Source organism: Streptomyces tirandamycinicus (assembly GCF_003097515.1).
GTDB lineage: Bacteria > Actinomycetota > Actinomycetes > Streptomycetales > Streptomycetaceae > Streptomyces > Streptomyces tirandamycinicus.
This window is the reverse complement of the sequence record NZ_CP029188.1, coordinates 5,519,286-5,576,956: the sequence shown is the minus strand read 5'-3', so window position 1 is coordinate 5,576,956 and position 57,671 is coordinate 5,519,286. Positions and strand designations below refer to the sequence as shown.

At 73.5% G+C, this 57,671-nt stretch carries 26 protein-coding genes and 3 pseudogenes (1 of these 29 only partly in view); 12 read left to right on the top strand and 17 right to left on the bottom strand.

All coding sequences use genetic code 11. The features are described from left to right. Positions 1-865 carry the final stretch of a GH92 family glycosyl hydrolase gene (locus DDW44_RS24370; RefSeq protein WP_108907745.1) on the top strand. Its footprint begins 2,966 nt before the window's first position, so only the last 865 of its 3,831 coding nucleotides appear in the window; its start codon lies off the left edge, out of view; the stop codon is at positions 863-865. Positions 866-1,141: 276 nt separating this feature from the next. On the opposite strand, the gene DDW44_RS24365 is transcribed toward DDW44_RS24370, so the two are convergent. Continuing rightward, positions 1,142-1,510, bottom strand: a complete 369-nt coding sequence (locus tag DDW44_RS24365) for a DoxX family protein (protein WP_108907744.1) — start codon at positions 1,508-1,510, stop codon at positions 1,142-1,144. A 256-nt stretch (positions 1,511-1,766) separates the two neighbouring features. Here DDW44_RS24365 and DDW44_RS24360 point away from each other — a divergent pair, with 256 nt between their 5' ends. Beyond that, positions 1,767-2,666 (top strand): LysR family transcriptional regulator, encoded by a 900-nt coding sequence (locus tag DDW44_RS24360; protein WP_017944781.1) that lies wholly within the window; start codon positions 1,767-1,769, stop codon positions 2,664-2,666. 589 nt (positions 2,667-3,255) lie between these two features. Here DDW44_RS24360 and DDW44_RS24355 read toward each other — a convergent pair. Then, positions 3,256-3,777: a hypothetical protein gene (locus DDW44_RS24355; protein ID WP_134407599.1), complete on the bottom strand. Its 522-nt coding sequence runs from the start codon at positions 3,775-3,777 to the stop codon at positions 3,256-3,258. Between the two features lie 423 nt (positions 3,778-4,200). Here DDW44_RS24355 and DDW44_RS24350 point away from each other — a divergent pair, with 423 nt between their 5' ends. Continuing rightward, positions 4,201-7,728 (top strand): BTAD domain-containing putative transcriptional regulator, encoded by a 3,528-nt coding sequence (locus DDW44_RS24350; RefSeq protein ID WP_244224104.1) that lies wholly within the window; start codon positions 4,201-4,203, stop codon positions 7,726-7,728. A gap of 54 nt (positions 7,729-7,782) precedes the next feature. On the opposite strand, the gene DDW44_RS24345 is transcribed toward DDW44_RS24350, so the two are convergent. From DDW44_RS24345 to DDW44_RS24325, 5 genes and pseudogenes are all read right to left on the bottom strand, one after another. Then, positions 7,783-8,250, bottom strand: coding sequence for a pyridoxamine 5'-phosphate oxidase family protein (locus tag DDW44_RS24345; protein WP_026164798.1), 468 nt, complete (start codon positions 8,248-8,250; stop codon positions 7,783-7,785). Between the two features lie 271 nt (positions 8,251-8,521). Continuing rightward, positions 8,522-8,788, bottom strand: a pseudogene (locus DDW44_RS24340) (IS1380 family transposase); the annotation flags it as partial. Positions 8,789-9,030: 242 nt separating this feature from the next. Continuing rightward, positions 9,031-9,873 carry an NmrA family NAD(P)-binding protein gene (locus tag DDW44_RS24335; RefSeq protein WP_108907741.1) on the bottom strand — a complete coding sequence of 281 codons (843 nt, stop codon included), beginning with the start codon at positions 9,871-9,873 and terminating at the stop codon, positions 9,031-9,033. A 196-nt stretch (positions 9,874-10,069) separates the two neighbouring features. Then, a complete protein-coding gene (locus tag DDW44_RS24330; RefSeq protein ID WP_108907740.1) occupies positions 10,070-11,248 on the bottom strand; it encodes an acyl-CoA dehydrogenase family protein in 1,179 nt (392 codons plus the stop codon). 911 nt (positions 11,249-12,159) lie between these two features. Beyond that, on the bottom strand, positions 12,160-13,587 hold the full coding sequence (locus tag DDW44_RS24325) for an MFS transporter (RefSeq protein WP_108908934.1): 1,428 nt from the start codon (positions 13,585-13,587) through the stop codon (positions 12,160-12,162). A 182-nt stretch (positions 13,588-13,769) separates the two neighbouring features. Between DDW44_RS24325 and DDW44_RS24320 the strand changes: the two genes are divergently transcribed. Continuing rightward, on the top strand, positions 13,770-14,204 hold the full coding sequence (locus DDW44_RS24320; RefSeq protein ID WP_108907739.1) for a winged helix-turn-helix transcriptional regulator: 435 nt from the start codon (positions 13,770-13,772) through the stop codon (positions 14,202-14,204). 222 nt (positions 14,205-14,426) lie between these two features. After that, positions 14,427-15,599, top strand: a complete 1,173-nt coding sequence (locus tag DDW44_RS24315; RefSeq protein WP_244224103.1) for an acyl-CoA dehydrogenase family protein — start codon at positions 14,427-14,429, stop codon at positions 15,597-15,599. A 78-nt stretch (positions 15,600-15,677) separates the two neighbouring features. Here DDW44_RS24315 and DDW44_RS24310 read toward each other — a convergent pair whose 3' ends face one another. The 3 genes and pseudogenes from DDW44_RS24310 to DDW44_RS24300 form a co-directional block, all read right to left on the bottom strand. Continuing rightward, entirely contained in the window at positions 15,678-22,241 is a 6,564-nt protein-coding gene (locus DDW44_RS24310; RefSeq protein WP_244224102.1) for a type I polyketide synthase, read from the bottom strand. A gap of 87 nt (positions 22,242-22,328) precedes the next feature. Next, a pseudogene (locus DDW44_RS24305) lies at positions 22,329-25,670 on the bottom strand (type I polyketide synthase); the annotation flags it as partial. A 112-nt stretch (positions 25,671-25,782) separates the two neighbouring features. Next, a complete protein-coding gene (locus tag DDW44_RS24300) occupies positions 25,783-39,561 on the bottom strand; it encodes a type I polyketide synthase (RefSeq protein ID WP_108907736.1) in 13,779 nt (4,592 codons plus the stop codon). Positions 39,562-39,801: 240 nt separating this feature from the next. Between DDW44_RS24300 and DDW44_RS24295 the strand changes: the two genes are divergently transcribed. From DDW44_RS24295 to DDW44_RS24285, 3 genes are all read left to right on the top strand, one after another. After that, positions 39,802-40,179, top strand: a complete 378-nt coding sequence (locus tag DDW44_RS24295; RefSeq protein WP_017946701.1) for a YybH family protein — start codon at positions 39,802-39,804, stop codon at positions 40,177-40,179. A gap of 102 nt (positions 40,180-40,281) precedes the next feature. Then, positions 40,282-41,712, top strand: a complete 1,431-nt coding sequence (locus DDW44_RS24290; RefSeq protein WP_244224101.1) for a flavin monoamine oxidase family protein — start codon at positions 40,282-40,284, stop codon at positions 41,710-41,712. A 110-nt stretch (positions 41,713-41,822) separates the two neighbouring features. Then, positions 41,823-42,251 (top strand): YybH family protein, encoded by a 429-nt coding sequence (locus DDW44_RS24285; RefSeq protein WP_108907734.1) that lies wholly within the window; start codon positions 41,823-41,825, stop codon positions 42,249-42,251. Positions 42,252-42,388: 137 nt separating this feature from the next. On the opposite strand, the gene DDW44_RS24280 is transcribed toward DDW44_RS24285, so the two are convergent. Beyond that, entirely contained in the window at positions 42,389-42,967 is a 579-nt protein-coding gene (locus DDW44_RS24280) for a maleylpyruvate isomerase N-terminal domain-containing protein (RefSeq protein ID WP_108907733.1), read from the bottom strand. A 237-nt stretch (positions 42,968-43,204) separates the two neighbouring features. Between DDW44_RS24280 and DDW44_RS24275 the strand changes: the two genes are divergently transcribed. Beyond that, positions 43,205-44,380, top strand: a complete 1,176-nt coding sequence (locus DDW44_RS24275; protein WP_108907732.1) for an acyl-CoA dehydrogenase family protein — start codon at positions 43,205-43,207, stop codon at positions 44,378-44,380. 218 nt (positions 44,381-44,598) lie between these two features. Here DDW44_RS24275 and DDW44_RS24270 read toward each other — a convergent pair whose 3' ends face one another. Both DDW44_RS24270 and DDW44_RS24265 read right to left on the bottom strand, forming a co-directional pair. Next, the gene (locus tag DDW44_RS24270) at positions 44,599-45,489 is read right to left on the bottom strand and encodes an NAD(P)-dependent oxidoreductase (RefSeq protein ID WP_108908932.1); all 891 of its coding nucleotides are present in this window, start codon (positions 45,487-45,489) and stop codon (positions 44,599-44,601) included. A 168-nt stretch (positions 45,490-45,657) separates the two neighbouring features. Next, positions 45,658-46,176 (bottom strand): flavin reductase family protein, encoded by a 519-nt coding sequence (locus DDW44_RS24265; protein ID WP_017946695.1) that lies wholly within the window; start codon positions 46,174-46,176, stop codon positions 45,658-45,660. A gap of 233 nt (positions 46,177-46,409) precedes the next feature. On the opposite strand from DDW44_RS24265, the gene DDW44_RS24260 reads away from it, so the two are divergent. Next, entirely contained in the window at positions 46,410-48,008 is a 1,599-nt protein-coding gene (locus tag DDW44_RS24260) for an aspartate aminotransferase family protein (RefSeq protein ID WP_108907731.1), read from the top strand. Positions 48,009-48,118: 110 nt separating this feature from the next. Further along, positions 48,119-49,768, top strand: coding sequence for an AfsR/SARP family transcriptional regulator (locus tag DDW44_RS24255; RefSeq protein ID WP_167455529.1), 1,650 nt, complete (start codon positions 48,119-48,121; stop codon positions 49,766-49,768). A gap of 377 nt (positions 49,769-50,145) precedes the next feature. Here the strand turns inward: DDW44_RS24255 and DDW44_RS24250 are convergent, their stop codons facing one another. The 3 genes from DDW44_RS24250 to DDW44_RS24240 are packed head-to-tail and all read right to left on the bottom strand — an operon-like array spanning position 50,146 to position 53,679. Beyond that, positions 50,146-52,224 carry an AfsR/SARP family transcriptional regulator gene (locus DDW44_RS24250; RefSeq protein ID WP_244224233.1) on the bottom strand — a complete coding sequence of 693 codons (2,079 nt, stop codon included), beginning with the start codon at positions 52,222-52,224 and terminating at the stop codon, positions 50,146-50,148. Then, complete coding sequence (locus DDW44_RS32970; RefSeq protein WP_108908931.1) at positions 52,160-53,062, bottom strand: thioesterase II family protein; 903 nt, start codon at positions 53,060-53,062, stop codon at positions 52,160-52,162. The genes DDW44_RS24250 and DDW44_RS32970 overlap by 65 nt, the downstream gene beginning before the upstream one ends. A 5-nt stretch (positions 53,063-53,067) precedes the next feature. Continuing rightward, positions 53,068-53,679 carry an NADPH-dependent FMN reductase gene (locus DDW44_RS24240; protein WP_108907728.1) on the bottom strand — a complete coding sequence of 204 codons (612 nt, stop codon included), beginning with the start codon at positions 53,677-53,679 and terminating at the stop codon, positions 53,068-53,070. Between the two features lie 495 nt (positions 53,680-54,174). Between DDW44_RS24240 and DDW44_RS24235 the strand changes: the two are divergent. Next, positions 54,175-54,300 (top strand): annotated as a pseudogene (locus DDW44_RS24235) (AraC family transcriptional regulator); the annotation flags it as partial. A gap of 422 nt (positions 54,301-54,722) precedes the next feature. On the opposite strand, the gene acnA reads toward DDW44_RS24235, so the two are convergent. Continuing rightward, positions 54,723-57,437 carry an aconitate hydratase AcnA gene (gene acnA, locus DDW44_RS24230; RefSeq protein ID WP_108907727.1) on the bottom strand — a complete coding sequence of 905 codons (2,715 nt, stop codon included), beginning with the start codon at positions 57,435-57,437 and terminating at the stop codon, positions 54,723-54,725. Positions 57,438-57,671: the final 234 nt, after the last annotated feature.

Below are 57,671 nucleotides of genomic sequence, written 5' to 3'. Positions count from 1 at the left end.
CGACGTGCGGATGGGCATGTACGGGCACTCCAACCAGGTCGCCCACCACGTCGCCTACATGTACAACGCGGCCTCCCAGCCGTGGAAGACGCAGGAGAAGGTGCGCGAGGTGCTGTCCCGCCTCTACACCGGCAGCGAGATCGGGCAGGGCTACCACGGCGACGAGGACAACGGCGAGCAGTCGGCCTGGTTCCTGTTCTCCGCGCTCGGCTTCTATCCGCTGGTGATGGGCAGCGGGGAGTACGCGGTCGGCTCCCCGCTCTTCGAGAAGGCCACGGTCCACCTGGAGAACGGCCGCGAACTGGTGGTGAAGGCGCCCCGGAACAGCGCCCGCAACATCTACGTCCAGGGCCTGAAGGTGAACGGCGAGCGCTGGGACTCCACCGCGCTCCCGCACGCGCTGCTGGCGCGGGGCGGCACCCTGGAGTTCGCCATGGGCCCGGAGCCGTCGCGCTGGGGCACCGGCGGGGACGCCGCGCCCGTCTCGATCACCCGCGACGACAAGGTGCCCTCGCCCCGCCGGGACGCCATCAGCGGCACGGGCGCGCTCTTCGACGACACCTCCGGTACTCAGGCGGCGCTGGAGGCGGGCGTGGACCTGCCGGTCGCGGAGGGCACACGGGCCGTGCAGTACACGCTCACCTCCGCGGCGCGCGACACGGCTCCGGCGGGCTGGGTGCTGCAGGGCTCCCGGGACGGCACGGTGTGGGCCGACCTGGACCGGCGGTCCGGTGAGTCGTTCGCCTGGGACCGGCAGACACGGGTCTTCACGGTCGCCCGGCCCGGCACCTACCGGGAGTACCGGCTGGTCCCGGCTGTGGGCGCGGTGAAGCCCGTGCTGGCGGAGGTCGAGTTGCTGTCCTGAGCGCTGCCCGCCCCCGGGTCCGGGGCCGTGGTCCTCCGGGGCCGCGGCCCTGGCGTGCGTGCGTGGGGCGGAAGGGCCGGGACGCTGACCTGGTGTGGGGGCGGCGGGTGTGGGGGCCCGGCATGGGACGGCGGGCGTGAGGCCCGGAGTGGGGACCCGGCATGGGGACCCGGTGTGGAGACCCGGCAGGGGGACCCGGCAGGGGGACCCGGCATGGGGGCGGCCGACGCGCAGGCTCCGCGTGGGGCGGCGGGTGCGGGGGCCGCGGGACGGCTGTCAGGCTCCGTGGCCGGCCGGGACCGCGGCCGCGAGCACGAGCGCCGCGGCCGACAGGGCCAGGAAGAGCAGCGGTCCCGCGAGGTTGTGGAAGACACGGGCGCGGACGTGGAACACGAGGGCGCCGATGAAGAAGAGCACCAGCCCGGTGGCGGCGGCCAAGCCGATGGCGGTGAAGCCGAGGAGACCGAGCAGGAGCCCCAGGGCCGCGGCGCCCTTCAGCGCGCCGAGGGCGGGCAGCCAGGACGGCGCAACGCCGACCGCGGCGGCGTTGGCGACCACGAACCGCGCCCGGAGGAAGTTGGCGACGGCCTCCACGGCGTTGGCCGCGATGGTGACGACGGTGACGACTGCGTAGGCGGTGAACATTGGAGGGCCTCTATTCTGCTCGGCGGGCAGGGACGCGGGACGCACCGGCGCGATCCGGGGACGGCGAAGGGTGCATGGGGAACGGCGATCCGTGGACGGTGAGGAGCGCACCGGCCCCGATCCGGCGAAGGCGACGGGTGCACGGGTACACGGGTGACGACCCGTGGTGCGAGGTGCCGGGCGGCCCGTGTTCGACACGTCCAGCCTGCCGAGCCCGCTGCGGGGCGTCCAATGCCCGTTTCCATAACCTCACGGCATGGATGTCGACACCCGGTTGCTGCGCTCCTTCGTCGCCGTGGCGGAGGAGGGGAGCCTGACCCGCGCGGCGGAGCGGCTGTTCGTGTCGCAGCCCGCCCTGACCAGGCAGGTCCGGCAGCTGGAGACACTGCTGGGCGTGGTGCTGTTCGCGCGCTCCCGGGCCGGTATGGCGCTTACCGAACCGGGCCGGGCCCTGGCGCGGCGGGTCCCGTCGCTGCTGGCGGACTGGGACCGGACGCTGCGGGAGACGAAGGGCGCGGCAAGCCGCTCGGAGCGGGTACTGAGGGTCGGCTTCCTGGCCAGTGCGGCCAACGAGGCGACACCGTCCATCATCGCGGAGTTCGCCCGGCGCCGGCCGGGCTGGCGGGTGGAGATGCGGCAGGCGGCCTGGTCGAACCCGAGCGCGGGGCTGGCCGACGGGGACGTCGACGCCGCCCTGCTGCGGCTGCCGTTCCCCGGCCAGGACGCGCTGCGCGTGGCGGAGTTGCTGGAGGAGCCCCGGTGGGTGGCCCTGCCCTCCGGCCATCCGCTGGCCGCGCGTGCGGAGGTGGCGTTCCGCGACCTGTGGGACGAGCCGTTCGTGGCGGCGCCGCCGGAGACCGGTCCCTGGCGGGACTACTGGCTGGCGGCGGACGAGCGCGGTGGCCGGCCGGTCCGTATCGGCGCCGTCACCGACCAGCCGGACGACTGGCTCAGCGCGATCGCGAACGGCTACGGGGTCGCGCTCGCGCCCGAGTCCGCCGCCCGCTTCTACGCCCGGCCGGGGGTCGCCTACCGGCCGGTGAGCGGTGTCAGCCCCAGCCGGGTCGGAGTGGCGTGGGCTCCCGTGGACGACGGCAACGAGGTGGTGCGGGACTTCGTCGACTGCTGCCGCGAGGCGGTGGCCGGGTTGCGATGACCGGCTCCCAGGCGGGCCGGGCCCGGATCTCGTGTAGCCCCGTGCGCCGGGACGGGCTCACCGGGCCGGGCGGGGAAGCGTGCGCGGCGCCGCTCCGGGAGGAACGACGAGGGGCGTCCGTACGGTCGGGCACGGACCGGCGTCCCGGCGCGAGTCCCGGTGGCGGACGAGCTCCGGCAGCGGACGTGGGCCCGGTGACGGCGAAGGGCCGCAACCTCGCGACGGGTTGCGAGGTTGCGGCTCTTGGCGGACGGCCTGGGCGCCCTACCGCTTGGTCGCGGTGCGGCCGGTCGCCGGGTGGTCCCGCGGCCGGACCGGCCGTGGGCCGACTGCGTGCGGACCGGGATCCGGATTACTTGCGGATCAGGCTCCACAAGTACTCCCGTTGACGTGCTCCCTGGCCTGAGGTCCAGGGATTCCGGCCTGGGTCGTCTGACCGTTCCGGGGGCTTCCTGCTTCACCGCGCTGTGCGGGGCGTACGCCCACTACCGGCTGGTCCTCAACGGTGCGGGACGCCGGTGGAGGTGGAGCTGCCGGCCTGAGCGGGCGGCGGGAGGGGTCGTACCGCCCGCCGCCGGTCCGTGCTGCGTCACGTGCCGTCCGGCCGACCGGTGGTACCGGCCCCCGGTCCGGCGCCGCGGGCCGCGCGGCCCAGGGACTGGAGGGCGAGGGCGCGGGCCGGGACGTCGGGGAGGCGGCGGGCGGCGCACTCCAGCAGGAGCGTGGCGACGGTGAGCCGCATCCGGGAGGCCGGCAGAGCGGGCCCGCCCGCGGGGCGGTTCAGGCCCGGCGGAGCCGGCTGGGGCTGCGGGAACAGCGTCAGGGCCCAGTCGAGCAGGGTGCGGCAGGCGCGGTCCACGTCCGGGTGGCCGGTCGCCGCCAGCGCGGTCGGGAGTTCACCGGCCAGGTCGCCGAGGATCTCCTCGCGGTGGACGCGCAGCAGGACGATGTGGGGCTCGGGTGGTGCCGGTCGGGGTTCTCGGGTGCCGGCCCCGCGGGTCGCCCACGTGGGCGCGACCGCCGAGAGGCCTTCGTGCAGTGCGACCGCGAAAGCGCGGCCGATGAGTGCCGTGGTGTCCTCGAGTGCGCCCACGGGCGCGGGCCTGCTCACCTTTATTCCCCCTTAGTCACACACGTGGGTGGAAGTTGTGTTTACCGCTCGAAATCACACATTCCTGGATACGTCACATTCAGCCAACCGCACCCGACGGTAACCGCGCCGCTCCCGCTTCCGCCCATGCCGCGATCACGCCCGGCTCTCCGTGCGCGCGGGGCAGATGATGGGCCTCGGATTACCCGGCGGTGAACACCGCTCTCCCTCCGACCGCCCGGCCAACCGACCGGAGGGTGGCTGGTATTCGACGGTCGCCTCCGCTCTTCGTGCGTGAGATAGCTGACATTGTCACTGCCCTTTTGACCTGCGAGCTACTGTGACGGCATGCGATTCGAGGTGTTGGGCCCACTTGAAGTACGCACGGTGACGGGTAGGCCAGTCCGTGTACCGGAGGTCAAGGTCCGCGCTTTATTGGCCTGTTTGATCGCAGATCACGGCCGGGTGGTGCCCACGGCCCGGCTGATCGACGCGCTGTGGGCGGGTGCACCCCCCGCCAATCCCACCGCCTCGCTGCAGGCGAAGGTCTCCCAACTGCGCCGCGTGCTGGAGGACGCCGAGGAGGGGGCCCGCGACCTGGTCGTGCACCGGGCCCCCGGCTACGTGCTGCGGGCCACGCCCGACACGGTCGACGTGGGGGAGTTCCGCACCCTGGTGGCCCACTCCCGCAAGCTGGAGGACCCGCGGGCCAGGGCGACGGCCCTGGCGAAGGCGCTGGCGCTGTGGCGGGGGCCGGCGTTCGCCGACTTCGCCGACGGCCCCTTAGTCCGGACGGCCGTCGCAGGGCTGGAGGAGGAGCGGCTGACCGCGGTCGAGGAGCACATGGAGGCCCGGCTCGACTGCGGCGAGCACAGTCTACTCGTGGGGGAACTCACCGCGCTGGTCGCCGCCCATCCGCTGCGGGAGCGGCTGCGCATGGCGCACATGCGCGCGCTCTACCACGTCGGCCGCTCGTCGGAGGCGCTGGACAGCTACACCGATCTGCGCCGGCACCTGGCGGAGGAACTGGGGCTGACGCCGGGTCAAGTCCTTGAGGCGCTCCAGCAGGCCATCCTGCGCCAGGACCCCGCCCTTAACGGGGTGCTCCCCGAGCCCTACGCCGCGCCCTCGATGCGTGCCCGCACCAATCTGCCCGATGTCGCCGACGACCTGGTGGGGCGGGAGGACGCGGTGGCCGAGAGCCGGCGGCTGCTCTCCCGGCACCGGCTGGTCACGTTCACCGGGCCCGGCGGCGTCGGCAAGACCCGGCTGGCCGTGGCGGTCGCCGCCGGGCTGGTCGGCGAATTCCCGGACGGCGTCTGGCTGGTGGAACTGGCCGGTCTCCGGTTCGTCGACGGCGCAGAGGGGTTGTCCTGCGTGTCCCAGCACGTGCTGGCAGCGCTCGACATCCGGGAGAGCACCGAAGGAACCACCGTGCCGGAGGCGGACATCGACCACGGCTGCCGGTCGGAGCGGCGGCTGGTGGAGTTCGCGGCGTCCCGCCGGATGCTGCTCGTCCTGGACAACTGCGAGCACATGGTGGACGACGTGGCCATGCTGGTGGGCCGCCTCCTCGAAAGGGCGCCGGGCGTCAAGCTGCTGACTACCAGTCAGGAACCGCTGCGGGTGCAGGGCGAGACGGTCTGGCCCGTACCGCCGCTGCGACTGCCCGAGTCCACCGAGCCGGAGGCGCTGGAGCAGTCCAGTGCCGTACGGTTGTTCGTCGAGCGGGCGCGCTCCGCCGACCCCACCTTCGTCGTGGACGCGGAGACGGCCCCCGCGATCGCCGCCCTCTGCCGTCGCCTGGACGGCACCCCGCTGGCGCTGGAGTTAGCCGCCACCCGGGTCAGGGCGCTCGGCATCCACCAGTTGCTGGAGCGGCTCGACGACCGGTTCCGGGTGCTGAAGTCCGGCTACCGGGGCGCTCCGCACCGCCAGCAGACCCTGCAGGCGACCATCGACTGGAGCTGGAGCCTGCTCACGCCGCAGGAGCAGACCGTGCTGCGGCGGCTGTCGGTGCATGTCGACGGGTGTGCGCTGGACGCGGCGGAGCAGGTGTGCGCCGGGGGCGAAGTGGCGGCCGACGAGGTAGTCGACATCCTGGCCCGGCTGGTGGACCGGTCGCTCGTGGTCCGCAGCGACGCCCCACACGGCGCCCGCTACCAGTTGCTGGAGTCCGTGGCGGTGTACGCGCAGGCCCGGCTGACGGATTCGGGTGAGGCGGCCGAGGTGGCCCGGCGGCACGCCGACCACTATGTCCGGCTGGCCGAGGAGGCCCGGCCGCACCTGGGCGGACCCGAGCAGCACCGCTGGCTGCGGCGGCTGTCTGCGGAGACCGGCAACGTCCGCAGGACCCTGCAGGAGCTGCGCGGGGCGCGGTCGGCGGAGCCGACCCTGCGGCTGGTGAACGCGCTGGCCTGGTTCTGGATCCTGATGGGACGACTCACCGAGGGGCACCGCTCGCTGTGCTCGGCCCTGGAGCTGGCGGCGGTCCTGCCCGGCCCGGAGGAGGGCGGGCCGGACCGGCCGGCCACTCCGGCGGTGGCCGAGGCCGCCGCCTGGTGCCAGGGCATCCGGCTGCTGCTCGGCGAGGTCAAGCTGGAGGAGCACTGCCGGGTGGCCGGCCAGGACGCCCCGGGCGTCCGCACGGTGGGGCTGGCCCGCGCCAAGTGGTTCACCGGGTACGCGCTGTGGGACGTGGGTGCGCTGGCGGCCGCGGAGCAGCTGGTCAACGAGGCACTGGCGGACTTCCGGGCGCTGCGCGACGAGTGGGGCGTGGCGGCGGCGCTGAGCAGCCGGGCCGCGCTGGCGATGACCCGCGGGGATCTGAACGGCCTGCACGACGACGCACTGGAGGCGCGCGCCCAGTTCACCCGGCTCGGTGACGCCTGGGGCGAGCTGAAGGCGGCGCAGGCGCTGGCCGTAAACGCCGAGATCACCGCCGCGTACGGGCAGGCGACACAGCTGCACCGGGAAGGGCTGCGGATGGCGGAGTCGCTGGAGCTGTGGCCAGAGGTGTCGCGCCAGCTGTCCGGGCTGGGCCGGATCGCGCTGCTGTCCGAGAGCTACGACGAGGCGGACGAGTTCCACCGCCGGGCGATGCGGCTGGCGGTGGAGCAGGGCAACCGGCCCGCCGAGCAGATGGCCGAACTGGGGCTCGCGCTCGGCGCGCGGCGGCGGGGCGACCTGGAGGTGGCGGAGCGCCATCTGCGGCCGTGGCTGGCCTGGAACCGCAGCCGGGGCGCCAACAACGCGCTCGCCCTGATCTGGGCCGAGTTGGGCTTCTGCGCGGAGCTGCGCGACGACGCCGCGGAGTGCCTGGCCCGGCACCGCGACGGACTGGTCGCCGCGGTGGCCTCGGAGGACCCGCGCGCGGTGGCGCTCGCCCTGGAGGGTCTCGCCGGCGCCCACGCGCTGCAAGGCGACGCGGTCCGGGCGGCGCGGCTGCTCGGCACCGCGGAGGCGACCCGGGAGCGCTCCGGCGCGCCGCTGCCCCGGGCGGAGCAGGGCGATGTGCGGCGGGTGTCGGCGCGGGCCCGGGATCTGCTCGGCGCGGAGGTCTTCGCCGCGCAGGTCGCGGCGGGGCGCGAGGTGGACCACTTGGTGGCGGCGGACGCCGAGCTGGGCGGTACGTCCGCAGGGCTGCCGGGGTCCGAGGGGTTGTCGGCGTCCGAGGGGTTGCCGGCCTCCGCGGGCCGGGCCGAGGGCATGGGCGCCGGCTCTGACTCCCGTTCCGACTCCGCCTCCGGTTCCGGGGAACCGGAGGCCGGGCGGAGACCCGACTGCTCCCCGGAGACGTCCGCCGAGGGGCAGCCCGGCGGCTCCGGGCCCGACGCGGCGGAGGAGCCCGCCGACGCGTGTTCGCTGCAGGCTCGCGCCCGGCACCCACCGCAGTGGATCCGCCCCTGCCCCACCGACAGGAACTTCCGCGCCGAGGACGCCGGCTGGCCGGGACGCGACATCCCGGCGTGAGGGGACGGCGGGCGGACCCGGTGCGGGTGAGGCGGGGGCTGGTGCTCAGTGGTGCTACTCATCGGTCCAGATACGGCTGCTCAGGTCCGAACCGCGCAGCACCTGGACGCGCCACGGCTCGATCCGCAGGACGTGGTACTTGGGGTCCGCCGGGCCCAAGTGCCAGAAGTTGCGCGGGTTGTAGCCGACCCCGGCCGGGCTGCCCTTGGCGTACAGGTCCCACGCGTACTTCTTGGTCTCCGGGTCGTCGACCCACCGGGAGACGCTGTCGATGAAGACGGCGTTCTGCCGGGGATTCCAGTATGAGTATGTGGTGTGGGCATTGTTCGCCAGGTGCGCCACCTTGACGGGTGTCTTGTAGGCGGCCAGCCAGCCGACCGGCTTACCGTCCACCGTTTCCCAGATGGGCAGCAGAACGCGCGCCCGGGGGCGGTTCTTCTTGTCGACGGTGATCATCGTGCAATACACGATGTCCTGAATATAGGTCATGAAGGCGTTCTCGATTTCCGAGAACGAACTCACCTTCACAGCAGCCATCACGGCACCTCGGAAAATTCATCGCAGATACCGGGTGAATTCGCACCCGTTGATCTCAGCGTGCCCTATGGGCAGCCTCGGGGAAAGAAGGCACTTTGAAGTCACCGACTCACCGCCGGGGAACCCGGCGTCCATCGCGCTAAGAGCTGTCCCGCAATCCCCAGCGGACGCACGACGACAGCTGCGGCACCTCGCCGTGTTGTCGGATCGCCCGAATACGCCCAGTATGAGGGCGACTCTCCGCCTTGCGATGCACCAGGTTGCGCAGGCCGGTGGCACGGGCGGCACGGATGCGGTCCTCGGCCCTCGCCCGCCGGTGGTGCCGCAGTTCGAGTACGGCGATCGGAAGGTCCGCTGTGTTGGTGGCGAAGCAGGTCAGCCGTAGTCCGTCGGCGTCGGTGATCCGCAATTGGGCGCCGGGATCGGGCCGTTCCTTCCGCACGATCAGCCGCATCCCGCTCGGCCGGCCGTTCAGCACGTCACCGGCGATCTCGGCGACCCGGGCGCCGTCACGGATGTCGCCGCTCCAAACCGGACTTGCGGATCGTCTCCACCAGCAGCACGGCCCCGGGGCCGGCGAGACCACCCCTCGACCACCGCCCTCGGCGCGGACACGCGGGTACGACCCGATACCTTTCTTCACCTGGAAAGTGCCTCCGACAGGGGCGGGAGCGAGGGCCTAGACAATCCTCATTCTCGCTGGTCAGAGGCACTTTCTGCTGTCCTGATCACCAGCTGGACAGCCCACTTCGTGACAGCGCGAGGCTAGAGCGCCCAGGCGCCGTCCGCCGCGGCCTGGCGGGCGAACGCGGCGAAATCGCGGGGCGGACGGCCCAGCACGCCCTCGACGGTGCCGGTCGGCTCGGCGTTGAGGTTGTCGCGGATCTGCGCGACGAGATCGGCGACGAACCGCGCGTAGTCGGCGGGCACTTCGTAGGAGACCAGCTCGGCCACGTACTCCTCGTGGTCGACGGGCACGTAGGCGACGGGGCGTCCGGCGGCGCGGGAGATCTCCTCGGCGACCTCGGCCAGGGTGAGGGCGCGGCTGCCGCTCAGGTCGTAGACCCGGCCGTCGTGCCCGTCGTCGAGCAGGGCCGCGGCGGCGACCTCGGCGACGTCCTCGGCGTCCACGAACGGCTCGCGGCCGTCCCCGGCGGGCAGCCGCAGCTCGCCGGCGCGGACGGCGTCGAGCAGGACGCCCTCGTCGAAGTTCTGGAAGAACCAGTTCGGCCGCAGCACGGTCCACTGCGCGCCGGAGTCGCGCACGCCGCCCTCGCCCGCGCTCAGGTCCTTGCCGCCCACGAGCCCCGTCGTACGGGCCTGGAGCAGGACGAGACGGCGTACGCCGCAGTCGACCGCGCGCTTGGCCAGATCGCGTATCTGGGACTCGGCGTCCCATACACCGGGCTTGTCCTGCCGGTCGACGATGTAGGCCGCATGAGCGCCGGTGAGGGCCGGTGCCCAGGTGCTGTCGTCGTCCCAGTCGAAGCGGACGTCGGTGGACCGGCCGGCGGCGCGGACCGAAGCGCCGCGCTCGCGCAGGGCGCGGACGACCCGACGCCCGGTCTTTCCGGTGCTGCCGATGACGAGGATGTCTGACTGTGACATGGCTTCGCCTCCCTTGCTGATGGGGAACTGGGGTGGGAAGTGCTGAGCCAGTGGCGGAGGAGTGCCGCTGGGCGGGGGGAAGACGCAGGGGCCACCGGACGGCCGTGACGGTCCGGCGACCCCTGCGCCCTGTGCGCGCCGGGCCTGGTCCGACCGCGTGGCCTCGGATGACCGGCCACGGGGTCGATCGCCTGGATCAGAGGAAGGGGGTGTCGGGCGCCAGGCCGAGGATGGACCGGCCGTGCACTTCCTGGTTGGTGTGGAAGGCGAACAGCGCGTGCAGCGCGAGACCGCGCAGGTCGCGGTGGTAGCGCTGGAACGGGACGTCCTTCATGATCACCGAAGCGCCGCTGGCCTCGAACAGCTCGTCCACGGCCTCCTTGGCGAGCTGGATCGCGAAACCGGCTTTGCCGCGGACGGCGGCCCGCTCCTCGACGGAGGGCGCGGTGCCGGCGTCGGCGTGCTCCTGGATCAGGCGCAGCCAGGTCTCCTGCAGCGCCTCGGCGGCGGCGATCTTGTTGGCGGCTGTGGCCACCTGGATCTGTGTCACCGGGGACTGGCTCTGGTCGGTCCACGACGTGTACGTGATGCCGCGTCCGGGGAGCCGCTCCAGGAACAGCTCGTAGGCGCCCCGGGCGATGCCGAGGTAGGCCGACGCGCCCTGGGCCATGAAGAACGGGACGAAGGCGTAGTTGCGGCCGGTCGCGCCGGTGTTGGAGCGGTCGCCGGTGGTGCCGGCGAGCACGTCGAGCAGGCTGACCACGCGGTGCGCGGGGACCTTGACGCCGGAGGCGGAGACGGTGGAGCTGCCGGTGCCCGCGGCGGCCGAGGCCTGCCAGTCGTCGGCGATCTCCAGCTCGGAGAACGGGACCAGGGCGGCGTGCGGCACCGGGGTGCCGTCCGGGGTGGTCAGCAGCGCGGCGAGCAGGCCGTAGTCGGCGCCGCGGGAGCCCGAGATCCACTTCCAGCTGCCGCTGAGGGAGTAGCCGCCGTCCTCGGGGGTGAGGGTGCCGGTTGGCGTGAAGCCGGTGGAGACCTTGAGCGAACCCTCGGCGTACACCTCCTTCTGGGCGGCGTCCGGGAAGAGGCTCGGCACCCAGGAGCTGGACAGCCAGATCATCGCGACCCAGCCGGTGGCGGTGTCGGCGCGGGCGATCTCACTGAGGACCTTGACCTGGTCGGCTACGGGGGCCTCCAGACCGCCGAAACGGGCCGGGACATTGAGACGGAAGACGCCGGCCTTTTCCAGAAGCTCGATGTTCTCGTCCGGAATCCAGCGCCGTTCCTCGGCCTGTGTGCCGGATTCCCGGAACCGGTCGGCCAGGGACTTCACCTCGTCGAGCACCGCAGCGATCGTGCTGTCGTTCGTGGTCATTCTGCCTCCTCAGCGATATACGTCCGGCCGTGATTCCCGGAACGAATCCGCGCACTGTGCGAACTGTGGAACGCATTCTGGCCACCGCCGCTCTTGCGCCGGTAACCGCGGACTCTCGGCCTTCAGTGACCGAAACGCGACCGACGCACAGAGGGTCAGCCACCGGTAATGGACCGGCCCCGGGAAGGGAGAACCCCCAGTTCCGGCGGGGCGAGAGCCCACGAACGAGAGGGCTGGACAAGACGCCCACCACGCCTCCGGCAGCCTCCGCAGCCGAGGGTGGCGTCGGTGGCGGCCGGGGCCCGGGGGTGGCACCGGGGGGCAAGGCCTGGGCCGAGGTCGGGCCGGAGGCGGGCCTGGGCTGGAGGCGAGTCGGGACGAGGCGGCGTGCGGCCGCCTCCTTCGCGGCGCGCAGCGCCACGCGGGCGAGGTCGACACCCGGGGGGCGCCCGCTTTGGTGTTGGTCGGTCGTACGCGCTCTACCGCCCCGCCGGATACCCGCACCGGCCGGCACGCCGGGGACATCGTCGTCGACCACGGCCGACCACGGCCGTCACCAGCACCTGTTCGCCGGGCTCGACCAGCTCGGCCAGCCGCTCCCGGCGGCAGGCCGGGGCCGAGGCCGGCGGCCGGGACCGGGGTGAAGACCGGGCCAGGAGGCGGGACTTGGTCCGGGGCCGAGGGTTGGGCAGAAGCCGGGAGCGCGGGGTTGAGGCCGTGGCCTGGGGTGGGCCCGGGGCTCGGGTCGGGGCCGACGGCGAGCCGAGCCGTCCCCACCCCGCCCAACCGAGCCGAACCCGCCCCGCCCGGGGCAACCCCGTTTGCCCAGCGCGCGGGGAAAGGACTTCGCCCCAGGCCCGGGGAATTGGCCTGAGGCGAAGTGGTGCCGGGGAGTCCGGGCGGTGTGGGGGTCAGCGGGCGGTCTCGACCGACTCGAGGACGGGGTCGTTCGCCGGGACGGCTTCCGCGGTCGCCGCGCCGGACTTCTTGCGCAGGCCGAACATGCTGATCACGACGGCGACGGCGGCGGCCACCAACGGGACGAGCAGGGCAGCCTGGTAGCCGTCCAGCAGCGCCTGGTCGCTCGTGCCGTCGGTCACCGCAGTGAGGACGGCGGTGGCGGAGGACAGACCGAGCGCCGCACCGAACTGGAAGGAGGTGTACAGCAGACCGCCGGCGACGCCCTGCTCTTCCTCCGCGATGCCCTCGGTGGCGACGATGGTCAGCGGACCGTAGGCCAGCGAGAAGGCGAGACCCAGGATGATGAGGCTCGGGAACATCATCATGTAGGTCCAGTCGAGGCCCAGCGGCAGCATCAGCGCGTAGGACAGCGTCGCCAGCAGCAGACCGCCGAAGATGACCCGCGCGTTGCCGAACTTGTTCACCAGCCTCGGGGTGAGCGTCGGCGACAGGATCGCGTCGATGCCGATGACGATCATCGCGAAGCTGGTCTGCAGCGTGGACCAGCCGCGCAGCTCCTGAAGGTAGAGCACGACGATGAACTGGAAGCCGAAGAACCCGGCGGCGAAGAGCAGACCGGCGATGTTCGAGCGGACCAGGCTGCCGTTGCGGAAGATGCCGAGGCGGACCAGCGGGGAGGCCGCCTTGCGCTCGATGAGCACGAAGGCCAGGAACAGCACCAGGCTGGCCGCCACGGTCACCGCGGTGATGCCGACCGTCTCGTGGCTGGCGCGCTCGACGGCGAACACCAGCAGCAGGATGCCCGCGGTCACGCTGATCGCACCGCCGATGTCCATGCTCTGGCCGTTGCGGTCGGGCTTGGCAGACTTGGGGATGAGGGCCGCGCCGGTGACCAGGATGAGGGCCGACAGAATGACCGGGGCGAAGAAGACCCAGCGCCAGTCGACCGAGGCCAGCAGACCACCGACGACCAGGCCGATGGAGAAGCCGCCGGCCGCGGTGCCCGAGTAGACCAGCAGGGCCTTGTTGCGCTGCGGGCCCTCCTCGAAGCTGGTGGTGATGATCGACAGACCGGCCGGGGTCATGAAGGCCGCCGCCACACCGGTGACGAAGCGGGCGACGACCAGCGTCCAGCCTTCGCTGGCCAGACCGCCCAGACCGGAGAAGAGCAGGAAGACGGTCAGCCAGAAGAGGAACATCTGGCGACGGCCGAAGAGGTCGGCGGCGCGACCGCCGAGGAGCATGAAGCCGCCGTAGCCGAGGACGTAGGCGCTCATGACCCACTGGAGGGTGCCGGTGGACAGCCCCAGGTCGGCCCGGATCGACGGCAGGGCCACGTTGAGCATCGCCACGTCGACGCCCTCGAGGAAGATCGCACCACAGAGCACGAACAGCACGCCCCAAGCGCGCCCACTCATGCGATCGGTGCCGCTGTCCTGATGGGATTGCAGTGCGGACACGGAAAGACTCCTTGGAGAGAAAAGAGCGAGAACAGGTATGGGACGGCCGCGGACGGGTCTGACCGAAAACACGCGGATGTGTCGGGACCAAGGCGGTTCCCACTTGTAACCACAGGCATCTTCGGGCAGTCTTGAGGACTATGGAAGAAGGCACTTTGAAGTCACTGACTCACTGCGCGGGTACCGAGGACGAGTACGAGGCGCTGCAGTGGGACACCCGGCAGGGGTGTGAAGTGCGGCATATCCTCGACCGCGTGGCGGACAAGTGGTCCCTGCTGGTGATAGCGCTGCTGGAGCGCCGCAGCCTCCGCTTCTCGGAGCTGCGCCGGCAGATCGACGGGGTCAGCCAGCGCATGCTGACCGTCACGCTGCGTCAGCTGGAGCGTGACGGCCTGGTCAAACGCACGGTGCACCCGGTCGTTCCGCCGCGTGTGGACTACGAGTTGACCCCTCTGGGGGGGACGTTGCACTCCACCATCCGGAGCCTGGTGATCTGGACCGAGGAGCACCAGAGCGAGATCGCGGCCGCGCGAGCCGAGTACGACAAACGGGCGGACCCGGCCGTGGCGTCCTGACCGGCGGCCCGGCCCACGAAGCCGTTTCACCGCGCCCGTTCCGCTGTTGTCCACCCGTTCAAATCCAGGCCGGAATCCCGAGGGGTCCGGCCCTCATTCGTTTCCGATGACCGGAGGATTACCGGCCGATTACCGCACGGTGATCCACCAGGGAAAATTCCTCGTTACCTTTCGACGGAATGCCCGTCTTACCTTCTGGGCGTACCAGGTTCGGAGGAACGTGTGTCAATTCAGGATTCGGCCGAGGTGTTGGCTGCCGTCCGCGAAGCCGTGCCGGTGATCCGGGAACACGGCATCGAGGCGGAGAGGCAGGGGCGGGTGCCGCGGGAGACGCTGCGGCGCCTGGACCGGGCCGGAGTGTTCCGTATGGCCGTGCCCGAACGGTTCGGTGGTCTGGATCTTTCCCTCGAGCGGCAGGCGGAGGTCGTGGGCCGGATCGCCGGGGCCTGTCCGGCCACCGGCTGGAACATGACGGTCTGGCTCACCGGGGCGCTGATCGCCGGCCTGTACCCGGACAAGGCGCAGAAGGAGGTCTTCGACGGGGGCTCGGTGCGGGTGTCGCTGGGCTTCGCGACGACCGGCCGGCTGACCCCGGTCGAGGGAGGCTACCGGCTCAGCGGGCGCTGGGGCTACAACTCCGGCTGCCACGCCGCCGACTGGGACGTGCTGGGCGCGGTGCTGGAGCGGCCGGACGGGACCGAGGAGGAGTTCTTCGCCCTCGTACCGCTGACGGAACTGTCCATCGTCGACGACTGGGACGTCTCGGCGGGAAGCGGCACTGGGAGCGCTACCACGGTCGCCGAGGACGTCTTCGTGCCCGCCCACCGGCTCATCGGGTACGACGCGTCGCTGACCGGGGAGACCGGTGAGCGGTGGAACGCGCAGGTGCCGGGGCGGGGGTACGGCGCAGTCGCGTTCATCATGTCGCTGTACGCGAGCATGGCCCTCGGTCTCGCCCGCGGCGCCCTGGAACTGTTCTTCGAGCGGCTGCCCGGGCGCGGGATCACCTACACCGACTGGGACGACCAGCGCCGGCACCCGCTGGTCCAGCAGCAGGTGGCGGCCGCGGCCAACCGGATCGAGGCCGGCGCCGCGCTGACCGACCGGGTGATCGCGCTGCTCCAGGAGCGCGCCGACGCCGGTGAGCGGCCCACCGACGCGGAGAAGGCTCAGGTCCGCGGGCGGACCGCGTTCGCCGGGGACCTGGCCAAGGAGGCCGTCCAGCTGCTGTATTCGCTCAGCGGCGCCTCGGTGCTCAAGCGCAGCGTGCCCATCCAGCGCTACCACCGGGACATCCTGGGCTTCACCCAGCACGCCCTGGCGCATCCGCTGCCGAATCTGGAGATGCAGGGCCGCGTCCTGATGGGGCTCGCCCCGGGCTCGTACATCCTCTGAGGCATTCGTCGCACGGCGCGGGGCGGCGGCCGCCGCCCCGACTGGGGCGGCGGCCGTCGCCCCACTCGGGGCGGCCGATCAGCCGGCCTGGGCCGTCGCGGGCGGGAAGTGGCCCTCCTGGACGAAGAACTCGACGTACCTGGCGAAGAGTTCCTCGGTCAGCGGCGGGCAGCTGATGCCGGTGCCGTCCAGCGCGGCCTCCGTCTCCCCGGTGTCGAGGGCCGGGTAGAAGGCGTCGGTGTCGGACGTCATCATCTCGAACGCGTGCAGCAGCGGCTGGAGCGCGTTGTCCCGGTCCGCGCGCACCGCCTCGCGCCACCCGTCGGTGTCGGCCTCGTCCAGCCGGTAGCCGAGGCGGCGCAGGTAGGTCACGCAGTCGGCGAGGCTGAGCGAGCTGCGGTTGAACAGGTGGTAGGTGCCGCCTGCGCCCTGCGGCCGAGTGGAGATGCCGAGGATGGCGGCGCTGACATAGTCCACGGGCAGCAGGTGGAAGCGGCCGCCGGTGCCGGAGGGCACCAGGCCCGCCTGGAGCAGTCCCTTGAGGCCGAGCCAGACGAAGTCCCGGGTCTGGCAGGCGCCGTTGTCGCGGTCGCCGGAGATCACGTCCACCCGGTAGACGGAGACGGGCAGGCCCCGCTCCCGGGCCAGCTCGACGACCTGCTCGGCGACCCACTTGCTGCGCAGATAGCCGCTGGGCAGCACCTCGGCGGGCCCGGTCGGGTCGGTGACCTTCAGTGGGACGCCCGGGGTGACCGGCCCGTCGAACACCCCGACCGTGGAGACGTGGTGCACGGGGACCGTGCGGTGCCGGGCGGCCAGCCGCAGCACTTCGCGTGTGCCGCCGACGTTGGCGGTGCGCAGCGCCTCGTAGGGCTGGAGCCAGTGCACGGAGGCGCCGGCGTGGTAGACGACGTCGGCCGTGCGGGCCAGTTCGTCGTAGCGCTCCTCGGTCAGTCCGAGCCGTTCCTCGGCGAGGTCGCCGACGTGGACGTGCAGCCGCTCCTCGTCGATGTCGTCCCAGACGCGGTACCACCGCAGACCGGAGCGCAGCCGCTCGCGGGCGGTCTCCTCGTCGGTGCCGCGGACCAGGCAGTGGATGCGGGCGGTGGTGGTGCGCATCAGGTCGCGCAGCAGGAACGCGCCGAGGAAGCCGCTGGCGCCGGTGAGCAGGATCTCGCGCGGGTCGGAGACGGTGCGGACGACCTCGGCGGCGGGCCGGATGTCGTCGGGCAGGAAGATGTCGGCCGCGTAGTCGACGGCGTCGGCCGCGGCGTCCGGGCCCGTGCCGTCCGCGCCGGGCGCCAGTTCGGCGAGCACGTGGCCGGCCAGGGCCTGCGGGGTCGGGTGGTCGAAGACGACGGTGGCGGGCAGGGTCAGGCCGGTGAGCGCGGCGACCCGGTTGCGCAGTTCCACCGAGGTCAGCGAGTCCAGCCCGAGCTGCGGGAAGGAGCGGTCCGGTGCGATGCCGTCGGGGCCGGAGCGGCCCAGGATGCGGGCGATCTCGGCGGTCAGCGCGGCCAGGACGGCGGCGTACCGGGCGTCCTCGTCGTCGAGGGCGGCGAGCCGGTCGGCGAGCGAGGCGCCGTCCTCGGCCCGGCTGTGGGCGGTGGCCCGCCGTGGCGTCCGCACCAGGGCGCCGAGCACGGCCGGTGTCCGCGGCTGCTCGCGCAGGGCGGCCAGGTCGAGCGGGGTGGCCACCGGGTCGGGCCCGAGCCGCAGGGCCAGGTCGAACAGGCCCGGCCCCTGCTCGGTGGCGACCGGGAGGAAACCACTGCGGGCGATCCGCTTGAGGTCGGTCTCGGTGAGGTCGCCGGTCAGTTCGGAGGCCTGCGCCCACAGGCCCCACGAGATGGAGGTGGCGGGCAGACCGTGGGCCGCCCGGTGCCGGGCCAGCGCGTCGAGGAACAGGTTGGCGGCGGCGTATGTCGCCTGGCCGGGGCCGCCGACCACGGAGGCGACGGACGAGAACGTCACGAACGCCGTGAGCTCGTGGTCGCGGGTCAGTTCGTGCAGGTGCCAGGCGGCGTCGGCCTTGGGCCGCAGCACCGCGGCGAGGCGCTCGGGGGTCTGCGCGCCGATCAGCCCGTCGTCCAGCACACCGGCGGTGTGCATGACGCCGCGCAGCGGGTGCTCGGCGGGGACGGCGGCCAGCAGCCCGGCGAGGGCGTCCGGGTCGGACACGTCGCAGGCGGCGATGGTCACGGAGGCGCCGAGGCCGGTCAGTTCGGCCCGCAGCCGGTCCGCGCCGGGGGCGTCGGCGCCGCGCCGGCTGACCAGCAGCAGGTGCCGTACCCCGTGCCGGGTGACCAGGTGCCGGGCGAAGAGCCCGCCCAGGGAGCCGGTGCCGCCGGTGATCAGGACGGTGCCGTCCGGGTCCCAGACCGGCTCGCCGCCGGCCCGGGTCACCCGTGGGGACCGCTCCAGCCGGGGCACGAGCACGCGCGGCCCGTCCGCCCGGCCGTCCTGCGGCTCCCGTACGGCGGCCTGGGGTTCGCCGGAGGCGACCAGGGCCGACAGCACGGCGTCCAGGCCGGGCGCGTCCGGGTCGGGGACGTCGGCGAGGACGATCCGGCCGGGCGCCTCGGACTGGGCCGAGCGCAGCAGGCCCCACGCGGCGGCGGCGCCGAGGTCGCGGATGTCCTCGCCGTCGGCGGTGGACACCGCGCCGCTGGTCAGCACGACCAGCGGGACGCCGTCGAGGGCGTCCTCGGCCAGCCAGGTCCGGGCCAGTTCCAGGGCGCGGCCGACCGTGGCGCGCACCGCCTGCGGGGGTGTGGTGCCGGCCGGTGTGGTGAGGCGGACGCGCACGGCGTCGACCGGCGTGCCGGTGCCGATCGCGGCGGCGACGGCCCGCGTGTCCGGTGCGCCGCCGTCGATGGCGAGTTCCACCCAGTGCAGCGTGGCGGGCGGGAGCGGCCGGGGGGTCCAGGCGAGCCGGAACAGCGCGTCGTGGTCGCGGGTCCGGGCGGCGCTCAGGGCGGCCGGGTCGTGGGCGCCGAGGGTGACCGCGTCGGCCTCGGCGACGGGGGCGCCGGCGGGGTCGGCCAGGTGCAGGGCGTAGGTGTGGTCGGTGCCGGGGCGCGGGGTGACGCGCACGCGCAGTTCGCGGGCGCCGGTGGCGTACAGCCGGGTGCCCTGCCAGCGGACGGCCGAGGTGCGCGAGCCGAGGACGGGGTGCAGGGCGGCGTCGAGCAGGGCGGGGTGGATGCCGAACCCGTCTGCGGTGTCGGCGAGTTCGTCGTCCAGGCGCAGTTCGGCGAAGTACGTCCCGTCGAGCTGCCACAGCCCGGTCAGACCGCGCAGGCGTGGTCCGTACGACACCCCGGCGGCGGTGAGCCGCGCGTACGGGTCGTCCGGGTCGACGGCGGTGGCGCCGGCCGGGGGCCACGGGGCCGGGTCGGCCGCGGCGGGCGGGGTGAGCGGGGCGGTGCCGAGGACGCCGTGGGCGTGGCGGACCCAGGTCGCCCCGGGGTCGCCGGGCCGTGTGTGCACGGTGACGGCACGCCGCCCATCGGCGTCGGTCGCGCCCACTCGGATCTGCAGGCGCAGCGCGCCGTCACGGGGCAGGACCAGCGGTTCGTCGAGGGTCAGCTCCTCCAGTGCGGTGCCGCCGCTGTCGTCGCCCGCGCGGATGGCGAGTTCGGCGAGGGCGGCGCCGGTCACGACGGCCTCGCCGGCCACCGTGCGGGCGGCGAGCCAGGGGTGGCTGCGGGCCGACACGCTTCCGGTGAAGACGGTCTCGTCGCTGTCGCCGAGGGTCAGGGCGATGCCCAGCAGCGGGTGGTCGGCCCGGTCGAGCCCGAGCCCGCCCGCGTCGGCGGACGCGGCGGAGGCGTCCACCCAGTAGCGCTGGTGCTGGAAGGCGTACGTCGGCAGGGGGACGCGACGGGCGCCGGAACCGGCGTAGAACGCCTCCCAGTCCACTCGGGTGCCGGCGAGGTGCAGTTCGGCGAGTCCCTCGACCAGGCCGGTCGGCTCGGCGCGGTCGCGCCGCTGGAGGGCGAGGGCCCGGGTGCCGGAGCGGTCGGCGAGGACGCCGCGGTTGAGGGCGGTCAGGACGCCGTCGGGGCCGATCTCCGCGTAGGTGCGGACGCCCTGCTGCTCCATCGCGGTGACCGCGTCGGCGTACCGCACGGCCTCGCGCACCTGCCGTACCCAGTAGTCGGCGGAACGCAGGTCCTCACCGGCGGCGAGACGACCGGTCAGCGTGGAGACGACCGGGATGCGCGGGGCCTGGAACTCGACGCCCTTCAGAACCGTGCGGAACTCCTCCAGCATCCCCTCCATACGCGGCGAGTGGAACGCATGCGACACCGACAGCCGCCGCACCCGGCGACCGGCCCCGGCGAACCGGGCCGCCACCTCCTCCACCGCCGCCTCGTCGCCGGAGATCACCACAGCCGTAGGCCCGTTGACGGCCGCGACACCCAACTCGGCCTCCCGGCCCACGAGCAGCGGAGCCACCTCCGCCTCCGACGCCTCCACCGCCACCATCACACCACCCCCCGGCAGCGCCTCCATCAACCCCGCCCGAGCAGCCACCACCCGGCAGGCATCCGCCAACGACAACACACCCACCGCATGCGCCGCCGCCAACTCCCCCACCGAATGACCCGCCACCACCGACGGAACCACACCCCACGACTCCACCAGACGGAACAACGCCACCTCGAACGCGAACAACGCCGGCTGCGCCCACCCCGTCCGATCCAAACGCCCCGAACCGTCCTCCTCGAACATCACCTCCCGCAACGACCCACCCAACAACGGATCCAGCACCCCGCACACCTCACCCAACACCGACGCGAACACCGGATACGACGCAGCCAACTCACGCCCCATCCCCACCCGCTGCGCACCCTGACCCGAGAACACAAAACCCAACGCGCCAGTGCCCGACGCGGAGGACGCGGCCGCGCGGGACGGGTCGGCGGCCAGCTCCCGCAGAGCGGCCTGGAGTTCGTCGCGGCCGGTGCCGGTCAGGGCGACGCGGTGGTCGTGCAGGGTGCGGGTGGTCGCCAGGGAGTAGCCGAGGTCGGCGGCGGTCAGGCCGGGGTGCTCGGACAGGTGGGCGAGCAGCCGCTCCGCCTGGGCGGCGAGAGCCTGCCGGTCGCGGGCGGAGACGAACCACGGCACGGCCGGGAGCGGCGTGGCCGGCTGGTCCTGGGCGGCCGGTTCGGCCTCGGGTGCTTCGAGGATGACGTGGGCGTTGGTGCCGCTGACGCCGAACGCGGAGACCGCCGCGCGGCGCGGCCGGTCGCCCTCCGGCCAGCTGCGTGGCTCGGTGAGCAGTTCGACGGCGCCCGCCCCCCAGTCGACCATCGGCGTGGGCTCGTCCACGTGCAGGGTGCGGGGCATCAGCCCGTGCCGCATCGCCTGCACCATCTTGATCACCCCGCCGACACCGGCGGCGGCGACGGTGTGGCCGATGTTGGACTTCAAGGAGCCGAGGTACAGCGGCTCTTCGCGGTTCTGGCCGTAGGTGGCCAGCAGTGCCTGCGCCTCGATCGGGTCGCCCAACCGGGTGCCGGTGCCGTGCGCCTCGACGACGTCCACGTCCGCCGGGGCCAGTCGCGCGTCGGCCAGCGCCTGCCGGATCACCCGCTCCTGCGAGGGACCGTTCGGCGCGGTCAGTCCGTTGCTCGCACCGTCCTGGTTCACCGCGCTGCCGCGGACGACGGCGAGGACGCGATGCCCGTTGCGCCGGGCGTCCGAGAGCCGCTCCACGACGAGCAGGCCGACGCCCTCCGACCAGGAGGTGCCGTCGGCGGCGGCGGCGAAGGACTTGATCCGGCCGTCGGGGGCCAGACCGCGCTGGCGGCTGAAGTCGACGAACCCGCCCGGCGTGGCGGTGACCGTGGCGCCGCCCGCCAGGGCGAGCGTGGACTCGCCGGCGCGGACGGACTCGACGGCCAGGTGCAGGGCGACCAGGGAGGAGGAGCAGGCGGTGTCGACGGACAGCGCGGGCCCCTCCAGTCCGAGGGTGTAGGCGATCCGGCCGGAGGCGACGCTGCTGAGCTTCCCGGTCATCAGGTAGCCCTCCAGCTCGGCGGGGCCCTCCAGTCCGAGGTAGCTCTGCTCGACCACGCCGGCGAACACGCCGGTGCGCGATCCGCGCAGCGAGGCCGGGTCGATGCCGGCGTCCTCCAGGGCCTCCCAGGCGGTCTCCAGCAGCACCCGCTGCTGCGGGTCCATCGCCAGCGCCTCGCGCGGGGAGATGCCGAAGAAGTCGGCGTCGAAGAGCGCGGCGCCGTCCAGGAACCCGGCCTCGCGGGCGTACGACGTCCCGAGGTCGTCCGCGTCGGGGCTGTACAGGGCGTCCAGGTCCCAGCCGCGGTCGGCGGGGAACGCACTGATCGCGTCCCGGCCGTCGGCGACCAGGCGCAGCAGGTCGTCGGGGCTGCTCACGCCGCCCGGGAACCGGCAGGCCATGCCGACGATGGCGATGGGCTCCTCGGTGGCGGACTCCAGTTCGGTGATGCGCTCGCGTGCCTTCTGCAGGTCCGCGGTCACCCACTTCAGGTAGTCGACGAGCTTCTGTTCCTTGGTCTGCGCCGCCGAGGACTGCGAGGACTGCGCGGACGGCGCGGGCTGGGCGGGCTGGGCGGGCTGGGCGGGCCGGGCGGGCTGCTGTGCGGACATGCGAAGGAAAGCCTCTCCTTGAACGCCGGGACAGGGCAGGTGCGACGGTGGGGCGGGGCCGCCCATGCCGGGCGGCCCCGTGCCGCGTCAGTCCGCCGCCCGGCCGAGCTGGGTGTCGATGAAGTCGAAGATCTCGTAGGCGGACGCGGACGCGATCAGCTCCTGCACGGCCGGGTCGCCGGACGCCGGGTCGGCGGCGGGCGTGCTGCCGGACAGCCGTTCCAGAAGGCCGCGCAGCCGGGCCTCGACCTCGGCGCGGGTGTCGCCGTCGGCGGGCAGCGCGTCGAGCGACGCCTCCAACCGGTCCAGTCCGTCCCGGACGGCGCGGGAGGGCTCGTCGGGTGCCGGGCCGGCCGCGTCGAGTACGAAGGCGGCGAGGGCGCCCGGGTTGGGGTGGTCGAAGACCACGGTGGCGGGCAGGGTCAGGCCGGTCTCCCTGGCCAGCCGGTTGCGCAGCTCGACGCCGGTGAGGGAGTCGAACCCGAGGTCCCGGAAGGGCCGGTCGGGGGAGATCCCGGACGGGTCGCCGTGCTTGAGGACGCTCGCGACGAGGTTGGTGACGATCTGCAGCACGTACTGCTCGCGCTGGGCGACGGCCAGTTCGGCGAGCCGCTCGGGCAGCGGTACGCCCTCGGGCTCCGCCGCCTCCGGCTGGGCGGTCCGCTGCGCGGGCACGCGGGCCGTGCCGCCGTCGGCCGGCACGAGCTGGTCCAGCCAGTAGCGCTGGTGCTGGAAGGCGTACGTCGGCAGGGGGACCCGGCGGGCGCCGGAACCGGCGTAGAACGCCTCCCAGTCCACGCGCGCGCCCCGTCCGTGCAGCAGGCCGAGGGCCCGGACCAGGGACTGCGGCTCGGGCACGCCGGCCCGGACGAGGGCGGTGACGACGGTGGCGTCGGCGTCGTGGACGGACTGCGCGGCGAGGGCGGCGAGCGCTCCGCCGGGGCCGATCTCCGCGTAGGTGCGGACGCCCTGCCGCTCCATCGCGGTGACCGCGTCGGCGTACCGCACGGCCTCGCGCACCTGCCGTACCCAGTAGTCGGCGGAACGCAGATCCTCACCGGCGGCGAGACGACCGGTCAGCGTGGAGACGACCGGGATCCGCGGGGCCTGGAACTCGACGCCCTTCAGAACCGTGCGGAACTCCTCCAGCATCCCCTCCATACGCGGCGAGTGGAACGCATGCGACACCGACAGCCGCCGCACCCGGCGACCGGCCCCGGCGAACCGGGCCGCCACCTCCTCCACCGCCGCCTCGTCGCCGGAGATCACCACAGCCGTAGGCCCGTTGACGGCCGCGACACCCAACTCGGCCTCCCGGCCCACGAGCAGCGGAGCCACCTCCGCCTCCGACGCCTCCACCGCCACCATCACACCACCCCCCGGCAGCGCCTCCATCAACCCCGCCCGAGCAGCCACCACCCGGCAGGCATCCGCCAACGACAACACACCCACCGCATGCGCCGCCGCCAACTCCCCCACCGAATGACCCGCCACCACCGACGGAACCACACCCCACGACTCCACCAGACGGAACAACGCCACCTCGAACGCGAACAACGCCGGCTGCGCCCACCCCGTCCGATCCAAACGCCCCGAACCGTCCTCCTCGAACATCACCTCCCGCAACGACCCACCCAACAACGGATCCAGCACCCCGCACACCTCACCCAACACCGACGCGAACACCGGATACGACGCAGCCAACTCACGCCCCATCCCCACCCGCTGCGCACCCTGACCCGAGAACACAAAACCCAACGCGCCAGTGCCCGACGCGGAGGACGCGGTGAGGGTGTCGAGGGCGCGCAGATCGGCGAGGAGCGCGTCGCGGTCGGCGCCGACGGCCACCGCGCGGTGGTCGAGGGCGGCGCGGGCGGTGGCGAGGGTGTAGGCGACGTCCTGCGGGTCCAGGTCGGGGTGCCGCTCGACGTGGTCGAGCAGCCGCTCCGCCTGCGCCGCGACGGCCTGGGGCGTACGGCCGGACAGCAGCCACGGCAGCACGGGGAGCCGTACGGGCGCCGGGGCGGCCCCGGTGCCGTCGGTGTGCGCGACCGCCTGGGCGGGCGCCTCCTCGATGATGACGTGGGCGTTGGTACCGCCGAAGCCGAAGGAGGAGACGGCGGCCCGGCGCGGCCGTTCGCCGCGCGGCCACTCCCGCTCCTCGGTCAGCAACTCGACGGCGCCCGCCTCCCAGTCGACCATCGGCGTGGGCTCCTCCACGTGCAGGGTGCGCGGCATCAGCCCATGCCGCATCGCCTGCACCATCTTGATCACCCCGCCGACACCGGCGGCGGCCTGCGCGTGCCCGATGTTGGACTTCAACGAGCCCAGGTACAACGGCTCTTCACGCTCCTGGCCGTACGTGGCCAGCAGCGCCTGCGCCTCGATCGGGTCGCCCAACCGGGTGCCGGTGCCGTGCGCCTCGACGACATCCACATCCGCCGGGGCCAGCCGCGCGTCGGCCAGCGCCTGCCGGATCACCCGCTCCTGCGAGGGACCGTTCGGCGCGGTCAGTCCGTTGCTCGCACCGTCCTGGTTCACCGCGCTGCCGCGCAGCACCGCGAGCACCCGGTGCCCGTTGCGGCGAGCGTCCGACAGCCGCTCCACGACGAGCAGGCCCACACCCTCCGACCAGCCGACGCCGTCCGCGCCCGCGCCGAAGGACTTGCAGCGACCGTCGGGGGCCAGGCCCCGCAGACGGGAGAACTCCACGAAGGCGACCGGCGTGGACATCACGGTGACACCGCCGGCCAGCGCGAGGTCGCACTCGCCGTTGCGCAGGGCGTTCGCCGCCAGGTGCAGGGCGACCAGGGAGGAGGAGCAGGCGGTGTCGACGGAGACGGCCGGGCCCTCGAAGCCGTAGGTGTACGACAGCCGGCCGGCGGCGATGCTGCCCGCGCTGCCGCTGAACAGGTAGCCCTCGAAGTCCTCCGGGGGCAGGTGCGGCCGGGAGCCGTAGTCGCTGTACATCAGGCCGGTGAACACGCCGGTGCGCGAGCCGCGCAGGCCGGTGGGGTCGAGGCCGGCGTCCTCGAAGCCCTCCCAGGCGGCCTCCAGCAGCAGGCGCTGCTGGGGGTCGATGGCGACGGCCTCGCGCGGCGACATGCCGAAGAACTCGGGGTCGAAGCGGTCGGCGTCGTGCAGGAAGCCGCCCTCGCGGCCGTAGGAGGTGCCGGTGCGCTCCGGGTCCGGGTCGTACAGGGAGTCCAGGTCCCAGCCGCGGTTCTCCGGGAACGCGGTGACCGCGTCCGTGCCGTCGACGACCAGGCGCCAGAGGTCCTCCGGCGAGCCGACCCCGTTCGGGTAGCGGCAGGCCATGCCGACGATCGCGATCGGCTCGTGGCGCCGTTCCTCGATCTCCCGCAGCTGTCGGCGCGCCTCACGGGCATCGGCGACGGCCTTCTTGAGATAGTCGCGGAGCTTGTCCTCGCCCGCCATGATCTGTCAACTCCCGGGTGTCGTGGGGTGGTGTGCCTGGGATTTCCGAGCCCCTCGGGTGCGCGACGTGTGCCCCGCACCCGAGGGGCTGGACGTGACCGGCTCAGTCGAACTCGTCCACCAGGGCGAAGAGTTCCTCGTCCGTGGCCGAGTCCAGGTCGTCGTCGCCGTCGTCGCCGTTGTCGGCGGGGGCGGTGGCCTGGGCCGCCGTGTCGGCGGCGGCGAGCAGTTCCAGCAGCCGCGCGGTGATCCGGTCGTGGGCGTCGCGGTCCGCGGCGACGGACTCGATGACGGTCCGCAGCCTGCCCAGTTCGGCCAGGACCGGCTCGTCGGGCGTGGTCTCCTCGACCACGAGCCGGGTGGCCAGGTAGTCGGCCACGGCCTTGGGCGTCGGGTGGTCGAAGACCAGCGTGGTGGGCAGCCGCAGCCCCGTCTCGGCGGCCAGCTGGTTGCGCAGTTCCACGGCGGTCAGCGAGTCGAAGCCGAGTTCCTGCACGGGGCGGTCCGCGCCGATCGCCGAGTGGTCGCTGTGGCCGAGTACGGCGGCCACGCGGGCCCGCACCAAATCGCTGAGGAGCCGGCCGCGTTCGGCGGCGGACAGCGGCGCGAGCCGTTCGGCGAGCCTGGGACCGTTGTCCGGGTTGGGCCCGGCGGTGGCCGCGGGCTTCGTGGCCCGGGTGCGGACGAGGCCGCGCAGCACGGCCGGGATCTCGTCGGCGGCCCGGCCGCGCAGCGCGCGCAGGTCCAGCCGGGTGACGCCGAGGACGCTCTCCCCGGCCGCGGGCGCGGCGTCCAGGAGGGCCATGGCGTCGTCGGTGGCCAGCGGCAGCAGCCCGGAGCGGGCGAGGCGGCGCAGGTCGGTGTCGGCGAGGTGCCCGGTGATGGTGCTCGACTGGTCCCACAGGCCCCAGGCCAGCGACAGGGCGGGCAGGCCGTGGGCGCGGCGGTGTGCGGCGAGGGCGTCCAGGAAGGTGTTGCCGGCGGCGTAGTTGGCCTGTCCGGCGGTGCCGAGGAGGCCCGCGATCGAGGAGTAGAGCACGAAGGCGTCGAGGTCGAGGTGGCGGGTGAGGTCGTGCAGGTGCCAGGCGGCGTCCGCCTTGGGCCGCAGCACGGTGTCCACCCGTTCCCCCGTCAGCCCTTCCAGGGTGGCGTCGTCGAGGACGCCCGCGGTGTGGATGACGCCGGTCAGCCTCGGGCCGACGCGTTCGATCAGCTCGGCCACCTGCGCGCGGTCGGCGACGTCGCACGCCTCGACCGCCACCTCGGCGCCCAGTTCGCGCAGCTCGTCGCGGAGTTCGGCGGCGCCCGGCGCCTGCGGGCCGCGCCGGCTGACCAGCACCAGCTCGCGCACCCCGTGCTCGGTCACCAGGTGCCGGGCCAGGACGGCGCCCAGGGTGCCGGTGGCGCCGGTGACGAGGACGGCGCCCCGGTCCCAGCGCGGCAGCGGTTCCTCGGAGCGGCGGACCCGGGCCAGCCGGGGCACCAGGAGGTCCGCTCCGCGCAGCGCGCCCTGCGGTTCGCCGGTGCCGGCCACCCGGGCCAGCGCCGCGCCGAACCAGGCCGGGTCGGCGTCCGCGTCGGCGTCCAGCAGCAGGACGCGTCCGGGGTGCTCGGACTGCGCCGACCGCAGCAGACCCCATACCGGGGCGTGGACCAGGTCGGTCACGTCCTCGCCGGGCGCGGCGGCGACGGCCCGGCGGGTCACCGCGAGGATGCGGGTGGCGGCCAGCCGCTCGTCGGCGAGCCAGGTCTGGACGTCGGTCAGCGCGGCCCGCAGTGCGGCGCGCGCCGCCTCGGGGAGGTCACCCGCGGTCTCGGGGAGGTCGCGGGCGGTCTCGGCGGTGAACGGGACGACCAGGACGGAGGGTGCGGTCGCGCCCTCGTCCAGGGCGCCGCGCAGGGCGTCGAGGTCCGGGTAGGCGGTGGCGCCGGTCAGGCCAAGGGCGGCGGGGCCGGGTTCGCCGAGCACCGCCCATCCGGCGGGCACCGGGTGCGGCGCGGCCCCGGTCAGCGGGGTCCACTCGACCCGGAGCAGGCCGTCGGGCTGCGCGGCCGCGGCGGAGAGGGCCTCGGCGGACAGCGGGCGCAGGGTGAGATCGTCGACGGTGACGAGCGGGGCGCCCGTCTCGTCGGCGACGGTCAGCGCGGCGACCGGGGATTCGGTGCCGCTGACGGCGAGCCGGACCCGCAGCGCCGAGGCCCCGGTGGCGTGCACGGTGACGCCGGACCAGGAGAAGGGCAGCAGCGGGTGTCCGCTCTCCCGGGTGACGCCGGGCAGCAGGGTGTGCAGGGCGGCGTCGAGCAGCGCCGGGTGGACGGCGAACCGGGCGGCGTGCTGCCGCTGGTCGGCGTCGAGGGCGACCTCGGCGTAGAGGTCGTCGCCGGCGGTCCACACGCGGCGCAGATTGCGGAAGGCGGGCCCGTAGGCGTAGCCCTGGTCGGCGAGCCGGTCGTAGGCGCCGGTCAGGTCGGCCTCGGTGGCGCCGGGCGGCGGCCAGGCGGCGAGGGTCGCGGCCGGGGCGGGGGTGTCCTCGGCGTGCAGGGTGCCGTGGGCGTGCAGGGTCCAGTCGTCGTCCGCCGGGCCGTCCTCGGGCCGGGAGTGGATCCGCACCGGGCGGGTGCCGTCGGCCTCGGCGGCGCCCACGGTCACCTGGAGCCGCACGGCGCCGCGCTCGGGCAGCGTCAGCGGGGCGGCGAGGGTGAGGTCGCCGACGGCCGGGACGCCGGTGCGCTCGCCGGCGGCGAGGGCGATCTCCAGCAGGCCGGTGCCGGGCACCAGGACGTTGCCGGCGACGGCGTGGTCGGTCAGCCAGGCGTGGGTGTGCCGGGAGAGCCGTCCGGTGTAGAGGTGTTCGTCGCGGTCGGCGAGGGACACTCCGGCGCCGAGCAGCGGGTGGCCGGCGGCGGCCAGTCCGAATCCGGCGGCGTCGCCGACGGTGGCAGGGGCGTCGAGCCAGTACCGCCGCCGCTGGAAGGCGTAGCCGGGCAGGGCGGTGCGGCGCGCGCCGGGGAACAAGGTCTCCCAGCGCGGCCGGACGCCGCGCGCGGCGAGCAGGCCGAGCGCCGTGGTGAAGGTGCGGTGCTCGGGCCGGCCGCGGCGCAGTGCGGCGGTGACGGTGCCGGACTCGGCGGTCAGCGACCGCTGGACCAGGGCGGTCAGCACACCGTCGGGGCCGAGTTCCAGCCACTCGGTGACGCCGTGCTTTTCCAGCAGCCGAACGCCGTCGTAGAAGCGGACGGCCTCCCGGATGTGCCGCGCCCAGTAGTCGGGTGAGGCGAGCTGTTCGGGGGTGGCGAACTCGCCGGTGACGTTGGAGACGACCGGGATGCGGGGGGCGTGGAAGGTGAGGCCGGCCGCGACGGCGCGGAACTCGTCCAGCACCTCCTCCATGTGCGGCGAGTGGAAGGCGTGGCTGACCAGGAGGCGCTTGGTGCGGCCGCCGCGGGCGCGCAGCTCCTCGGCGAGGGCGTCGACGGCGTCGGCGTCCCCGGAGATCACCGTGGAGCGGGGCCCGTTGACGGCGGCGACGGACACCCGGCCGGCGTACGGCGTGAGGAGGTCGCGCACCTCCGCCTCGGTGACCTCGACGGCGGCCATGGCACCGCCCTCGCGGGCGGCCTGCATCAGCCGGCCGCGTTCGGCGACGAGGACCGCTGCGTCCGCGAGGTCCAGCACCCCGGCCAGGTGGGCGGCGGTGACCTCGCCGATGGAGTGGCCGAGCAGGTAGTCGGGGGTGATGCCGTGGTGCTCGGCGAGCCGGTAGAGCGCGGTCTCCACGGCGAACAGCGCGGCCTGGGTGAACGCGGTCTGGTCGAGCAGCGCGGAGTCGGCGGAGTCCTCCGGGGCGAACAGCACGGTCTTCAGCGGCCGGACCAGGGTGCGGTCGAGGTGGCCGCAGATCTCGTCGAACGCGGCGGCGAACACCGGCGAGGACGCGTACAGTTCGCGGCCCATGCCGAGGCGCTGGGAGCCCTGCCCGGTGAGCAGCACGGCGGTCCTGCCCGGCCGTCCGGACGGGACGGGCAGCGCGTTCGGGCCGCTCTCGCCGCGGGCCAGCACGGCGAGCTGGTCGAGCAGTTCGGCGCGATCGGCGGCGATGACGACGGCCCGGTGGTCGTGCAGGGTGCGGGTGGTGGCCAGGGAGTGGCCGAGGTCGGCGAGCGGCACCTCGGGGTGCGCGGTGACGTGCTGGTGCAGCCGGGCCGCCTGGTCGCGCAGGGCGTCCGGGAGGTGCGCGGAGATCAGGTAGGGCGCGGTCTCGGGGGCCTGGGGCTCGCCCGCCGGGGCGGGGGTGTCCGGCTCCTGGATGATGACGTGGGCGTTGGTGCCGCTGATACCGAACGACGAGACGGCGGCCCGGCGCGGCCGTTCGCCGCGCGGCCACTCCCGCTCCTCGGTCAGCAGTTCGACGGCGCCGGCCGTCCAGTCGACCATCGGCGTGGGCTCGTCCACGTGCAGGGTGCGCGGCATCAGCCCGTGCCGCATCGCCTGCACCATCTTGATCACCCCGCCGACACCGGCGGCGGCCTGCGCGTGCCCGATGTTGGACTTCAACGAGCCCAGGTACAACGGCTCTTCACGCTCCTGGCCGTAGGTGGCCAGCAGCGCCTGCGCCTCGATCGGGTCGCCCAGCCGGGTACCGGTGCCGTGCGCCTCGACGACGTCCACATCCGCCGGGGCGAGGCCCGCGCTCTGCAGGGCCTGCTGGATGACGCGCTCCTGGGAGGGGCCGTTGGGGGCGGTGAGGCCGTTGCTGGCGCCGTCCTGGTTGACGGCGCTGCCGCGCAGCACCGCGAGGACCCGGTGGCCGTTGCGCCGGGCGTCGGACAGCCGCTCGACGAGGAGCAGGCCCACGCCCTCCGACCAGCCGGTGCCGTCCGCCCCGGCGGCGAAGGACTTGGAGCGCCCGTCGGGGGCCAGGCCCCGCTGGCGGGAGAACTCGATGAACACGTGCGGTCCGGCCATGACGGTGACACCGCCGGCCAGCGCGAGGTCGCACTCGCCGTTGCGCAGGGCGTTCGCCGCCAGGTGCAGGGCGACCAGGGAGGAGGAGCAGGCGGTGTCGACGGTGACGGCCGGGCCCTCGAAGCCGTAGGTGTACGACAGCCGGCCGGACACCACGCTGGACAGGTTGCCCGCGAGCAGGAAGCCCTCGTACTCCTCGGGGCTCGCCGCGAGCCGTGAGACGTAGTCGTCGTACATGGCGCCGGTGAAGACGCCGGTGCGCGAGCCGCGCAGGCCGGTGGGGTCGAGGCCGGCGCTCTCGAAGGTCTCCCACGCGGTCTCCAGCAGCAGCCGGTGCTGCGGGTCCATCGCGGTGGCCTCACGCGGCGAAATCCCGAAGAACTCGCGGTCGAACAGGTCGGCCTCGTGCAGGAAGCCGCCGTGGCGAACGTACGAGGTGCCGGTGCGCTCCGGGTCCGGGTCGTACAGGGCCTCCAGGTCCCAGCCGCGGTTCTCCGGGAAGGTGCTGACGGCGTCCACGCCCTCGGCGACCAGCCGCCACAGGTCCTCCGGCGAGCCGATCCCGCCGGGGTAGCGGCAGGCCATGCCGACGATCGCGATCGGCTCGTCGGCCGCGGCCCGCCGGACCGGGCGGGCGGGGACCGCGGCGGCGGTGACGTCGGCCAGCCGGGACAGCAGGTACTCGGCGACGGCCTGCGGGGAGGGGTGGTCGAAGACGACGGTGGCGGGCAGCCGCAGCCCGGTGGCCGTGTTCAGCCGGTTGCGCAGTTCGACACCGGCGAGCGAGTCGAAGCCGATCTCCTTGAAGGCCCGCTGTGGTTCCAGGCGCTGCGGGTTCGGGTGTTGGAGGACACCGGCGACCGTGTCGCGCACCAGGTCGAGGACCGTCTCGCGGCGCTCGTCCGCGGGCAGCGCGGCCGTGCGCGTCGCCCAGTCGGAGCCGCCGCCCGCGGTGGCCGCGGCGGCGGTGCGCCGGGGCCGGGTGCGGACCAGGGCGCGCAGCAGGGGCGCGGGGTGGGCGTCCGCCGCGCGCAGCGCCGCCAGGTCGAAGGCGGCGGGCACGCGCACGGCCTGCTCGCCCGCGAGCGCGGCGTCGAACAGGGCGAGACCCTGCTCGGGGGTGAGAGGGCGGATGCCGGCCCGGCTCCAGCGGGCGAGGTCGGCCTCGCCGAGGGTGCCGCCCATGCCGTACGTGGCGTCCCACAGGCCCCAGGCCAGTGACAGCGCGGCCAGGCCGTGGGCGCGGCGGTGGGCGGCGAGGGTGTCCAGGAAGGCGTTGGCAGCGGCGTAGTTGGCCTGTCCGGCGGTGCCGAGCAGACCGGAGACAGAGGAGAACAGCACGAACGCGGCGAGGTCGAGGTCGCGGGTGAGGTCGTGCAGGTGCCAGGCGGCGTCCGCCTTGGGCCGCAGGACCCGCTCCAGCTGCTCGTCCGTCAGGCCTTCGACGGTGGCGTCGTCGAGGACGCCGGCGGTGTGGACGACACCGGTGAGCCGCTCGCCGATGCGGCCGATCAGCTCGGCGAGCTGTGCGCGGTCGGCGACGTCGCACGCCTCGACCGCCACCTCGGCGCCCAGTTCGCGCAGCTCGTCGCGGAGTTCGGCGGCGCCCGGCGCCTGCGGGCCGCGCCGGCTGACCAGCACCAGCTCGCGCACCCCGTGCTCGGTCACCAGGTGCCGGGCGAAGAGGGCGCCGAGTCCGCCGGTGCCGCCGGTGATGAGCACCGCGCCGTCGGCGAGTGCGCCGGGCAGCTGCCCGCCGGTCGCGGCCCGGACGAGCCGCGGAGCGAGGAACCTGCCTTGTCGGATCGCGAGTTGGGGTTCTCCGGCGGTGAGCGCGGCACGCAGCAGCGCGGTGTCGCCGTCACTGTCGCTGTCGCTGTCGACCAGTACGATCCGGTCCGGGTGCTCGGACTGGACGGTGCGGGCCAGGCCCCACACGGGGGCGGTGGCCAGGGAATCGGCGTCCTCGCCGGGTGCCGTGGCGACCGCTCCGCGGGTGACGACGACGAGCCGGGTGTTCTCCTGCCGGGGGTCGGCGAGGAAGCGCTGGACGAGGCCGAGGAAGGCGCTCGCCGTGCGGCGCGCGGCGGCGGCCCGGTCCTCGGCCGCTTCCGCGACGAGCAGTTCCGGGCGCACGACCAGGGCGTCGGCCTCGGGCAGTTCGCCGTCCGCCGCCTGAGCGAAGGTCAGGTCGGGGGCGTCGGGTACGGCGACCGGCTGCCACTCGATGTCGTAGAGGGTGTCGGTCCGGCGGGTGACGGCGGCGAGCTGGTCGCGGGCGATGGGCCGCAGGGTCAGCCGCTCCAGGGAGACCACGGGCGCGCCGGCCGGGTCGGTGGCGGTGAGGGTGTAGCCGTCGGCGCCGGTGGGGGCGATGCGCACGCGCAGCGCGGTGGCGCCGCCCGCGTGCAGGGTGAGGCCGGACCAGGCGAAGGGCAGCCGGATGGAGTCGGCGCCCGTCGCGTCGCCCGCCGCGTGCAGGACCAGCGGGTGCAGCAGGGCGTCGAACAGCGCGGGGTGCAGGCCGTACCGGTCGGCCCCGGCGTGCTGGTCGGCGGGGAGCGCGACCTCGGCGTACAGCTCGTCGCCGGAGCGCCACAGCGCGGTCAGCCCCTGGAAGACCGGGCCGTACCCGTAGCCGAGTCCGGCCAGCCGGTCGTAGGCGTCGTCCAGCGGTTCGGCGGTGGCGTGGGCGGGCGGCCACTCGGCCGGTACGGCGGCCGTGGCGGCGTCGGCCGGGCTGCCGCCGAGGGTGCCGGAGGCGTGCCGGGTCCAGGCCTCCGCGTCGCCGGACCCGGTGTCGGGGCGGGCGTACACGCCGAAGGCGCGGGCGCCGGTGGAGTCGGGGGCGCCGACGGCGACCTGGACCCGCACCGGGGTGTGCTCGGGCAGCACCAGCGGGGCTTCCAGGGTCAGCTCGTCGACCCGGTCGGCGCCGAGGCGTCCGCCCGCGGCGAGGGCGAGTTCGAGGAAGGCGGTGGCGGGCACCAGGACGGTGCCGCCGATGGCGTGGTCGGCGAGCCAGGGGTGGGTGTCGGTGGAGAGCCGGCCGGTCAGCAGCAGGTCGTCCTGGCCCGCCACGTCCACCGCGGTGTGCAGCAGCGGGTGGTCGGCGGGGTCCAGGCCGAGGCCGCGGGCGTCGGCGGGGCCGTCCGGGGCGAGCCAGTAGTGGGTGCGCTGGAAGGCGTAGGTGGGCAGGTCGACGCGCCGGCCGCCGGGGTGGAAGGCGGTGGCGTCCAGGGGCGCGCCGTGCGCCCAGGCGAGGGCCAGCCCGCCGGTGAACGCCTCCGGCTCGTCCCGTCCCGTCCGCATCAGCGGGACGGCGGTCGCGGTGTCGCCGAGCGCGGAGCGGGCCAGGGACGTCAGCACGGGGTCGGGGCCCGCCTCGACGAGGACGGTGACACCGTGCCGGGCGAGGGTGCGCAGCGCGTCCAGGAAGCGCACGGGGCGGCGGATCTGGTCGGCCCAGTACTCCGGTGAGGTGAGCTGCTCGGTGGTGGCGATCTCACCGGTGACCGTGGAGACGACCGGGATGCGCGGCGGGTGGAAGGTGAGGCGGTCGACGACCGCGCGGAACGCGTCGAGGACGTCGTCCATGTGCGGCGAGTGGAAGGCGTGGCTCACCTGGAGCCGGCGGGTGCGGCGGCCTCGGCCCTCCCAGCGCGCGGCGAGTTCCACGGCGGCGTCCGCGTCGCCGGAGACCACCACGGAAGTGGGGCCGTTGACGGCGGCGAGGGCGAGCCGGCCGGTCAGCTCCGCCAGCTCCGGCGCGAGTTCGGCCTCCTCGGCCTCGATCGCGACCATCGCGCCGCCCGCCCGTGCGGACTGCATCAGCCGGCCGCGCGCGGCGACCAGCTCGGCCGCGTTCTCCAGGGAGAGCACCCCGGCCAGGTGGGCGGCGGTGACCTCGCCGATCGAGTGGCCGGCCAGCAGGTCGGGCACCGTTCCGTGGTGCTCGGCGAGCCGGAACAGCGCGGTCTCCACGGCGAACAGGGCGGGCTGGGTGTAGGCGGTGCGGTGCAGCAGCTCCGCCTCGGGGCTGCCCTCGGCGGCGAACATCACCTCGCGCAACGGGCGCTCGAGGTGCGGATCGACGGCGGCGAACACCTCGTCGAGGGCGGCGGCGAACACCGGTGAGGATGCGTGCAGTTCGCGGCCCATGCCCAGGCGCTGGGCACCCTGGCCGGTGAAGAGGAACGCGGTGCGGCCGGCGCCGGCGGCGCTGCCGGTGAGCACGTCCGGCGCGGTGCCGCCGTCGGCGAGGACGGCGAGGGCGGTGTTCAGCGCGTCCGGGGTGGTGCCGGTCAGGACGGCGCGCTCGGGCAGGGCGGTCCGGGTGGCGGCGAGGGACCAGCCGATGTCGGCCGGGCGCGGGTCGCCTTCGGAGGTGAACTCCCGCAGTCGCGCGGCCTGGGCGCGCAGTGCCTCGGGGCTGTGCGCGGAGAGCAGCCACGGGCCGGTGGTCGCCTCGGCCACGGCGGGGGCAGTGGGCGCCTCGGCCGCGGCGGGGCCGGTGGGCGCGGCGGGCTGGAGATCCGGCTCCTCGATGATGACGTGGGCGTTGGTGCCGCTGATGCCGAAGGAGGAGACGGCGGCCCGGCGCGGCCGTTCGCCGCGCGGCCACTCCCGCTCCTCGGTCAGCAACTCGACGGCGCCGGCCGTCCAGTCAACGTGCGGCGTGGGCTCGTCCACGTGCAGGGTGCGGGGCATCAGCCCGTGCCGCATCGCCTGCACCATCTTGATCACCCCGCCGACACCGGCGGCGGCCTGCGCGTGCCCGATGTTCGACTTCAACGAGCCCAGGTACAACGGCTCTTCACGCTCCTGGCCGTACGTGGCCAGCAACGCCTGCGCCTCGATCGGGTCCCCCAGCCGGGTACCGGTGCCATGCGCCTCGACGACATCCACATCCGCCGGGGCCAGCCGCGCGTCGGCCAGCGCCTGCCGGATCACCCGCTCCTGCGAGGGACCGTTCGGCGCGGTCAGTCCGTTGCTCGCACCGTCCTGGTTCACCGCGCTGCCGCGCAGCACCGCGAGGACCCGGTGCCCGTTGCGGCGAGCGTCCGACAGCCGCTCCACGACGAGCAGGCCCACACCCTCCGACCAGGAGGTGCCGTCGGCGGCGGCGGCGAAGGACTTGATCCGGCCGTCGGGGGCCAGACCGCGCTGGCGGGAGAACTCCACGAACATGCCGGGCGAGGACATCACGGTCGCGCCGCCCACGATGGCCAGGGTGGTCTCGCCCGAGCGCAGCGAGCGGACGGCCAGGTGCAGGGCGACCAGGGAGGAGGAGCAGGCGGTGTCGACGGTGACGGCCGGGCCGACCAGGCCGAGCTGGTAGGCGATCCGGCCGGAGAGCACGCTCGGGGTGGTGCCGGTCAGCACATGGCCCTCGACGGTGTCCGGCGCCTCGTGCATGCGCGGCCCGTACTCCAGGGCGGTGGCGCCGACGAACACGCCGGTGCGGGTGCCCTTGAGCGCGGCGGCGTCCAGGCCGGCCCGCTCGACGGCCTCCCACGCGGTCTCCAGCAGCAGCCGCTGCTGCGGGTCCATGGCGAGGGCCTCGCGGGGCGAGATGCCGAAGAACTCGTTGTCGAAGTGGGCGGCGTCGTGCAGGAAGCCGCCATCACGGACGGTGCTGTGGCCGCCCGCGGTCGGGTCGCCGTCGTAGAGGCCGGGGTCCCAGCCGCGGTCGGTGGGGAAGCCTGAGATGGCGTCGCCGCCGTCGGCGAGCAGCCGCCACAGGTCCTCCGGGGAACCGACGCCGCCCGGGTAGCGGCAGGCCATGCCGACGATCGCGATCGGCTCGTCGGCTCCGGCGGCCGGGGCGGTGAGGTCGTCCTCGTCGGCGGCGCCGGTGTCGGCGAGCCGGGCGTCGAGGTAGGTGATCAGGGCGGCCGGGGTCGGGTGGTCGAAGAGCAGGCCGCTGGGCAGGCGCAGGCCGGTGGCGGTGGACAGCGCGTCGCGCAGCTCGACCGACATCAGCGAGTCCAGGCCGAGGTCCTTGAAGGTGGCGTGCAGCTCGACGCGGCGCTCCGGGCCGTACTCCAGGACGGCCGCGATGCGGTCGAGTACGACGGCGGTGGTGTCGGTGCCGGCGGCCGGGCGGCGTGCGGGCCGGGCGGCGGGGGCGGGCTGTTCGGTGGGGGCGGGCAGCGCGGCGGCGGCACGGGCCGGGCCGCCGATCCAGTAGCGCTCCCGCTGGAAGGCGTAGGTGGGCAGCGGGACGCGGCGGCCGGCGGCCGGGGCGTGGACGGCGGTCCAGTCCACGTCGGTGCCGCGGGCGAACGCGCCGGCGAGCGCGGTGAGCAGGGTGCGCGGCTCGGGGCGGCCGGCGCGCAGCGCGGCGATCGGTGCGGCGGCGGCGGTGTCCTCCAGGCAGTCGGCGGCCATCGTGGCGCAGACCGCGTCGGGGCCGATCTCCAGCAGGGTGGTGGCGCCCGCGGCCTCCAGGGTACGGACGGCGTCCAGGAAGCGCACGGGGCGTCGGACCTGCTCCACCCAGTAGTCGGGCGAGGTCCACTCGCCGGGCAGGACCGCCTGTCCGGTGACGGTGGACACGGCGGACACGCGCGGCTCGTGGAAGGTCAGCCGCTCGGCGAAGCGGCGGAACTCGTCGAGCATGGGCACCATCAGCGGCGAGTGGAAGGCGTGCGAGACGGTCAGCCGGCGAGTCCGGCGACCCTCGGCGGCGAGCCGGTCCGCGATCCGGGTGACCTGCTCGGCGACGCCGGAGATCACCACCGAGCGGGGGCCGTTGACGGCGGCGATCGCGACCTCGTCCTCGAGGCCGGCGAGCAGCGGCAGCACCTCGTCCTCGGCGGCCTGGACGGCGACCATGGCGCCGCCTTCGGGCAGCGCCTGCATCAGCCGGCCGCGCGCGGCGACCAGCTGCGCCGCGTCCTTCAGGGAAAGCACCCCGGCGACGTGCGCGGCGGCGATCTCGCCGATGGAGTGCCCGGCGACCAGGTCGGCGCGCACGCCCCAGCCGGCCACCAGCCGGTGCAGGGCCACCTCGACGGCGAACAGCGCGGGCTGGGTGTAGCCGGTGTCGTCCAGTCCCTCGCCGGAGTCGACGACCTCGGCGAGCGGGCGGTCCAGCAGCGGCGCGAAGTGCGCGCACACCTCGTCGAAGGCGGCGGCGAACGCGGGGAAGGCGGCGCGCAGTTCGCGGCCCATGGCGATGCGCTGCGCGCCCTGCCCGGTGAACAGCAGGGCGGTGCGGCCGGGACGGGCGACGCCGGTGACGACGTCCCGGGCGGGCGTGCCGACGGCCAGCGCGTCCAGGCCGGCCAGCATGCCGTCGCGGTCGTCGGCGAGAACGACGGCGCGGTGGGTGAAGACGGTGCGGGTGGCGGCGAGGGAGAAGCCGACATCCGCGGGGCGCGCGGTGCCGTCCGCGACGGCCTCCCGCAACCGGCCGGCCTGCGCCCGCAGGGCGTCCTCGCCGCGGGCGGTGACGATCCAGGGCAGCAGAGCGCCGTCTTCCACCGCGCCGCCCGGCACCTCGGCAGCGCTGGACACCCCCGCCGTGTCCGGCACCTCAGCAGTGCCCGGCGCCTGCGCGCCCGGCGTCGTCCCGGTCGTGCCCGGTGCCCCCTCCAGCACCACGTGGGCGTTGGTGCCGCCCATGCCGAAGGAGGAGACGCCGGCGATCAGCGGCTGGTCTGGCGCGGGCCAGCCGGTCAGCTCGCGCTGCACGCGCAGGCCCAGGTCGGCGAGGGGGATGGCGGGGTTCTCGGTCGCGAAGTTCAGGCTCGGCGGCAGGGTGCGTCGGGAGAGCGCGAGCAGGGTCTTCACCAGGCCGGTGATGCCCGCAGCGCCCTCCAGGTGACCGACGTTGGTCTTCACCGAGCCGACACGCAGCGGCCGGTCGCCGGGGCGGGCGGCGCCGAGTACCGCACCGAGCGCGGCGGCCTCGATCGGGTCGCCGACCGGGGTGCCGGTGCCGTGGAGTTCGACGTACTGCACGGCGGCGGGGTCGACCCCGGCCCGCGCGTACGCCTCGCGCAGCACCCGCTCCTGCGAGGCCTGTCCGGGGACGGTGAGGCCGGGGGTGGCGCCGTCGTTGTTCACCGCGCTGCCCCGGATGACGCCGAGGACGGGGTCGCCGTCGGCGAGCGCGCGGGACAGCGGCTTGAGCACGACGGCGGCGCCGCCCTCGCCGCGGACGAACCCGTTGGCGCGGGCGTCGAAGGTGTAGGTGGTGCCGTCGGGCGACAGGCCGCCGAAGCGCTCCTGGGTGACGGCACCCTCGGCGAGGAGGTTGAGGTTGACACCGGCGACGATCGCCGCGTCGGATTCGCCGCTGCGCAGCGACTCGCAGGCCAGGTGCACGGCCAGCAGGGACGACGACTGGGCGGAGTCGACGGTGAGGCTGGGGCCGTTCAGGCCGAGGTGGTAGGAGACCCGGTTGGCGATGACGCCCCGGTTGACGCCGGCCATGGTGTGCTGGGTGACCGCGGCGGCGCCGTGCTGGTAGAGCAGGGCGGCGTAGTCGTCGCGCAGGGTGCCGACGAACACGGCGGTGCGGCTGCCGCGCAGGGCGGCGGGCACGATGCCGGCGTGCTCCAGGGCCTCCCAGGCGAGTTCCAGCACCAGCCGCTGCTGCGGGTCCATGGTGACGGCCTCACGGGGGGCGACCCCGAAGAACGCGGCGTCGAAGTTGTCGACCCGGTCGAGGAAGCCGCCGCGGCGCATGCCGGGGACGGTGTCCTCGGGCGTCTCCTCGCCGATCGCGGAGCGCCAGCGGTCCTCCGGGACCGGGGTGATGGCGTCCGAGCCGGTGCGCAGCAGCTCCCAGAACGCCTCGGGCCCGTCCGCGCCCGGCAGGCGGCAGGACAGACCGACGACCGCGATCGCCTCGCCCTCGCTCCGACCCGTCACGGTTGTTTCCACGTTCTGCTGATTCGTCATCGCGCCCGACTGCCTTTCCGGCCGAATTACCAAGACTTCCGATCAGATGCCGAAACCTGTGGGCCGATCATAGCCAGCGCATTCTCTCCCACCCCTCAGCAGGCAATCTCGAACGGGTAATTCCGGGATGCGAGAGCGCGGAATTACCGACCGATGGGCGATCCGCAGAACGACCTCGAATACCATCCGTACCGGAAATGACCCGAACGCCGACATCCAGAAGGCAGGTCGACAGTTCCTATGTCACAGCTGCACGAGACCGTGGAAAAGCACACCGCGCAATATGTCGACGCGTTCAACCGCGGTGACTTCGAAGCCATGGACTTCTTTTACACGGACGAGGCCGTCGCGGTCTGGGAGCCGGGCAAGCCGCTGACCGGTGACGCGCGCCGGGAATACCAGCGGGCGTTCCTGGCCCGCGGCCCGAAGATCAGCACCAAGACCCGGCAGATCTTCGTCACCGGGGACACGGCGCTGCTGATCGTCGACTGGGAGATCGACTCGGTCGACGACGAGGGCAAGCCGGAGCACCTGACGGGCACCGGTGTGGACGTGCTGCGGCTCGGCGAGGACGGCATCTGGCGCTACGCCGTCGACGACCCGTACGGCCAGAAGTAGTCCGGCCCGGACGGCCCTCCCCGCCTCTCGCCGTCCTCCCGCTTCCCGCATCCCATCCGTCGGGCCGTCGTCAGACGTGCACCAAACATCCCTGTGGAAGACATGAGACACCTAAACGACACCAGCGCAGAGGCTACGACATCGCGGCGTCCTTCGCGCCGGACTCTGCTCAAGGCGATCGGCGGCACGGCCGCTCTGGCGGCGGCCCCCGTGCTCGCGGCCGGCCCGGCCGGGGCGGCCGAGGGGGGCCCGTACGACGTCATCGTGATCGGAGCGGGATTCGCGGGGATCACGGCCACCCGCGAACTGCGGGCCCGCGGCAAGCGGGTACTGCTCCTGGAGGCGCGGGGCCGCGTCGGCGGCCGCACCTACGTCGACACCTTCGGGGGCCACCAGGTGGAGATGGGCGGCACCTGGGTGGAGACCACCCAGCCGCACATCGCCGCCGAACTGACGCGGTACGACATCGCCCTGACCGAGGAGCACCCGGTGGACCGGGTCCTCCTGCCGACGCCCTCCGGTCCGAAGGAGTTCACCCCGGAGGACGCCTTCAACCGCACGGGCGCGGTGCTGGAGAGGCTCTTCGACGGGTCCCGCCAGTACTTCGAGCGCCCCTTCGAGCCGCTGTACCGGTCGGACCTGCTGCAGAGCCTGGACCGGCTGTCGCTGCGCGACCGGCTCAACCAGCTCGGCCTCACCGCCGAGGAGGAGCTGCTGGTCAACGGGCAGACGGCGATCTACTCGGGCGGCTCCAGCACGCAGGGCGCGCTCACCATGCTGTCGCACTGGTGGTCGCTGGCGGGCTGGAGCAACCAGGGCTGGGCCGACACCCAGCGCTGGCGCATGACCAACGGCACGTCCGGGCTGCTCGACGCCATGCTGGCGGATGCCAAGCCGGTGCTGCGGCTGAACTCCCCGGTCGCGTCGGTCACCGACACCGGTTCGCTGGTGTACGTGACGCTGAAGTCGGGGGTGCGCTACAGCGCGACCCGCGCGGTCGTGGCCGTGCCGGTCAACGTCTGGCCCACCATCAGGTTCTCGCCGTCGCTGCCGGCTGCGCACACCACGGCCGGCGCCCAGGGCATCGCGGTGCCGAACGCGTACAAGATGTTCATCCACGCCAAGGCCGGGGCGGGCAAGTTCTCCGCGCAGGGCGCGGAGGGCGGTTCGCCGATCCCCATGCTGATGCCCTTCAAGGAGACGAGCCAGGGTCTGCTGTACGTCGCGTTCAGCACCGATCCGACGCTCGATCCGGCCGACAAGGCCCAGGTCGCCAGTGCCGTCCGCCAGCTCGGCGCGGAGCTGGACATCATCGAGGTGCGGGCGCACGACTGGGGCCGGGACCCTTACGCGCGCGGCGGATGGGCCTTCCGCAAGCCGGGGCAGCTCACCTCGCTGTACCCGTCCATCCACAACACCAGCGGCCGGGTCGCCTTCGCGAGCGGTGACGTGGCGAACGGCTGGTCGGGCTTCCTGGACGGGGCGGTCGAGTCGGGGCTGCGCGCGGCCCGACAGACCCTCGGCCTGGAGTAACCGAGCGACCTCGGCCGCCGGGGGGCGGAAGTCTTCCCGGCCCCCGGCGGCCGAGTCCCCACGTCCCTTCACGTCCCAGTCACCTTCACAGAGAGGCGGGCCGGTTCACGATGGCCTACAACTTCAGCACCGACTTCGACCCGAACAACCCTGACCTCACCGACGACCCCGACACCCAGAACGAGGTCTTCCTCCAGGCGTTCAACACCGGCGACGGGGCGATCTTCGACAGCCTCTACCGCAAGGACTCCATCTCCAACTTCTCCGGCGAGCCCCTCACCGGAGGGGCGCGGCTGGCCTGGTTCAAGGAGTTCCTGGCCGCCAAGCCCTCGCTGAAAGCGGAGCTGACCCACTCGTACGTGGCCGGCGACGTGGCCCTGGTCGGCGTCCGGTACAGCATCGACACCGTGGGCAAGGACGGCGAGCCGGTCCACCTCGAGGGCGTCTGCACCGACGTGCTGCGCCGCATCGAGGACGGCCGCTGGCTGATGGCCATCGACCGTCCGGTGGCCTCGACGGGCCTGGTGGCCGCCGAGTAACCGAGCACCCGCGCCGGTGATACGACACCGGACGCCCCCGGGTCCCGACCCGGGGGCGTCCGTGTGTCCGGCGGCAGCCGGTTCGGCGCGCGGCGGCCGATCAGCGCTCGGCGGCCGGCAGCGCGTGCTCCGGCCGGTCAGCGCGCGGTGCCGTCCCAGCGCCAGTCCGTGCGCCGGGGCAGGCCGGGCAGCGCGATCCGGCCGGCGCACCACAGCAGGGTGTCGGCCGGCCGCTGACCGCTCGGCGCCTCGGGGAACAGGCGGTCGACGACCGGCGCGCACAGCTCGCCGTCCAGGGCCGCCTCGATGCCGAAGCCCTGGGCGATGTCGCGGCTGTGCACCAGGAGTTCCAGGGCTCCGGCGGCGGCGAACGCGCTCGCGTCACCGGGACCCCAGGGGTGCCAGGCCCAGGCGCCGGGGTCCGTGGTGCGCACGGTCTGGGCGAGCAGGGTGCCGCCGATCCTGACGCTCTCCGCGATCTCGTCGGCGGGCGCCGACGCGTCCATCGCGACCCGCAGCGCCACATAGCGGTCGGTCGGGCGGGCGATCAGCAGCGCCGCGTAGCCGTACACCGCCTGGGAGAGGTGGTCGACGGTCTGCGTACAGCTCCAGGTCAGTTCACCGGCGGGCCGGGACCAGTCCCCGGCGCATTTCTCGAGAAGTGCCGCGCTGTCCTCGGCGGCGGCGGAAACAAGGGAGTCCCAAGGCTCGTTCATGGGCTCATAGTGCCAGACGGAACCGGGCCGCCGAAAAGCCCGCCCACCGCCCGGCAATCCGCTGGTAATCGTCCGGTAATCCAGTGTCCTCACAGCGGTCTCGGCGCACCTTCCGCGGGTTCTCGAGGCGTTACCGGGGTGAGATCACGGATTTTCCGTTCCGCGAATTCCCGGGCATAACGTGAACGCACAGAGCGACTCGCACCTTTTGAATCCCGCGCGACGAGGAGAAGTCCCATGGCCACCGAAGAAGAACTCGCCTCCGTGCTCGACGGCGTGCGCGCCGCCGTGCCGGTGCTCCGCCGCAACGGGGAGGAGAGCGAGCAGCGGCGCTGGATCGTCGAGGAGAACGTCCAGGTCCTGGAGAAGGCCGGGGTCTTCCGCTCCGCGGTGCCCAGGACGTACGGCGGTCTCGACCTGGACGCCGCGCAGCAGGCGCGGGTCATCTCCGAGGTCGCACGCGGCTGCCCGTCGACCGGCTGGCTGACGATGGTGTGGCTCACCAGTGCGTGGGCGGTCAGCCTCTACCCCGACCGGGCGCAGGAGGAGGTCTTCGCCTCCGGCTCCACGCGGGTGTCGATCGTCTTCGCGCCCAGCGGCACCCTCAAGCCGGTTGACGGCGGCTACCGGCTGGACGGCACCTGGCGGTACAACTCCGGTGTCCGCGGCGCCGACTGGGACCTGCTGGCCGCTCTGGTGGAGCTGCCCGACGGCACGCACCAGGAGCTGGTCGCGCTGGTGCCGACGGCCGAACTGGCCGTGGAGGACGACTGGTACGTCTCGTCCGGCGCGGGCACCGGCAGCTGCACGGTCAAGGCCGCCGACCTGTTCGTGCCGGCGCACCGCACGGTGCCGCTGGAGGAGGCCATGGTCAGCGCGACCGGCAACCGCTCCAACACCGGGGCGACCGGGCGCAACTACGGGCTGCTCGGTTACATCCTGTCCAGTGTGGCGGCGACCCTCGTCGGCATCGCCGAGGGCGCCTACGGGCTGTTCCTGGAGCGGGTGCCGGGCCGCGGCATCACCTACACGGACTGGACGGACCAGCGCGAGCACCCGCCGACCCAGCAGCAGCTGGCCGTCGCCGCCAACAAGATCGAGGCGGCGCGCGCCCTGTCCGAGCGCTGGCTGGAGGTGCTCCAGCGGGCGGCCGACGCGGGCGAGCAGCCGACCGACGAGGAGAAGGCCGTCATCCGCGGCCAGACGGCGTACGCGGGCCAGCTGGCCAAGGAGGCGGTCGAGACGCTGTACGCGGCCAGCGGCGGCTCGGTGATCCGCACCGATGTCGACCTCCAGCGCTTCCACCGCGACATCCAGGGCTTCTCGCTGCACGCCCTGGTGCAGCTGGGCGCCAACCTGGAGGTGCAGGGCCGCGTGCTGATGGGCCTGGAGCCCGGCACGTACTTCCTGTGACGGACGCGCCCGCCCCACCGGCCACTGTGTGAGCGGGAGCCGGTGCGGCGGCCCCCGGCCGGCGGCGGCCCGTACGCCCCGGACGACCGGGCCGTACGGGCCGCCGCGGTCGTGTGCGCGGGAAGAGCGCGCGGGCGTGTGCGCGGGCGCATGTGCGGGCGACGCGAAGCCCGGACCGGGGGTACCGGTCCGGGCCCTCGGCCGGTGTGGCGGCCCGCCTACTTCTCCGGCGCGCGGAACAGCTCGATCATGCTGGCGTAGCTGTTCTGCCCGAAGCCCGCGGCGATGGTGCGCTGCATCAGGCCCTGGACGAAGCGAGGCAGTTCGGCGTTGACGCCCTGGGACTCGCTCTCGTGCAGCAGGTGCTTCAGCGCGCCGGCGTGCACGTCCATGGTGGCGTCCCGAGCGGGATAGGCGCCGTCACCGGCGTCGATCTGCCCAGCGTAGTCGGTGGCGAACATCTTGACGGCGTCCACCCACTTGATCGCCCAGGGCAGGAACTCCGACGCCTTGACGTCCGCCGTGGCCAGCAGCGCCGCGCCCTGGAGGAAGCTGTTGAGCGTCCCCCACATCATGCCGAGCAGCGCCACGTCGTACAGCGGGGCCAGGGCGTGGTCCTCACCGAGGTAGGTGGTGCCGCCGCCGAGCAGGGCCAACGCCTCGGCGTGGCGGTCGTAGGCCTTCTGGGGACCGGCGTAGAAGAACACCGACTCGGGGGCTCCGACGCCCGCCGGCACGGTCATGATGGCGCCGTCGAGGTAGTCGAAGCCCCACTCGGCGGACCACGCGGCGTTGGCCCGCGCCTGGTCCGAGGAGCCGGAGGTCAGGTTGGCCACCACGCGGCCGCGCAGCTTCTCGGCCACCGGGTCGAGTACGCCGTGCAGCGCGTCGTCGTCCGACACGCAGACGACGATCAAGTCGGCGGCCGAGACCGCCTCGTCCGGGGTGTCGGCGAGCACGGCTCCCGAGGACACCAGATCCGTCGCCTTGTCGGCGGACCGGTTCCAGACGGTGGTCGGGTGGCCGCCCTTCAGGAAGGCGGCGGCCAGCGCCTGGCCCATCAGCCCGAGGCCGATGACGGTCACCGGTGAACGGCCATTGCCAGTCATGTACGACTCCATTTCCCACTCCGTGGTGCTCTTGCAGAACGGCCATGAAAGCAGGAGCGGGGAACGAACAGTTCACGGTCATGGCATTCGGCGATCTCATCACGGTCATGAACGGGTCATCGGATCGCCCTGCCGCTTTTTCACCGGCCCCGCGGCGGGGGCCGCGCTTCAGCGCGCGGACGACTCGGGGCGACCGAATCGGCCGTCGACGAACAGCAGTCCATGGCCCTTGGTGAACTGGCCCGCTCCGACCACTGTGCCGATGAAGATGGTGTGGTCACCGAACTCGTGCGCGGCGGTGAGTTCGCATTCCAGCCAGGCCAGCGATCCGCCCAGAAGCGGGGCGCCGGTGTGCTCGCCCGGCGTCCACGGGACGCCGTCGAACTGGGTGGCGCCCAGGGTGCGCTTCTTGTCGGCGAAGTGCCGGGCCAGCGGCTCCTGGTCGACGTCGAGTATGTTGACGGCGAACCGCCCCGCCGAGGTCAGCGCCCCGTGCATCACCGCGCTGTGCCCCACACTGCACAGCACCGAGGGCGGTTCCAGGGACACCGAGCTGAAGGCGTTGGCGGTCATCGCGTGCAGGTGTTCCCCGCCCACGGTGATGACGGTGACTCCGGTGGCGAAACGCGACATCACGGATCGCAGCACCGCGGGGGTCACCGCGTCGTGGGCGGGCGGGCTGGGCACCGCAGTGACTGCGTCGAGGTCAGCGGGCGCGGAATTCATTCCGTATTCTCCGATCCTTTTCGCGGGGCACGCTCAGGCCCTGCCGTTGGCGAACCAGGGCCCGCGTTCGTCAACGTACCGCCACGTTTCCGAAGGAGCCTCATCGGCCGGTAATCGCCTGCTCCCGCCGGCCCGTGCGGTGCTTATGAGCCAGCAATGACCGGGCGTTGACCCGAATGGCGCAATCTGTGCTCATGGACACCAACAACTCCGCGGCCGAAGGGCCGGAACTCGCCGAACCGTATCTCCGCGAAGTGCTGGACATGGCCGGTCTGGCCGTCGAGTACGTGCGCGCCGGGGGAAACACGCTGTACCAGCGCGGGGCGGACGGTGGCGAGATCGCGATCGCCGACTTCGCCGGCGGCTACGGGTCGGTGCTGCTCGGCCACAACCATCCGGACATCGTCCGGTGCGCCCGGGAGCTGCTGGAGGCGGGAACCCCCGTGCACGCCCAGTTCTCCCGCCACCCCTACGCCAACCGTCTGGCGTCCGAGCTGAACCGTATCGTCCACCGGGAACTCGGCACGGACGAGCCGTACTACGCCATCTTCGCCAACACCGGTGCCGAGGCCGTCGAGGCGGCCGTCAAGCACGCCGAGATGGACCGGGGCATGCGGATCGTCGCGCTCGGTGAGGAACTCCAGCGGTCCGCGGACTCGGCGCGGGACGCCGTGGCCGGCGGCTCGGTGGTCGCCGACCGGGTCCTGCGGCGGTTCGGTGTGAGCGCCGCGGCGGGTCCGGCCGCGGCGTTCGCGGAGCTGGAGCGGCACCTCACGGAGCACAACACCGCCCAGCTGGAGCGCCCGCCGCTGTTCCTCGCCCTGGAGGGCGGCTTCCACGGCAAGCTGGGCACGAGTGTGCAGCTGACGCACAACGAGGCCTACCGCACGCCGTTCCGCTCGCTGGCCGCGCAGGCGCGGTTCGTGCCGTGGGAGCGGCCCGAGGCGCTGAAGGAGATCCACGAGCGCGACCGCGGCGTCTGCTTCGAACTGGTCGTCGCCGATGGGCAGGTGGACGTCGCGGAGCGGGAGTTCCCTGTGTTCTGCGCCTTCCTGCTGGAGCCGATCCAGGGCGAGGGCGGCATCCACGTGCTGACCGCAGAGTTCGCCGAGGCGATCCAGCGCTTCTGCGAGGAGATCGACTGCCCGGTGATCGTCGACGAGATCCAGGCGGGCATGGGCCGCACCGGCACCCTGCTGGCCTCCTCCCAGGTGGGCCTGCGCGGCGACTACTACACGCTTGCCAAGACGCTCGGCGGTGGCATCGCCAAGACGTCGGTGATGCTGGTGCGCGAGACCCGCTACCGGCGGGAGTTCGAGATCGTGCACAGCTCGACCTTCGCCAAGGACAGCTTCTCCTGCACCGTCGCGCTGAAGGTCCTGGAGCTGCTGGAGACCGACGGCGGCGCCTACCGCCGGGTCGAGGAACGCGGCGCGGCCCTGCGGGCCATGCTGGAGTCGGTCCGCGCCGACTTCCCCGAGCAGGTGCAGGAGGTCCGCGGCAAGGGGCTGATGCTGGGCCTGGAGTTCCGGGACCAGTCGGACGCGGAGTCGGAGGCGGTTCGCGGGCTGGCCGGGTCCGGGCTCTTCGGGTACTTCCTCGCCGGACACCTGCTGCGCGAGCACCGGGTACGGACCTTCCCGACGGCCAGCGCGGTCAACACCCTGCGGTTCGAGCCGTCGATCGAGCTGGCCGACGAGGAGATCGCCCGGCTGGAGACCGGCCTGCGGGACATCTGCGCGCTGCTGCGCGACGGTGACGGCTCGCGCCTGGCGGGGGCGGCCACCGGCTGACCCGGCGAGAACAAATGTGCGCGGCCGGATGTTGGCCCCGCTGGGGCCACCCGGCCCGCACATCACCGTCGGCGCGCGTCCCGCGCCGACGCAGACGACGGGGGAGACACATGGAGTTCCGACTGCTCGGACCACTCGAAGTGGGGAGTACGGCCGGGCCGGTCCGGCTCGGCGGCACACGGCAGCGCGCGGCCCTGGCCTATCTGCTGCTGCACGCCAACCAGGTGGTGTCCGCGCGGCAGCTGACGGCTGCGCTGTGGCCCGCCGACCAGGTGCCCGATACCGCGCGCAAGATCCTGCAGAACGCGGTGTGGCGGCTGCGCCGGTCGCTGACGGTGCCGAACGACGAGCCGGACGCGGCGCAGCTGATGACCCGGGCGCCGGGGTACATGGTGCGGGTGCCCGCCGAGCGGGTCGATCTGCTGCGGTTCCAGCGGCTGGCGGCGCAGGGCCGGGCGGCCCTGTCGTCCGGTGACGCGGAGCGGGCCCGGGGTGCGCTGCGGGAGGCGCTGGCCCTGTGGCGCGGTCCGGCGCTCGCGGATCTGGCCGAGGTGGGGCTGGAGTGGCCGGAGCTGATCGCGCTGGAGCAGAAGCGGCTCGACGTGATGGAGGACTGCTTCGAAGTCGAACTCCAATGCGGTGAACACAAGTCCGTACTGCGGGACCTGGACGGGTTCGTCCGCGCCGAACCGCTCCGGGAGCGCGCCGCGCAGCAACTGATGCTGGCGCTGTACCGGTGCGGACGCCAGGCCGACGCCCTCGGCGTGTACACCCGCATCCACGCCGCCCTCGTCGAGGGCCTCGGCCTGGAGCCCGGCCGGGGCATCCAGCAGCTCCAGCGCTCCATCCTCGCCCAGGACCCCCAACTGGACCTGCCCGTCCGGCCCCGCCCAGACTCCGTGTCCTCCGCCGCCGTCGCCCCCGCGGCCCGCGCGCGGCCCGAGCCACACGCCGGGCAGGGCGGCGGCCCTGCCAACGCGTACCACGGCCGGACGGGACACGCCTCCCCCGCCCCGGCCGGGCCGGCGCCGGCCGCCGCGTCCGGCGGCCGGACCACGGGCGCGTTGCCGGCCGCCGCGCACGCCCATGCCCTCTTCACTCCATTGAGTGCTCCCTTGAAGGCTCCCTCGAGCGCCGGGACCGGTACCGAGGAGGCGCAGACCCAGCAGCTCAGCAGTGTGCTGATGCTGCGGTTCGGTTTCGGCACGTGCGACGGCATGTCACCGGATGACGTCGACCACGTCCTCGACAGCGTCTGCGAACTGGCCCGCCAGGAGGTCGCCGGTGCGGGCGGCATGGTGGCGACCTCGATCGGTTCGGTGCTGCTCGGGCTGTTCACGGAGGACCGGCGCGCCCTGGAGGACGGCGCCGAACGCGCGATCCGGGCCGCGCTGGCCGTCCGGGACTGCCTCATCACCCTCGGGTCCCCGCCCGGCCGGCCCGCACCGGTGGTCCAGGGTCTGTCCGTGCACGCCGCCGTCGCCACGGGCACGGCCCTGGTGTACAGGTGGCCCGCCCCGGCGCCCGGCACCGGCCGGCCGTGGACCGGCGGCGACCTCGTCGACCAGTGCGACGCGATGCTGAGCCGCACTCCGGCGGGCAAGGTCCACGTGTGCGACGTCACCCGCCGCCGCACCCAGCACCGCGTCGACTACCGCCGGGTGGCCACCTCCCCCGCCCGCTGGCAGGTCCTGGCGATCGAACAGACCCCGGACGACGAGCCCGCCCCCTACTACACCCTCCCTCACTCCCCCCGGTGACCACCTCCGACCGCCCCCGGCGGCACCGCCCCACCGGTGCCCCTCGGTCAGCCCCTCCACCCACCGCCGACCCGGCCACGCGGCAAGCCCCCTGATACGGGGATCCGACCGCGCGGAAGGCCCGCACGGGCAACCCCGACCGCGCCGAAGGCACGCCGCGGGAGAAGACCGTCAAGCGAAGATCCGCCCCACGTCCCGCCCCGTGCCCCGCCGCATCCCTCGCGCGGAAGGCCCGCCGGGCCGAGGCGCACCGCGCGCACCACGCCTTGCGCGCAGACCCCCGCCGGCAGAGCCGGGCCCCCGGAGACCACCTGGCGATGGTCTCCGGGGGCCCGGCTCTCGTTTCCCGCTCAGCGGCCGGTCGTACGCCCGCCCGACTACTGGCGCACGGCGGGCTCCCGTACCCAGCCGGCGCCGAGTTCCTGGTCGGCCGGTCCGGGCATGCCTTCCAGGGTGAGGGTGCCGGCGTGGCGCAGTCCGGCGCCCCAGAAGGGCCGCCGCTTCAGCAGGGCCGGCCGGGCGCACACCACCATGAACAGCGGCGCGTCCTGCGGCTCGGAGGCCAGCCACTCCAGCAGGTCCAGGACGGCGTGCTCGGCGAGGTGGGCGTCGTCCACGCACAGCACCAACGGCTGTTCCCGGGCGAGCAGCACCAGCAGGTCGCGCCAGCTCTCCAGCGCGTCGCGCTCCCGCTGGAGAGCGTCACCGGCCTCGGCCCCGCACTCCTGAGTCGCGCGGATCTGCCGCAGCAGCCGTGCGGCGGTCGTGCCGCGTCCCGCGACCCTGCGGACGACCTCGGCGAGCCGGTCGCTCTCCGCGTCGGCCGCCCCCAGACCGCAGCACAGCCGCAGCAGGTCGGGCACAGTCCACCAGGTGTCCTGACCGGCCCGCACCCGCACCACCCGGGCGGCCCCGCCCTGGATGTCGCGGAGGAAGTCGGTGAGGAGCCGGGTCTTGCCGGTGCCCTGGTCGCCCAGGATGGTCACCAGGTGCGGCGCGTCATGCCGGCGGGTGCGGTCCATCAGGCCCTTGAGCACGGTGCGTTCGGCTCCGTGGTCGCCGGGCGAAGCGGGCAGCGCGGCGTCGTCGTCGGACCGCAGCCCGGTCACCACCCGTACGCCGGGACGCTCGTGCGGGGCCTGCCGGACGAGTCCGGCGGTGTTCCGCACCGCGTCGCCGGTGAGCTGGATTTCGCCGGCCGGGACGGTGGCGAGCAGCGAGCGCGCCTCGTCCACCAGCCGCCCGACGACGGACACGGAGGTGTACGCGTCCTGCGGGTCGCGGCGGACCAGCACCTCGCCGGCCGAGACGACCGCGTGCCAGGTCGGTCCGGGCACCTGGCTCAGCCGGGCCCGCAGCTCGATGGCCGCAAGCACCGCGTCGAACGAGGCGTCGCGCCCGTCGCCCTCCAGCCCGAACACGGCCATCGAGATGTAGCCGAGCGATCCGGCGAGGGTGCCGCCGAGTTCGACGACGCTCTCGGCGACGGCGGTGACGGCGTCGTGCAGGGTGACGGACGAGCGCAGCTCGGCGAAGGCCGTGGCCTGGTCGGGGAAGCCGGTGCGCACCAGCAGCAGCGCGACCTTCCGGCGCTCGGTGCGCAGGACCGGGTCGGCCCGCGGGCCCTGCTCCGGCCGCGAGCCCTGCTCGGGCCTGGCGGACGGCGGCACCATCGCCAGGCGCCGCACGGGCCGTTCGGTGCCGCGCTGCTCCGGCACCGGCCGGGAGTACGACGGCGGCAGGCCGCGCTCCGGCGCCGCGGCGAGCCGGGGGGTGGGGGTCAAGGACAGGTCGTGGGTGAGGATGTTCTGCTGCAGCAGCTGGAGTTCGCGCGACGGCTCCAGTCCGTGCTCCTCCACCATGGACCGGCGGACTCGGCTGAAGACGTCCAGCGCCTTCGCCTGCCGGCCGCACCGGTACAGGGCCAGCATCAGCTGGCCGCAGAGCCGTTCGCGCAGCGGTTCCTCCTCGGCGAGGGAGACCAGTTCGCCGAGGATCTCGTGGTGCCGGCCGCTGCGCAGCTCGGCCTCGAAACGGTCCTCCATGACGTCGAGGCGCGACTGGCTGAGGGCGGTGAGCTCGGGCCAGTCGGTGCCCGCCTCGGCGAGGTCGGCGAGCGCGGTGCCGTGCCACTCGTCGAGGGCCGCGCGCAGCAGCCCGGCCGCCTCCTCGTGGCGTCCGGCGGCCAGGCAGGCCCGGCCCTCCGCGACCCGGTGGTTGAACCTGTACAGATCGATGTGCTCGGGGTCGACGCGCAGGACGTAGCCGGGGGCCTGGGTGACGAGGGCGGGCGCGGCAGCGTGCTGTTCCCCGGTGTCCTCGGTGAACAGCGCACGCAGCCCCCACACCGCGTTCTGCACGATCTTGCGGGCGGTCGTGGGCCGGTTGTCCTCAGGCCACAGCGCTGCCAGCAGTTCGCTGGTCGCGACGACCCGGTTCGCCCTCAGCAGCAGCATCCCCAGCACCGCTCGCTGCTTGTGTCCGCCCAGCGCCAGCTTCCGTCCGTCTGCCGACGCTTCCAATGGGCCCAAGATCCGGAATTCCACTGCTTCCCCCACTCAGGGTCGTCAAGCGGCCGGTGACGATCGCGCACACCTCGTCCAGCCGCTCGCTCAGATAGAAGTGCCCCCCGGCAAGAACCAGAACATCGTTGTCCTGTCGCGTATGCCGTGCCCAGCCGTGCACCGACGCGACCGGTACGACCGGGTCGGAATCGCCCACGAGCACGGTGAAGGGGCTGTTCAGCGCGGGACCCGCCGTCCAGCGGTACGCGGCCAGGGCTCCGTAGTCGGCGCGCAGCGTCGGCAGCACCATGGCCAGCAGTTCGGGATCGTCCAGGAACGAGGCGTCGGTGCCTCCGAGGTTCCGGACCGCGGCGAGAACGGCCGCGTCATCTGTGAGCAGGTCGTGCGGGTTCGGGGCGGGTCCGGGCGCGCCCCGCCCGGACAGGAAGAGACGGACGGGTGCCCGGGCGGACCGGCCGTGCAGGACGCGTGCGGTCTCGAAGGCGACGAGGGCTCCCATGCTGTGGCCGAAGAAGGCGAGAGGCCGGGGGTCCTCGAGATCGATCCCGTCGGCTATGCGGGTGGCGAGGTCGAGGATGCCGTCGGCCGGTGCCTCGTTGCGTCGATCCTGGCGGCCGGGGTACTGGATGGCCACTACGTCGATCACCGGGGACAGTCGGCGGGCCATCGGCGCGTAGGCGCTGGCCGCTCCGCCGGCGTGCGGGAAGCAGAGCAGCCGGGGCGCCTCGGCCAGCGGTTCACCGAACCGCCGGAACCACCTGGTGTCCATTGCTGTCACTCCTCCGCGTACACAGGGGTCGGATCCTCGTACGGCTCCAGCGCGCGGGCGCGCCGCAGGGCGCGGGCCCACCATTCGAGCCGGTCGAGCATGGCGGCGGCCTGCGCGCGGCAGGCGGCCGAGTCGAGCAGCTGGCCCTCGGGGCCCCAGCGCTTCTCGTAGTGGTGGAAACTGATGGTCTCGGTGACCGTCATGGCGTGGACCTCGGCGAACGCCTGCCGTAGCTGGGCTATGGCGCCGAGTCCGCCCGAGGCCTCGCCGTAGCTGACGAAGCCGACGGGTTTGGCGTGCCACTCGCGGTCGTACCAGTCGATCGCGTTCCTGAGGGACGCCGGACAGCCGAGGCGGTAGTCCTGGGTCACCACGGCGAAGGCGTCGGCGGCGACGAGCCAGGGCGAGAGGTCCCGTACCGCGGAGGGCCGCGGCACGGCGGGGTCGGCGGTCATGAGGTCCGGGAGCCAGGCCGTGGCCAGGTCGATGACGTCGACTTCGACGTCCTTGCGCAACCGGGCGCGGACGGCGAGCCATTCGGCCGCCGCGAGGCCGAACCGGCTCTCTCGTGCCGCACCGACCAGGATCACCAGCCGCAGCCGGTTCTCGCCATCCATCACAAGCCCCCTCGGCCTCACCCCGCCGCTCTCACGCACGCCTCCCACTGTGCGGCACGCCCCTTCGGATCCCCCTCGGGTCTCCTTACGGTCCCGCTTACGGCCCTGCGGACACGCTTACGGCGATGCGGCTCCGGCGGCCGACGACATGGCGCGGCCTGCGGCGAAGCGGTCCGCAGCGGTCGGGTTCCGGCCACGGCCGCACACCGCCGCGGGGGGTGCGGGTCCGCGTACCCCGCGAGACACGGTCGATGCCCGTGCCGTCGGGATGGCGGGATCCGATCGGCCCACGCCCCGGCGCGCGCATGACGAAGGGCCGTACCCCCGTCACCGGGGATACGGCCCTCTACCGCCCTTCCTGATGCGAATGGGCACCAACCTCGATCGTCACGTGGTCGTCGGCCGCAGATGCAGCAGGCCACTCACGTGGCGACGCACCCGCCGCCGCGCCTGACGCTGGCCCGCCGCCCGTACGACGTGACCGGCGTCGCCTCCAGCGTGGGATACGACAGCCCCTCGCAGTTCAGCCGCGAGTACAAACGGCAGTTCGGTGCGCCGCCGCGGGCGGACGCGGCACGCATGCGCACCCGTACCGATCACGCTGCGGCCGCGTCGGCCTGATCGCGCCGGTACCGCTGCCCGGTCGGGACCGGCGACCGGCACGGCAGATGAGGCCGCGAACTCCCTGGACGATCGCTCGTTCGCTGGAGCGATGTCGCCGGGGTTTGTTCTTTCCAGGGCGTGCCCGGGTGTCCGTGTCCCGGACCTGAACGAGATGAGCGAGAGTGTCGGGACGTGCTGGGCGCTGCGGGTCGCCGCGACGGCGAGCGGCACACAGCCCGGCAGCACGAGGCGAGGCGGGCGGTCGCGAGCCAGAGCAACTCGCGTCAGCTGGACCGTGTACCGACCACTACGCAGTCAGCATGCACGGGCAAGCGCCCCGTCAGGCTTCGGCCTGACGGGGCGCTTGTGCGGGACTCCGGTGCGACGCCCGCTGGCAGCGGGTGCGACCGGATCCTCTGACATCCGAGCCGATCAGCCCATCAACCGACAAGCTGGCGAAGCACGTACTGCATGATGCCGCCGTTGCGGTAGTAGTCCGCCTCACCGGGGGTGTCGATGCGGACGACCGCGTCGAACTCCACACCGGTGTCGGTGGTCACCTTGACCGTGCGCGGCGTGGTGCCCTCGTTGAGCTCGGTGACACCGGCGATGGAGAACGTCTCCTCACCGGTCAGGCCGAGGGACTCGGCCGACGCGCCCTCGGGGAACTGCAGCGGGAGGACGCCCATGCCGATGAGGTTCGAGCGGTGGATGCGCTCGTACGACTCGGCGATGACGGCCTTGACGCCGAGGAGCGCGGTGCCCTTCGCGGCCCAGTCGCGGGACGAGCCGGAGCCGTACTCCTTGCCGGCCAGGACGACCAGCGGGATGCCCTGCTCGATGTAGTTGCGGGAGGCGTCGTAGATGAACGACACCGGACCGCCGTCCTGCGTGAAGTCGCGGGTGTAGCCGCCCTCGGTGCCCGGCGCGATCTGGTTGCGCAGGCGGATGTTGGCGAACGTGCCGCGGATCATGACCTCGTGGTTGCCGCGGCGCGAGCCGTAGGAGTTGAAGTCGCGGCGCTCCACACCGTGCTCGGTGAGGTACGTGCCCGCCGGGGTGTCGGCCTTGATGGCGCCGGCCGGCGAGATGTGGTCGGTGGTGACCGAGTCGCCGAGCTTGGCCAGGACGCGGGCGCCCTCGATGTCGCCGACCGGGGTGGTCTCCATCGTCATGCCCTCGAAGTACGGGGGCTTGCGGACGTAGGTCGACTCGGCGTCCCACTCGAAGGTGTTGCCGGTCGGGATCGGCAGCGCCTGCCACTGGGCGTCGCCCGCGAAGACGTCCTGGTAGGACTTGCTGAACATGTCCTCGCCGATGGCGTTGGCGACGACGTCGTTGACCTCGGCCTCGGAGGGCCAGATGTCCTTGAGGAAGACCGGGTTGCCCTCGGTGTCGGTGCCGAGCGCCTCGCGGGTGATGTCGACCTTCATGGAGCCCGCGAGGGCGTAGGCGACGACCAGCGGCGGGGACGCCAGGTAGTTCATCTTGACGTCGGGGTTGATCCGGCCCTCGAAGTTGCGGTTGCCGGAGAGCACCGAGGTGACGGCCAGGTCGTGGTCGTTGACCGCCTTGGAGACCTCCTCCGGCAGCGGGCCGGAGTTGCCGATGCAGGTGGTGCAGCCGTAGCCGACGAGGTTGAAGCCGACCTTGTCGAGGTACGGGGTCAGGCCCGCCTTGTCGAAGTAGTCGGTGACGACCTTGGAGCCCGGGGCGAGGGTGGTCTTGACCCAGGGCTTGCGGGTCAGGCCCTTCTCGACCGCCTTCTTCGCCACCAGCGCGGCGGCGACCATGACGTACGGGTTGGAGGTGTTGGTGCAGGAGGTGATCGCGGCGACGGTGACGGCGCCGTGGTCGATCTCGTACGTCGAACCGTCGGGGGCGGTGACCGTGGTCGGCTTCGAGGGGGCGCCGTTCGGGGAGATCGCCGGGGCGTCGGACGCCGGGAAGGACTCCTTGCCCGCCTCGTCGACGTCGTCGACGTAGTTGCGGACGTCCTGCGCGAACTGCTCGGCGGCGTCGGCGAGGACGATACGGTCCTGCGGGCGCTTCGGGCCGGCGATGGAGGGGACGACCGTGGAGAGGTCCAGCTCCAGCTTCTCGGAGAAGTCGGGCTCGGCGGCCGGGTCCAGCCACAGACCCTGCTCCTTGGCGTACGCCTCGACCAGCGCGACCTGCTGCTCGCTGCGGCCGGTGAGCTTGAGGTAGTTCAGGGTCTCGCCGTCGATCGGGAAGATCGCGGCGGTGGAGCCGAACTCCGGCGACATGTTGCCGATGGTGGCGCGGTTCGCGAGGGAGGTGGCGGCGACGCCCTCGCCGTAGAACTCGACGAACTTGCCGACGACGCCGTGCTTGCGCAGCATCTCGGTGATCGTGAGCACCAGGTCGGTGGCGGTGGTGCCGGGCTGCAGCTCGCCGGTGAGCTTGAAGCCGACGACGCGCGGGATGAGCATCGAGACGGGCTGGCCGAGCATGGCGGCCTCGGCCTCGATGCCGCCGACGCCCCAGCCGAGCACACCGAGGCCGTTGACCATGGTGGTGTGCGAGTCGGTGCCGACGAGGGTGTCGGGGTACGCCTGACCGCCCCGGACCATGACGGTGCGGGCCAGGTGCTCGATGTTCACCTGGTGGACGATGCCGGTGCCGGGCGGGACGACCTTGAACTCGTCGAACGCGGTCTGGCCCCAGCGCAGGAACTGGTAGCGCTCCCTGTTGCGGCCGTACTCCAGCTCCACGTTCTGGGCGAAGGCGTCCGGGGTGCCGAACCTGTCGGCGATGACGGAGTGGTCGATGACCAGCTCGGCGGGGGCGAGCGGGTTGATCTTCGCCGGGTCGCCGCCGAGCTCCTTGACGGCCTCACGCATGGTGGCGAGGTCCACGACACAGGGCACGCCGGTGAAGTCCTGCATGATCACGCGGGCCGGCGTGAACTGGATCTCCTGGCTCGGCTGCGCCTGCGAGTCCCAGCCGCCGAGCGCACGGATGTGGTCGGCGGTGATGTTCGCGCCGTCCTCGGTGCGGAGCAGGTTCTCCAGGAGGACCTTGAGGCTGTAGGGGAGGCGCGCGGAGCCCTCGACCTTGTCCAGCCTGAAGATCTCGTACGACTCGTCGCCCACGCGCAGCGTGCTGCGGGCGTCGAAGCTGTTCGCCGACACGACAGTCTCCTTCATCAATATGCGCGTACCGACCGCATCCTGCCGCCTGCGACTCCACACCATCCGCTAAGGTAAGACTTAGTTAGGTCACCCTTACCCAGCGGTCCGGCGGAAGGTGGCTGCGGTTCGTCTTCTGCAGATATCTCGATATCGAGATAACTCTAGTACATGACCGCCGACGGGTCATGTCCGGACGCGAGTGACGGACGCCGCACCGGGCCCGCGAGACGACAC

What these genes read in the sequence shown, in the direction of transcription:
- DDW44_RS24295 (WP_017946701.1), top strand. Translation starts at nt 39,802, where the DNA reads ATGTCACAGCTGCACGAGACCGTGGAAAAGCACACCGCGCAATATGTC.
- DDW44_RS24320 (WP_108907739.1), top strand. Translation starts at nt 13,770, where the DNA reads ATGGAAGAAGGCACTTTGAAGTCACTGACTCACTGCGCGGGTACCGAG.
- DDW44_RS24240 (WP_108907728.1), bottom strand. Translation starts at nt 53,679, where the DNA reads ATGGATGGCGAGAACCGGCTGCGGCTGGTGATCCTGGTCGGTGCGGCA.
- DDW44_RS24325 (WP_108908934.1), bottom strand. Translation starts at nt 13,587, where the DNA reads ATGAGTGGGCGCGCTTGGGGCGTGCTGTTCGTGCTCTGTGGTGCGATC.
- DDW44_RS24360 (WP_017944781.1), top strand. Translation starts at nt 1,767, where the DNA reads ATGGATGTCGACACCCGGTTGCTGCGCTCCTTCGTCGCCGTGGCGGAG.
- DDW44_RS24250 (WP_244224233.1), bottom strand. Translation starts at nt 52,224, where the DNA reads ATGCTGCTGCTGAGGGCGAACCGGGTCGTCGCGACCAGCGAACTGCTG.
- DDW44_RS24300 (WP_108907736.1), bottom strand. Translation starts at nt 39,561, where the DNA reads ATGACGAATCAGCAGAACGTGGAAACAACCGTGACGGGTCGGAGCGAG.
- DDW44_RS24285 (WP_108907734.1), top strand. Translation starts at nt 41,823, where the DNA reads ATGGCCTACAACTTCAGCACCGACTTCGACCCGAACAACCCTGACCTC.
- DDW44_RS24275 (WP_108907732.1), top strand. Translation starts at nt 43,205, where the DNA reads ATGGCCACCGAAGAAGAACTCGCCTCCGTGCTCGACGGCGTGCGCGCC.
- DDW44_RS24330 (WP_108907740.1), bottom strand. Translation starts at nt 11,248, where the DNA reads ATGACCACGAACGACAGCACGATCGCTGCGGTGCTCGACGAGGTGAAG.
- DDW44_RS24280 (WP_108907733.1), bottom strand. Translation starts at nt 42,967, where the DNA reads ATGAACGAGCCTTGGGACTCCCTTGTTTCCGCCGCCGCCGAGGACAGC.
- DDW44_RS24270 (WP_108908932.1), bottom strand. Translation starts at nt 45,489, where the DNA reads ATGACTGGCAATGGCCGTTCACCGGTGACCGTCATCGGCCTCGGGCTG.
- DDW44_RS24255 (WP_167455529.1), top strand. Translation starts at nt 48,119, where the DNA reads ATGGAGTTCCGACTGCTCGGACCACTCGAAGTGGGGAGTACGGCCGGG.
- DDW44_RS24310 (WP_244224102.1), bottom strand. Translation starts at nt 22,241, where the DNA reads ATGTCCGCACAGCAGCCCGCCCGGCCCGCCCAGCCCGCCCAGCCCGCC.
- DDW44_RS24335 (WP_108907741.1), bottom strand. Translation starts at nt 9,873, where the DNA reads ATGTCACAGTCAGACATCCTCGTCATCGGCAGCACCGGAAAGACCGGG.
- DDW44_RS24365 (WP_108907744.1), bottom strand. Translation starts at nt 1,510, where the DNA reads ATGTTCACCGCCTACGCAGTCGTCACCGTCGTCACCATCGCGGCCAAC.
- DDW44_RS24290 (WP_244224101.1), top strand. Translation starts at nt 40,282, where the DNA reads ATGAGACACCTAAACGACACCAGCGCAGAGGCTACGACATCGCGGCGT.
- DDW44_RS24260 (WP_108907731.1), top strand. Translation starts at nt 46,410, where the DNA reads ATGGACACCAACAACTCCGCGGCCGAAGGGCCGGAACTCGCCGAACCG.
- DDW44_RS32970 (WP_108908931.1), bottom strand. Translation starts at nt 53,062, where the DNA reads ATGGACACCAGGTGGTTCCGGCGGTTCGGTGAACCGCTGGCCGAGGCG.